Genomic DNA, 57,142 nt, shown 5'->3' with positions numbered 1-57,142 from the left:
CGCTGTCCGGGGACGGACCGCGCCGGGTGCCGCTGTACTGGTCCTCGCCCTGGGTCGCCGGCGAGGAACTGCGCGCGGGCACGCTGTCGGCCGCGGAGGCACGGCTGTCGAGCACGGTCGGCTGGGCCGTCGCCCCGACGCCCGAGGCGGCCCTGCGCGGGGCGCTGCTGGAGCTGACGGAACTGATCGACTACGGCGTCTTCCTGCACCGTCGTCTGGCGGGCCCGGCGCGGCCCCGGTCGGCGGGTGACGAGACGCTGGTGGTGCCGCTGGGCGGCGCCGTCCGTACGCCGACCGTGCTCGCCGTGGCGTACGGCCGCGGGCGGCTGATGCCGGCCACCGGGCTGGGCTGCGGGGCGAGTCGGGCCGAGGCGACCGACCGGGCGCTGCTGGAGCTCGCGCAGGCCGAGACGATGTGGCGGTCGAACCCCACCGCCGAGCCGGCCGAGCGTTTCTTTCTGCGCCGCTTCGAGCGGTGGCCGCTGCTCACGCGGTGCGCGACCTTGGACTTCGAGCTCAACGATCTGAGCGGTCTCAGCGGTCTCGACGGGTTGAGCGCTCCGAACGATCCGGCCGGCCGCCCGGCGCCGTACGACGACGGGCCGCACCCGGCGTCCCCCCTGGAAGAGCTGGAGGCCGGCGGCATCACCGTGTGGGCCGACTCCGGTGCCGTCGACATCTCAGGCCCGGACATCCCCAGGACCCGTCTCTGCTTCGCCCATGTGGTGTCGGATCCGCAGCCCCTCCTGGGCCTTGTCCGCGCAGGCATCCCCGTGTTCGACACGGGAGAAGTGAGGAGGACCCTTGACCCGTCCCGCCGAGACGCCCACCGAGACACACCCCGAGGCGCACCCCGAGACGCAGCCCGAGACCGATCTGCTGACCGCGGCCCTGCTGGACGGGGCCGCCAAGGACGACGTTCCGCCTGAGCGCGAGACGGCCATCCAGCAGGCCCTGTCCTCCGTCGGGGACTGGCTGGCCGCGGAGCGGCTGACGGCCGACATCCGCAAGTACGGCATCGAGTCCGCGCCGACCTACGAGGTGCGGCTGACGGACGCCCGGGGCGCGCTCTGTTCCCGCAGCTCCGGCAAGGGGCTGGGGCACCGGAGCATGGCGAGCGCGCTGTTCGAGAGCGCCGAGCACTACCACCTGGACTGGCGCCGGGATCCGCGGGCGTCGGAGGCGGAGTTCCTGCCGGGCCGGGAGATCGCGGGCCAGGACACCGCCCGGCGGTCCGCGCTGCTGCGCCGGCTCGGCGGCATCATGCCGGACGCGCCCGTGCTGACCCGTACGTACCGCCCGGTGGAGGAGACCCTGACCGGGCGGGCGGACCACGGCCCGGCCGGGCGGCCGCACCGGCACCCCGTGTTCCTGCGTGACGGCGGCTACCGCAACTGGCCCCACCCGGACGACGACCGGTCGTTCCAGCCGCTGTGGCACTACACCTCCAGCGCCGGTTACGCGGCGGGCGCCACCGTGCACGAGGCACTGGTGCACGCCGTCAACGAGCTGATCGAGCGGGACGCCTGGTCGTACCAGCTGGCCCGGTCGTACTTCGGGCTGCCCGGCGAGGGGCCCGAGCTGCGGGTGGTCGACCACGACACGCTGCCCGCCGAACTGCGGGAGCTGACCGGCACGGTCGAGCAGGTCCGCGAGGCGCCGGTGCTGATCGTCGACATCACCTGTGACACCGGCGTACCGGCCTATGTGGTGTGCGACGCGCGGAGCCGGGAGGAGGTGCGGCTGATCGGCAGCGGGGCCTCGCCGGTGCGGACGTACGCGTTGCAGCGGGCCCTGCTCGAATACCTCCAGGTGCGCACGATGTTCGAGCACGGGCCGGTGGACGCGGACACCGAGGCCGGGCAGATCGCCACCGCGCTGGCCCGCTATCCCCGCCATCTCGCCGCCGCCCGGTTCGATGTCGGTCAACTGCCGCACGAGCGGCGGGCGTTCGACGCGGACGACGGGCTGCCCGCGGCCGCGAGCCCCGAGCAGCTGCTGCGGCATCTCGTGGACCGGCTGCGGGACCTGGGCGTGGACGTCCACCACCGGGTGCTCACGCCGCCGGGGTCCGTCACGGTCGTCGACGTCGTCGCGCCGGGCCTGGAGATGTTCGACAAGGCGCGGGCGGGCTATCCGGTGCTGCCGACCGGGCGGCTCGGCGAGCGGCTGCGACCGCGCAAGAACCACGGAGAGGACCACGGAAAGGACCACGGAGGTGCGCCCCGGTGAAGCTCGCGCTCGTGGCACCACCCTGGAACAGCCTGTATCGCCCGTCCATCCAGATCGCCACCCTCGCGGCGCTGGAGGGCACGGGGGACGGTGATCCGATCACACCGGTGTACGCGTACCTGGACTGGTTCGAGTACGCCGTCGACGCGCTGGAGTGCGATCCGGCGGAGTTCGTCACCGTCTACGACACGATCGGCGAGGAGCTGTACGGGCTCGGCGTCGGGGACTGGATCTTCGGCGGGGTCCTGGACGCCCATGGTCCCGGGGAGGAGGCGGACGTCCGCGACCGGTACGCCGCCTTCCTCACCGAGCACGGTGTGGCCGAGGAGTTGGTGGGCCGGGTGCTGGCGCTGCGCGCGGTGGCGCCCGGGTTCACGGCGGGGCTCGCCGGGCGGCTCGTGGCGACCGGCGCGGAGTGCTTCGGGTTCACCACGTCGTTCAGTCAGCTGATGCCCGCGCTGGCCGTCGCCCGGGCCGTCAAGGACCAGGCGCCCGAGCGGCTGGTGCTGCTCGGCGGGGCGAACTGCGACCGGCCCATGGGGCAGGCCGTGATGCGGGCGTACCCGTTCGTCGACGCGGTCGTGCAGGGCGAGGGCGAGGCGGCGGTGGCGGCGGTCCGGGCCGCGCGCGGCGCCCACGACCTCGCGGCGGCCCCGGGTCTGGTCCTGCGGCACGAGGGCGGGCTGCGGGTGTCGCTGCCGACGGTGCAGCCGGCCGAGTCGGCGCCGGTGCCCCGGTACGCGGAGTACTTCGAACGGCTGCGGGCGCTGCCGCACCGTGAGCTGATCGCCCCGCATGTGGCGCTCCCGTTCCAGATGTCGCGGGGCTGCTGGTGGGGCGAGAAGCTGCAGTGCACCTTCTGCGGGGAGAACGGCAGCGGGATGGTCTACCGCAGCAAGCCGGGCGAGCAGCTGACCAAGACCCTGCGCCGGCTGACCGAGGAGCACGGCGTGTTCGACACGTACGCGGTCGACACGATCCTCGCGAGGAACGACAACGGCCTCGCCGAACTCGCCGCGGCGGAGGTCGACATCACCACGTTCTTCGAGGTGAAGGCCAATCTGGGGCCGCGTGAGGTGGGCGAGATGCGGGCGGCGGGCGTCACCATGGTGCAGCCGGGCATCGAGAGCCTGAGCAGCGGTGCGCTGAAGCTGCTGCGCAAGGGGGCGACGGCCTTCCACAACCTGCGTTTCCTGGTGCTGTGCCAGGAGCTGGGCATCGACGCCCAGTGGAACCTGCTGTCGGCGATGCCCGACGAGACGGCGGCGATGCTTCAGGAGCAGCTGCGGCTGATCCCGTTCATCACGCATCTCGCGCCGCCGTCGACGGTGAGCAAGGTCCGGGTCGACCGCTACAGCCCGTACTTCGAGAAGCCCGAGGAGTTCGGTATCGCGCTGGACGGGCCCGAGCCGAAGTACCGCTTCGTGCACGCCGGCCGCACCGCCGCCGAACGCGCCGAGCTGGCCTACTCGTTCGACCATGTGGAGCTGGCGGGGCGGGACGACTCCGCCATGGCCGCGGAGATGCTGGCGCTGCGGCGGCGTCTCGGGGCCCGGGTGGGCCTGTGGAAGAAGCTGCACGATCAGTCGCGGTTCTCGTTCCGGTTCGGGCCGAACATGACCGTGCTGCACGACGGCCGGCCGCACGTCGGCACCGGGCGGCATGTGCTGCGGGGCGGCGACGACCAGCTGTTCCGCTGTCTGGTCCACGGCGGACGGCTGCACCAGGCCGTCGGCCAGGTCGCCGCCATGACGGGCCGGCCGGAGGACGAGGTGCACGCGACGGTACGGGAGTGGGCGCGGCGCGGCTGGATCCATCTGGAGGGCCGGCGCGGTCTCGTCCTCGCGGTGCGCGACGGCATGCGGGACGAGCTGGGCCGGGCGGCGGAGCTGCGGGAAGCCGCGGCCGAGTCGGAGCGGGCCGCCGCCGAGTCGGGGATGGCCGGTGCGGGATCGGGGAGGGTCGGTGCGGGACGGTAACGGCACGAGCCGTAGGGACGTCTTCGAGGTGTTCTCCCGCGACGGCACGCCGATCCGGGGCTTCAGCAGGCCCGGGCCGGGCGAGACCGTCGTCCTCGTCCACGGTGTGGCCATGGACCGGCGGATCTGGGCGGAGTCGGGGTTCCTCGACGCGCTCCCGGACGCCCATGTCCTCGCGCTCGACCTGCGGGGACGCGGGGAGAGCGGGCGCGTCGGCACGGCGGAGGGCCACGCCCTGCGCCGGTACGTCGAGGACGTCCGCGCGGTCCTGGACCGGTTCGGCCGCGCACGGTACAGCCTGTTCGGCACGTTCTTCGGCGGGCGGATCGCCCTCCAGGTCGCCGCCGTGGACACCCGGGTGGCCCGGGCGTTCTCCTTCTGCGCGCACGCCGAGCAGGTGGAGATCCCCGAGGACGCCGTCGAGGAGGAGGCGGTGGCCGTCGAGGGCCCCGGCGGGCACGCCTATCTGCGTGACCACTTCACCGGGCGGGGCGCCCCGCCGTGGATGGTCGAGGCCTGCGCCCGCGTCGACCCCGGTGAGCTGGGGGCGGCCACGCGGGGTCTGCTGCACGGCTCCGACCGGCGGACCGAACGCGGCCACCCCGACCAGGAGTTGGTACTGATCACCGCCGACGGCGACGCCGACCTGGCCCCCTTCCACGCCGGGGAGCGCCGCCTCGGCGCCCACCTGTGGCTCGTCGACGCCCCGACCCGCATCAAGGCCGCGGGGCGTCTCGCGGAGGTCGGGCGGAGGGTGGCGGGGGTACTGGCGGAGGGTGGGCACGGGACGGGAGACGCACCGGGTGAGGCCCGTACGACCGGAGACGCACCGGCCGAGGCCCGCGCGTCCGGGACGGGGGTCGTATGACGGCGACCGAGGACACCATGTGGCGTCGGCGCCGGGGGCTGCTGCCCGACGGGGACCCGCTGGTGCGGGCCCTGGAGGAGCTGGCGGAGCGCGGGCGCGGGCATCGGCTGCGGGCCGTCGGGCTCGTCGACCCCGCCACCGGGCGGCCCGGTCCCCCGCACGATCTGACGGTGACCGACGGCACGGTCACCGCCTGGACCCCGACGCCGCCCGCCTCCGACGGGCGCGCGGCGCCGTACACCTCGTACGCCGTGCCGGGCCTCGTCGACTCCCACGCGCATGTCTCGTCCGCCGCCGACCTGGTCGGTCTCCTCGTCCACGGTGTCACCGGCTTCCGGCAGCTGTGGGGCGAGCCGGCGCATCTGTACGCCGCCGGGGTGCACCGCGCCCGGCACGCCGTCCTGCCCCGGCCCTGGGTCACCGCCGGGGTGGTCGACGGGCCCGGGTCGCGGATCCCGCAGGGGGTCACCGTGGTGGACGGGGTCCGGTCGGTCCGGCAGGTGATCGAGGACGCGCTGGCGTTCGGTTTCGACGGGATCAAGGTGTACGACGACGTCGCGCGCCCGGCGTTCGAGGTCCTGGTGCGGGAGGCCGAGCGGGCCGGGCTGCCGGTCGTGGGCCACATCCCCGAGGCGGTGCCCCTGGACCTGGCCCAGCGCACGTTGCGGTCGTCCGAGCATCTGTACGGCATCGTGCCCAATGTGTTCCGGCTGCCGCCCGAGCGGCGCTGGGACGCGCTGGCGGCTGCCCTGCGCGACCACCCGGCACCCGGCGCCGTACCCGGCCACTTCGTCTGCCCCACCCTCGTCTGCTGGCGCGCCCGCAGCGGTGAGCGCCGGTACACCCGCCCCTCCCGCGCGGCCCTCCAGGCGGTGGACGAGGGCCGCCGCCGGTCCTGGCAGTCGGCGGCCCGGGACGCCCTCCGGCTGGACGCCGCCGAGGTGCACCGGCGCGGCGGCCTCGTCGACGAGCTGGGCCGGATCGCCCGCGCCCTCGCCGACACGGGCACCCGGCTGCTGGCCGGCACCGACTGCGGCAACCCGTTCGTCCTCGCCGGCCCCTCCTTCCACAAGGAGCTGGCCGAACTGTCCCGCGCGGGGCTCGACTTCGGCGCCGTACTGCGGGCGGCGACCACTCACGCGTACGAGGCCATGGGGCGGCGGGCGGGCCCGGTGCCCGGTGATCCGGCGGACCTGGTCCTCTACCGGCGGCCGCCCGACGGCGACGTGACCGCCCTGGCCCGGCCCGACGCGGTGCTCGTCGACGGAGTCCTCCTCGACGGCACCGACCTCGACCGCCTGTGGGCGCTACGCCTGGCCGCGTCCGGCCTCGACCCGTCCGGCTGGGCCCGCGGCACCCTCGACCCACCGGTCACCACCGGCCGACCCACGAAGGAGACAGCCCATGCAGGCTGACCGGGAACCCGACCGCACGGGGCAGGAGGCGAAACGCCCCGCAGAACCCGACCACCCCCCACAGCAGGCCACATGCCCCGTCGACTTCGACTTCTTCGCCGCGCCGCAGACGTATCGCGACGCCGCCGCCGAACACGCCGGTGAGCACGGCGCCTTCTACAGCGACCGGGGCTTCTGGGTGCTGACGACGTACGACGGGATCGTGGACGCGTTCAAGGACGAGGGCACGTTCACCGTCGGGCGGGTCAGCGCGGCGGAGGGCGCCGAGGAGGAGCGCTGGATCCCGCTGACCGTCGAGGGCCGCGAGCACACGGCGTGGCGGCAGCGGCTGGGTGCCTGGTTCACCCCGCAGCGGGTGCGGGAGCTGACCCCGTCGATGCGTGCGGGCGCCCGGCGGCGGATCGAGGGGTTCCTGGAGAAGGGCGAGGTGTCGTTCAACGAGGACTTCGCCCGGCCGTACGTCCTGGAGAACCTGATGACGGCCGTGGGCTGGCCCCCGGACGGGTTCGACCTGCTCATCGCCATCAACCGGGCGATGATCGACTCCCGTTCGGCACCGGACCCCAGGGCGGCGGCGTACGGCGAACTCGGGCTTCCGGCGCTGGAGCGGTTCGCCCGGGAACACATCGCCCGGCGGCGCGCGGAGCCCGCCGACGACCTGACCACCGCCAGCTTCGGCTGGGAGATCGACGGTGCCGAGGTCACCGACGACGACCGTGCCTCCCTGCTGTGCACGCTGTTCCTGGCCGGCATCGACTCGACGGTGAACCATCTGGCCAACGCCGTCCAGCACCTCGCCCACCACGAGGAGGACCGGCGGCGGTTCCTCGCCGGTCCCGAGGTCCGGCCGCCGGCGGTCGAGGAGTTCCTGCGGGCCAACTCGTGCATGTACCCGGGCCGGCAGGCCGCGACCGGCGGCGCGGGCGGGGTCGCGGACCGGGGCGACACCGTGCTGCTTCCGCTCGCCCTCGCCAACCACGACCCCGAGGTGTTCCCGGAGCCCGGCCGGATCGACTTCGACCGGGCGCGCAACCCGCACATCGCCTTCGGCACCGGCCCCCACCAGTGCCTCGGCGCGGCCTTCGCGCGCGCCCAGATCCTGGTGGCCCTGGAGGAGTGGCACGCCCTCGTCCCGGACTACGCGCCGTCCCCCGAGCAGCGCACGGCCGAGCCACCGTTCCTGCGCAACTCCTACGACCTGAGGCTCGTCTGGTGAGGGCGCCATGACCGGAACGACCGAGAGGACCGAGGCGATCGGCACGGCCGGCACGACCGAGGCGACCGGCACGACCGAGCCGACCTTGGCCACCACTCCGACAGAGCCCACCACCCCGTCAGTGCCCACCCGACCAGGCCGGGTCGCCCTCGTCTCCATGCCCTGGAACAACGTCCGCCGCCCCTCCATCCAGGTCGGCACCCTGCGCTCCGTCGCCCGCGCCGAGGGGTGGCGGGTCGACTCGCACTACGCCTACCTCTCCTTCTACGGCCTCGCCCGCGCGGCCCTCGGCATGCGGGACGCCGAGTGGTCGCAGGCGTACGAGACGGTGTCCGAGGGGCTGTACCAGCTCTCCGTCGGCGACTGGATCTTCGCGTGCCGCGACGGCGGGGCGGCGCCGCGCGAGGCGTACTTCCGGATGCTGCGCACCAAGGGCGTCGACGACGCGACGATCGAGCTGGTCGACGCGCTGCGCGAGGTGGCCGACCGCCATGTGGAGCGGACGGCCGCCGAGCTGCTGGAATCAGCCCCCGACCTCATCGGATTCACCAGCACCTTCAGCCAGAACGGCCCGACGCTGGCCGTGGCCGAGCGCCTGCGGGACCTCGGCTACGGCGGCGTGATCGTGCTCGGCGGCAGCAACTGCGAGGGCTCGATGGGCCGCGCCCTGCTCGCCAACTACCCGGCGGTGGACGCCATCGTGGACGGCCCCGGCGAGGACGCCTTCGTGACCCTGCTCCGCCAGGTCGGGGCCGGCGACCCGCCGCGCTCCCACGGCCGACTGATCACCCGGCTGCCCGCCCTCGCCGACAGCGCCCCGGCCGGCATGTCCGCCGGTCAGTCGCTGGAGGTGCCCACCCCCGACTACGACGGTTTCTTCGAGCAGTTGCACACCGCCGGCCTGCACACCCTCGAACCCGAGATCACTCTTCCGGTGGAGTTCTCCCGCGGCTGCTGGTGGGGCGCGAAAACCCACTGCACCTTCTGCGGCCTCAACGGCGCGACCATGACGTACCGCAGCAAGAACCCCGACACCGTCGCCGACGAACTCCGCCACCTCATGGACCGCTACGGCGTCCTCGACTTCTTCGCCGTCGACAACATCCTCGACCTCAAATACCTCGACACGGCACTCCCGCTGGTCGAAAAGCTCAACACCGACCATTCCCTGTTCTTCGAGGTCAAGGCCAACATGGAATGGGCCGACATCCAGGCCGCCCGCCGCGCCGGAGTCCGCTCGGTCCAGCCGGGAATCGAAAGCCTCAGCACCGAGGGGCTGCGACTGCTGAAGAAAGGCGCGACCGCCTTCCAGAACATCCGTTTCCTGCTCGGCTGCGCCGAATTCGGTGTCCTGCCGGTGTGGAACATCCTCACCGGATTTCCCCACGAAACCCCGGAGTCGATGCTCACCCAGATCGATCTGCTGCCTTCCCTGACCCATCTGGAACCACCCGACAACGACATCCTCGCCGTGCACTTCGACCGGTTCAGCCCGTACGTGGAACACCCGCAGGACTACGGTCTCACCCTGACCCACCCGCTGCCCGGCTACCAGTACGCCTATCCCCGTCTCTCCCCCGGCGACCTGTGGGACCTCGCCTACCACTTCGAGGGCGACTTCACCGAGGACCCCCGCAACACCGCCGTCCGCGAACGCCTCGCCACGGCCGTCCACCACTGGCGCACCGAGCACCACCGGGCCCGTTTCACCTACCGCCTCGGCTTCGACTCCGTCACCCTCACCGACCACCGGCCCGGCCTGCCGGCCCACACCACCGTGCTGCGCGACGAGGACGCCCGGCTCTTCCGCGCGATCATCGGCGGCACCCGATTCCGCGACCTCCAGAATCAGGAAGGGCGAGACGGGCAGCCCCTGGAAAAGCTCCACACCTGGCAGGAGAAAAGGTGGGTCTACATCGAGGGCACGAAAGTCATCGCCCTCCCCGTACGCGAAAAACCCTCCGCCTATCGGACCCCGCCCCGCAAAGGAACTCCCCGCCGGTCCCGAACTGCCGTACCCCTCACGCTCACCGGTCCGCCTCCGCCGCGGCGGCCTGGCTGAAATCCGTCCCGCACGGCGTTTCCCGTTTGCGGTGACCGCCCGTCGGCGCGGTACTCGTAGAGGATCACTGTGCACAGCTCCGAGCACCACACACGACACACCACACCAACACCACCACGCAGCACCGAGCACAACGCCGCATCACGACCCGGAAGTTGATCACTATGACCACGGCCCCCACCGAGGACCAGACCCGCGCCGAGGACCTGCCGCCGTCCTGCCGCGATCTGATCGGCATCCTCGCCCAGACCGACCGGCGCGACGCCTTCGCGGCTCTCGCGCTCGGCGCGACCTCCGTGGCACAGGTGGCGGAGCGGGCGGGGCTGCGCCCGGCCGCCGCCGCCGTCGCCCTGCAGAAGCTCGTCGACGGGCGGATCGCCGCGTACGACGCCGACGCCCGCACCTACCGGCTGATCGACGACACGTTCCGGCTGGCCGTCCAGGCGGAGGTCAGGATCTCCGGCCGGGGCGGCGGCGACGGCGCGGGGGCCTACTTCCGCAAGGGACGGCTGACCTCGATCCCCGGCAAGGCCGAGGTCCGCAGCCGGGTGCTCACCGTCGTGGCCGACTCCTTCGAGGCCGGTGTCACCTACTCCGAAGCCAAGGTCAACGCGATCTGCGGCCAGTGGTTCGACGACTGGGTGACCCTGCGCCGGGCGCTCGTGGACGAGAACCTGCTGCGCCGCGACGAGTCGGGCACGCAGTACGAACGCGTATGACCGCATGACACGGGTCGTGGCGGGTGACGTCGGCACGGACACGCCGGATACGGCCGATACCGCAGATACCGCAGATACCGCAGATACAGCCGATACGGCGAGCCGGGCGGCCGACGTCGTCGCGTACGGCCGGCACACCGGCGCGGCCGTCGGCGCCTTCAGCCGCCGCCGGGGCTTCGTGGCACGGCCCGGGCAGGTGGTCGCCGAGCCGTCCGCCGACGGCCGCGCGGTGGTGCTCAACGTGGGCCTGGGGCCCGCCGGTTCGGCCACGGCCGCCACGTTCCGCGCCGCGGCGGCCGCCTCGGTACGGGCCGCGGGCCCCGCCCGTACGCTCCGCCTCGACCTCGCGCTGGCCGACGGCAGCGGGGTCCCGGCCGCCGACCGGGCCCGGGCCGTGACGGAGGGCGCGGTGCTGGGCCTGTACCGCTACGACGAGTACCGCTCCGCGCGGGCCGCGAGTCCGCTGGCCGAGGTGATCGTGGCGACCCCGGAGCGGCGGGCCGTCGCCGAGGGCCTGGCCGCCGCCGAGGCCACCTGTCTGGCCCGCGACCTCGTCAACTGCCCGGCCGGGACCCTCACTCCCCCGGCGTTCGCCGACCGGATCCGGGAGCTGGCGCACACCGCCGGCCTCGACTGCGCGGTGTACGAGGGAGCCGGCCTGACGGAGCTGGGCCTCACGGGCCTGACCGCCGTGGGCCGGGGCTCGGCGGAACCGCCCCGGTACGTGGAGCTGACGTACGACCCGCCGGATGCCGACCCTGCCCTCACGGTCGGCCTGGTCGGCAAGGGCGTCACGTTCGACTCCGGCGGGCTGTCCCTGAAACCGTCCGGCGAGCGGCACGCGATGAAGGCCGACATGGGCGGCGCGGCGGCCGTCGTCGCCGCGCTGACCGCACTGCCCCGCCTCGGCCTGCCCCTGCGGGTACGCGGCCACCTCCCCCTCGCGGAGAACATGCCGGACGGCGGCGCCCTGCGGGTGGGGGACGTCGTACGGCATCTGGACGGTACGACCACGGAGATCACCCACACGGACAACGAGGGCCGGGTGGTGCTGGCCGACGTCCTGGTCCGCGCGAGCCGCCCCGGCCCGCACCGCAGCGACCTCGTCGTCGACGTGGCCACCCTCACCTCCGCCGCCGTCCACGCGCTCGGCACCCGCACCGGGGCCCTGTTCACGCCGGACGACCAGCTGGCCCAGACGGTGCTGGCCGCTTCGGAGCGGGCCGGGGAGTCGTTCTGCCGGCTGCCGCTGCTCGCCCATGAGCGGCGGAACCTGCGCTCCGCCGTGGCGGACCGGGTGAACTGCTCGCACCGGCACGGCGACACGATCCAGGCGGCCCTCTTCCTCCAGGACTTCGTCGCCGCCGGTGTCCCCTGGGCCCATCTGGACATCGCCGCGCCCGCGTACAACGACGAGGGCCCGTACGCCGAAGTGCCGTACGGCGGTACCGGGTTCGCGGTGCGCACGCTGATCGAGACGCTGCGCGCCCTCTCCGAAGGCTCACCGGACGTCCCCTGAACTCTCACCGGGCACTCTGCGAGCCGTCCGCGTGCCGGGTAGGAATCGAGGGTTCCTGATCGCTTCCCCATCTGCTACAACAGGTCTACACCACTGAGTGGTGTAGACCACCACCCGATGGAGGAAGTCTATGAGCACCGCCACCGCGCCCTCGGCGGCGCCCGCGAAAAAGTGGGGATCAGGCCTGATGCAGGGCCTGCAGAAGGTCGGCCGCAGCCTGCAGCTGCCCATCGCCGTACTGCCGGCCGCGGGCCTGCTGGTCCGGCTCGGCCAGCCGGACGTCTTCGGGGCCGAGGGCCTCGGCTGGGACAAGGTCGCCGCGGTCTTCGACAAGGCGGGCGGCGCCATCACCGGCAACCTCGCGATGCTCTTCTGCATCGGCGTCGCGATCGGCTTCGCCAAGAAGGCCGACGGCTCCACCGCCCTCGCCGCGCTGGTGGGCTTCCTGGTCTACAGCAAGGTCCTGGAAGCGTTCCCGGTGACCGAGGCCGAGATCACCAAGGGCGCGGACGTCGCCGCGACGTACAACAACCCCGGTGTCCTCGGCGGCATCGTCATGGGTCTGCTCTCGGCGGTCCTGTGGCAGCGGTACCACCGCAAGAAGCTGCCCGACTGGCTCGGCTTCTTCAACGGCCGCCGCCTGGTGCCGATCATCATGGCCTTCGTCGGTGTCGCGGTCGGTGTCTTCTTCGGGCTCGTCTGGGAGCCGATCGGTGAGGTCATCGGCAGCTTCGGCGAGTGGATGACCGGCCTCGGTTCGGCCGGCGCGGCCCTGTTCGGCGCGATCAACCGGGCGCTCATCCCGATCGGCATGCACCAGTTCGTCAACACGGTGGCGTGGTTCCAGCTCGGTGAGTTCAAGGACGCCTCCGGCGTGGTCTCGCACGGCGACCTGAGCCGCTTCCTGGCCGGCGACCCAACCGCCGGAATGTTCATGTCCGGCTTCTTCCCGATCATGATGTTCGGCCTCCCGGCCGCGGCCCTGGCCATCGCGCACACCGCCCGCCCCGAGCGCCGCAAGGTCGTCACGGGCATGATGATCTCGCTCGCCCTGACCTCCTTCGTGACGGGTGTGACCGAGCCGATCGAGTTCTCGTTCATGTTCATCGCCCCGCTCCTCTACGTGATCCACGCGCTGCTGACCGCGCTCTCCATGGCCATCACCTGGGGGCTGGGCGTCCACGCCGGCTTCAACTTCTCCGCCGGCTTCATCGACTACGCCCTGAACTGGAACCTGGCCACCAAACCCTGGCTGATCATCCCCATCGGCCTGGTGTTCGGCGCCATCTACTACGTCGTCTTCCGCTTCGCCATCGTCAGGTTCAACCTCCCCACCCCGGGCCGCGAGCCCGACGAGGAGATCGAGGACCTCACCAAGGCGTGAGCAGCCCCGGAAACGACGTCGGGCCCCCGGAGCGTCTCGCTCCGGGGGCCCTCTTCATGCGTACGGGCGTACGAACGTACGGGGTCAGATCTCGTACGACATCCTGGGCACCGCCAGCTCCACCGGGCCGTCGTACACCTCGCGGGCGTCGACCAGGTTGACCTGCGGGTCGGTCCACGGCGGGATGTGCGTGAGGACGAGACGGCGGGCGCCCGCCCGGGCGGCCGTCTCACCGGCCTCGCGGCCGTTGAGGTGGAGGTCCGGGATGTTCTCCTTGCCGTGGGTGAAGGCGGCCTCGCACAGGAACAGGTCGCTGTCGCGGGCCAGTTCGTCCAGGGTGTGGGTGACACCGGTGTCCCCGGAGTACGTCAGGACCCGGCCGCCGTGCTCGATCCGGATGCCGTACGCCTCGACGGGGTGGGCGACCCGTTCGGTGTGGATGGTGAAGGGGCCCAGCTCGAACGTGCTCGGCTTGACCGTGTGGAAGTCGAAGACCTCGCTCATGGAGGAGGCCGACGGGGTGTCGGCGTAGGCCGTGGTCAGACGCTGCTCGGTGCCCTCCGGTCCGTAGACCGGGATGGGGTCGCAGCGGCCGCCGTCATGGCGGTAGTAGCGCGCGACGAAGTACGCGCACATGTCGATGCAGTGGTCGGCGTGCAGATGGCTGAGGAAGATCGCGTCGAGGTCGTAGAGACCGCAGTGGCGCTGCAGCTCGCCCAGGGCACCGTTACCCATGTCGAGAAGCAGCCGGAAGCCGTCGGCCTCTACGAGGTAGCTCGAACAGGCCGATTCCGCGGACGGGAACGACCCCGAGCAGCCGACGACGGTGAGCTTCATGAGAGCTGGAACCTCCGCGCTGGCGTGAAGTCGTGACAGTCGTGTCAGTCGTGACGTGCAGACGGGTTGCGGATTGCAGAGTGCGTGACGGATGCGTGGTGCGGATTGCAGTTGGCGGGGTTGCCAAGGACGGACGTGGGTGCAGCAAGGGTTGTGCGGTCCGATGAGCGTAAGGCGCAAAAGGGTGGGTCGCTCCTCCGCCAGGGGCTGTTGTGGGCGAACTCACCTGTGCTGTCACCGGTTCGGCTGGTGGTGGGGCCGTTGGGGCGCGCGTGGGCCGGGGTGAGGTGGCACCGAAGGGCGCGGGAGCGTGCGACAGGGCGGGCGTGGCGCGGTGTGCGCCGGTACCGTCGGGCTATGGACACGTCCTGGTGGTTGGCGCTCGCGGCGGTGGTGCTGCTGGCGCTGCTCGCGACCGTGGTCGACGGGTGGGGGCGGTCGCGACGGCCGTCGAGGCGATCGGAGCGGCCGGGTGGGCGGACGCGGCCGCCGGGGCGCCCCGGGCGGGCGCGCGGGCCCGTGCCGCGGCCCCGGCCGTCCGAGATCTGGTGGGCCAGCGTCCCCTTCGAGGACGGGCCCGGCGGCAAGGACCGCCCCTGCCTCGTCCTGGCCGTCCGCGGGGACCGCGCCCGCGTGGCCAAGATCACCAGTCGGTACCGCGACGAGCGGGCCGGTGTGATTCCCCTCCCGCCGGGCACGGTCGGCGATGCCCGCGGCCGTCCCAGCTTCCTGGAGACGGGGGAGCTGCGTGAGGTGCCCGTGGGTGACTTCCGGAGGAAGGCGGGGGTGGTGGACCCGGTGCTGTGGGACCAGATCCGCCGCCTGTCGAACTGACGGCCGCCCTTTCGCCCCCGCTCAGGTGGGTTGTTCGTCTGCGGGTAGGTGGGGGCTGGTCGCGCAGTTCCCCGCGCCCCTGAAAAGCAGGGGCTGCGCCCCGTGCTTTTCAGGCCCGCAGGGCCTGATCTTTCAGGGGCGCGGGGAACTGCGCGAGCAACCACACACAACCGCACCCGCCACCCAATCGCCCCCCGAGCTACTAGGCGCCCAAGGGGTAGAAGGGGCCCAGCCCCTACGCCCAGAGCTCCCCTACGCCCAGAGCTGGCCCTGCAGCGTCTCGATCGCCTCTTCCGTCGTCGCCGCCGTGTAGACGCCCGTCGAGAGGTACTTCCAACCGCCGTCGGCCACGACGAAGACGATGTCGGCCGGCTCCCCGGACTTCACCGCCTTGTTGCCCACACCGATCGCCGCGTGGAGGGCGGCACCGGTGGAGACACCGGCGAAGATGCCCTCCTGCTGCAGCAGCTCACGGGTGCGGGTCACCGCGTCGGCGGAGCCCACGGAGAAGCGGGTGGTGAGGACGGACGCGTCGTAGAGCTCGGGGACGAAGCCCTCGTCGAGGTTGCGGAGGCCGTAGACGAGATCGTCGTAGCGCGGCTCGGCGGCGACGATCTTGACGTCCGGCTTCTGCTCGCGCAGGAAACGGCCCACGCCCATCAGCGTGCCGGTGGTGCCGAGACCCGCCACGAAGTGGGTGATGGAGGGGAGGTCCGCCAGGATCTCGGGACCGGTCGTCGCGTAGTGGGCGCCCGCGTTGTCCGGGTTGCCGTACTGGTAAAGCATCACCCAGTCGGGGTGCTCGGCGGAAAGCTCCTTCGCCACCCGCACGGCCGTGTTGGAGCCGCCGGCCGCCGGCGAGGGGATGATCTCGGCGCCCCACATGCCGAGCAGTTCGCGCCGTTCCTGGGAGGTGTTCTCGGGCATGACGCACACCATGCGGTAGCCCTTGAGCTTGGCCGCCATGGCGAGAGAGATGCCCGTGTTGCCCGAGGTGGGCTCCAGAATCGTGCAGCCGGGCGTCAGACGGCCGTCCTTCTCCGCCTGTTCGATCATGTGCAGGGCCGGCCGGTCCTTGACCGAACCCGTCGGGTTGCGGTCCTCCAGCTTCGCCCAGATACGGACATCGGCGGACGGCGAGAGCCGCGGCAGGCGCACCAGAGGGGTGTTGCCCACCGCGGCCAGCGGGGAGTCGTATCGCATACGGGATCAGCGGCCGATCGGATCGGAGGCGGAGGACTGGGAACGCATCAGACCATGCCGCCGGCCACCGCCGGCAGGATGGTCACGTTGTCGCCGTCGGTCAGCTTGGTGTTGATGCCGTCCAGGAAGCGGACGTCCTCGTCGTTCAGGTACACGTTGACGAAGCGGCGCAGCTCACCGGCGTCCACGATGCGGGCCTGAATGCCCGTGTGACGGCTCTCGAGGTCGGTGAACAGCTCGGCGAGGGTGGCACCGGCTCCCTCCACCGCCTTCTGACCGTCGGTGTACTGGCGGAGGATGGTGGGGATGCGGACCTCGATGGCCATGGTGTGCGGCTCCTGTCGGGAGTAGTCGGTCGGTGGCGCGCGGCAGCGCGAAGTGCGTGGTCACACAGCTGGTGGCGCCGCGGCTCACAGCCGTACGGCGGCAGGGGCGGCGTCAACAGATGGCGCTGGCAAGCCTGCACAGGTCGACGTGCAGCCGCGCCACGAGCAGTGCGCCCGGCGTCTTCTCGCTCACGTCGTCAAGAACCATGCGCTCATCGTATCGATTCCCGGTCCGGGTCCCGGAAGGTGATCCCATATGTCGGACGCATGGGGGCCGGGGAATGAGACCGCGCACCTCAGCGACCCGGTCAGGCCGACTTCCGTACGACCAGACGCGTGGGCGTGACCACCGAGGACAGCGGCCCCACCTCCGCCGCGCCCGTCTCCTCCGTACGGCTGAACAGCAGCCGTGCCATCAGCCGGCCCATCCCCTCGACGTCCTGGTGGACGGTGGTCAGCGGCGGATCGGTGTGCTCGGCGATGGGCGCGAGGTCGTCGAAGCCGACGACGGCCACGTCGTCCGGCACCCGGCGCCCGCGCTCGCGCAGCACCTGGAGCGCGCCGGAGGCCATCAGGTCGGAGGCGACGAAGACGGCGTCCAGGTCGGGGCACCGGTCGAGGAGCGCGGCCATGGCGTCGACGCCGCCCTGCCGGGTGTAGTCGGCGCGTTCGATCAGGAGCGGCGCGGTGCCGAAGAGGACGTCCCGGTAGCCGTCCAGGCGGTCCACGGCGGAGGCCTCCTGGTCGCACGGTCCGGTGATCGTCGCGATGCGTTCCCGGCCCAGCGAGACCAGATGGCGGACGGCCTCGCGGGCCCCGCCCCGGTTGTCGGCGTCGACGTACACACAGTCGCGCACGGGCTCGCCCTCGCGGACCAGCGGCCGGCCGCCGAAGACGGCGGGCAGGCCGAGCCGTTCGATCATGCCGGGCAGCGGGTCGTCGGCGCGCAGGGAGAAGAGCAGGGCGCCGTCGACATGGCCGCCGCCCAGGAAGTCGCCGACGCGCGGGTACTCCTCGGGCTCCTCCAGGAAGAGGAGGACGGGCTGGGCGCCGTGGGCCACCAGCTCCTTGCGGATGCCGCGGAGGTGGAGGTCGAAGAAGGGGTCGATGAAGAGCCGGTTCTGCGGCTGGCTCGCCACGACGGCGATCGCGTTGTTGCGGCGCGTGACCAGCTGCCGGGCGGCGGAGTTCGGCACATAGCCCAGCTCGGCGATCACTTCCCGGACCCGCTCGACGACCTCCGCGCGTACCTTGTCCTCGCCGTTGATCACCCGCGACACGGTCGACTTGGACACTCCCGAGCCGCGTGCGACGTCGTCGAGCGTGGGGCGCCGGCCGTGCGGTCGTCGCGTCTGTTGTGTCAACACCGTCTCCGTCGCGGGCTGTTGTGTGCGTGCGCGTGCGTGCGTACGCACACCGTAACCGCGAAGGCTGTCAGTACGCCTCCACGATCTTCACCTCCTCCTCGGTCACCTCGCCCTCGACGATCCGGTACGAGCGGAACTGGAAGTCGCCGAGTCCGTCGGTGTCCGCGGTCGAGACGAGGACGTAGTGGGCGCCCGGCTCGTTGGCGTAGGAGATGTCGGTGCGGGAGGGGTAGGCCTCGGTGGCCGTGTGGGAGTGGTAGATGACCACCGGCTCCTCGTCGCGTTCGTCCATCTCGCGGTAGAGCCTGAGCAGGTCGCCCGAGTCGAACTCGTAGAACGTGGGCGACATGGCCGCGTTCAGCATCGGGATGAAGCGCTCGGGGCGGTCCGAACCCGCCGGTCCCGCGACGACGCCGCACGCCTCGTCGGGGTGGTCCGTGCGCGCGTGGGCGACGATCTGGTCGACGAGTGCCTGGGTGATGGTCAGCATGCTCGTCAGGATAAGCAGTGGGCCATCCCGTACCGAAGGGTGGTACGGGATGGCCCACATGCTGAGCGGAAGGTCTCAGCCGACCTTGTCGAGCTCCGGCTCGCGGCGCCCGGTGACCTCCGGGTTGCGGGACTTCAGCACGGCCCAGCCGATGCCGAGGGCCGCCGCCCAGCCGGCCATGACGTAGAGGCTGACGCGGGCCTCGTGGTCGTAGGCGATGAGGCAGGTGACGAAGAGCAGGAACACGATGGCGATCCAGCTGCCCACCGAGCCGCCCGGCGCCGGGAAGGAGGAGGCGGGCAGCCGGCCCGCGTCGACCGCGCGGCGGTAGCGGACATGGCTGACCAGGATCATCAGCCAGGTCCAGATACCCGCCCCGGTGGCGACGGAGACGACGTATCCGAAAGCCTTTTCCGGGACGACGTAGTTCAGGATCACGCCGATGCCCATGAAGAGCACGGAGACGGAGATGGCGAAGGCCGGCGTCTTGGTGACGGACAGCTTGTTGAAGGCCTTGGGGGCCTCACCACTGTCGGCCAGGGTGCGCAGCATGCGGCCCGTGGAGTACATGCCGGAGTTGCAGGAGGACAGGGCCGCGGTCAGGACCACGAAGTTGACGATCGCGGCGCCCGCCGGGATGCCGATCTTCGCGAAGGCCGCGACGAAGGGGCTGACGCCGGGCGCGAACTCGGTCCACTTCACCACGCACAGGATGACGGTGAGGGCACCGACGTAGAACAGACCGATGCGCCAGGGCAGGGTGTTGATCGCCTTGGGGAGGGTCTTCTCCGGGTTCTCGGACTCGCCGGCCGTGACACCGACCAGCTCGACGGCGAGGTACGCGAACATCACGCCCTGAAGGGTCATCAGGGAGGAGCCGATGCCCTTGGGGAAGAAGCCGTCGAAGGCCCAGAGGTTCGACACCGCGGCCGTGTCGCCGGCGGCGCTGAAGCCGAAGGTGAGGACGCCGAGGCCGATCACGATCATGCCGATGAGGGCGGTGACCTTGATCATCGAGAACCAGAACTCGATCTCGCCGAACAGCTTCACCGAGATCAGGTTCGCCACGAACAGGACGACCAGGAAGACCAGGGCCGTCACCCACTGCGGGACGGACGGGAACCAGTAGTTGATGTAGATCGCGGCGGCGGTCAGTTCCGCCATGCCGGTGACGACCCACAGCAGCCAGTACGTCCAGCCGGTGAAATAGCCGAAGAACGGGCCGAGGAACTCGCGGGAGTACTCCGCGAAGGAGCCCGAGACGGGGCGGTAGAGCAGCAGCTCACCGAGCGCCCGCATGATGAAGAAGATGATGACGCCGGCGACGGCGTACATCAGGATGAGGCTCGGCCCCGCCTTGGCGATGTTCGCCCCGGCGTTGAGGAAGAGGCCGACGCCGATGGCGCCGCCGATCGCGATCATCTGGACCTGACGGCTGCCGAGCCCGCGCTCGTACCCCTCTTCGGGTGCGTCGCCGCGCACGGCTTCGTCGCTGTTCTTGTTGACCTGAGCGGAGGTCATGTGTGGTGCGCCTTTCTCCACGCCGTGCCGACCCGTGCCGTTCGTCGGCCCCGGATCGGGTTCCGATCCCCCCGGATGTGATGGAGCGATGCCTGGCCGACGGTCGTCGGCTCGGTGGCGCACCCGAGCGGACATGGGTGTCGTCCGTCGGGCGGTCGTGAAGATCTATCACGGCCGCCATCTTGATCGACTGGGCGTTTTGTGGCGTACAACACAGGGAGAGGCGGACAAAGAACACCCGCGAGGGCATCCCTCGCGGGCGTGGTGACGCGATCGTTATCCGGATTTGAGTGTCCTCTGAGCGAACACACAACGTCCCGGGGGCGACCCGGAAAGGAATTTCAGGGCATGAGCGTGGTGACGAGCGAGTCCTGGAGGCCGCCCAGCCACAGATAGGCCATCACCATCGGCTTGCGCGGGTCCTCGTCCGGGAGGCGGTAGAGGAGGTCGCTGTCCTCCTCGTCGACGATGTCGAGCCGGGAGCCGATGGCGAGGCGCAGATCGTTGAGGCAGCCGAGCCACTGCCGGGAGTCGTCCGCCGACAGCTTCAGTACGGCCCCGCCCTCACCGGTCGCCGCCAGCGCGTCCAGGGAGTGGATCACCGCGAGGGCGTTGTCGCGCTTGCCGGCCCGCAGGTCGTTCTCGGTGAAGCGGCGGAACTCCGAGGAGTACGCCCGCTGCTCCTCAGCCTCCCGGGCCGTCGGGGTGCCCTCGGGATCGCTGTAGGCGTCCGGGAACAGCCGGAGCAGCACGGGATCCTTGGGCGGCTCGCTCGGACCCTCGGCGAAGAGTTCGGCGAGCGGGTCGTCACCGGCGTCCTCCGCGGGGCCCGGGCCGATCAGCTCCAGGAGCTGCACCGCCAGCGAGCGGATGATGGAGATCTCGACCTCGTCGAGCGCGACGGCCGCGCCGCCGCCGGGGAGCGATTCGAATTGTCCTGGCATCAGGTGCGTCGCTACTTCCGGTCCTGCTGGAGGGTGGCCCACAGACCGTAGCCGTGCATGGCCTGTACGTCGCGTTCCATCTCCTCGCGTGTTCCGCTGGAGACGACCGCGCGGCCCTTGTGGTGGACGTCGAGCATGAGCTTGGTGGCCTTGTCCTTCGAGTACCCGAAGTACGACTGGAAGACATACGTCACATAGCTCATGAGGTTGACCGGATCGTTGTGGACGATCGTCAGCCACGGCACGTCGGGCTCGGGTACGGCGAAGACCTCCTCCGCCGACTCGGTCTTCTCGATCTCGATGGGTGCGGCTGCCGTCACACGCCCATGCTGCCACCACAGGGGGGTGGACGCACAAACGGGCGTCCGCGACCAGGTCCCGGGAGAAACGATCGCCCCGGAAATCGTCAGATTGACGAGATGGGAGTACGATCCCTTGCCATGAACACAGCGGACCTTGGTTTGCCGGTCGACGTCCCCTCGACCGCGCTCTTCACGGACCACTACGAACTCACGATGCTGCAGGCCGCGTTGAAGGCGGGTACGGCCGAGCGGCGTTCGGTGTTCGAGGTCTTCACACGGCGGTTGCCGGAGGGACGACGGTACGGCGTGGTCGCCGGCACCGGGCGGGTGCTGGACGCGGTGGAGAACTTCCGGTTCGATCCGGGCGTCCTCGGCTTCCTGCGCGAGCGCTCCGTCGTCAACGCGGAAACCCTCGACTGGCTCGCCGGCTACCGCTTCAGCGGGGACGTGTGGGGCTACCAGGAGGGCGAGGTGTACTTCCCGGGCTCGCCGATCATGCGGGTCGAAGGCACCTTCGCGGAGTGCGTCCTCCTGGAGACCGTGATCCTCTCCATCCTCAACCACGACTCGGCCATCGCGGCCGCCGCCTCCCGGATGTCGAGCGCCGCCGGGGAGCGCCCGCTGATCGAGATGGGCGCCCGGCGCACGCACGAGCTGGCCGCCGTGGCCGCCTCGCGCGCCGCGTACGTCGGCGGCTTCACCTCCACCTCGGACCTGGCCGCCGGCTTCCGCTACGGCATCCCGACGGTCGGCACCAGCGCCCACGCCTTCACCCTGCTCCACGACCGCGAGCGCGACGCCTTCCAGGCCCAGGTGGACTCCCTCGGCCGGAACACCACGCTGCTCGTCGACACGTACGACGTCACCGAGGCCGTACGGACCGCCGTGGAGATCGCCGGGCCCGAGCTCGGCGCCGTGCGCATCGACTCCGGTGATCTGCTCCTCGTCGCCCACCGGGTGCGGCAGCAGCTGGACGAGCTGGGCGCGACCGACACGCGGATCATCGTGACCTCGGACCTCGACGAGTACGCCATCGCCTCACTGGCGGCGGCGCCCGTGGACGCGTACGGCGTCGGAACGCAGCTGGTGACCGGCTCCGGCCACCCCACCTGCTCGATGGTCTACAAACTCGTCGCCCGCGCCGAGTCGGCGGACCCCACGGATCCGCTCGTCCCCGTGGCGAAGAAGTCCACCGGCGGCAAGACGTCCATCGGGGGCCGCAAGTGGGCGGCCCGGCGGCTGGACGAACACGGCGTCGCGGAGGCCGAGGTGGTCGGCACCGGGCCCGTCCCCCAGGAGCTCCAGGAACGGCAGCTCCTGGTCCCGCTGATCAGGGACGGCCAGGTCCTCGCCCGCGAGTCCCTGGACGTCGTCCGCGAACGGCATGTGACCGCCCGCGCGAACCTGCCGCTGTCGGCGATACAGCTGTCGCGCGGGGAGGCCGTCCTTCCGACGGAGTACGTCTGAGGCGCGCAAGTCCGTGCGGGATGCCGGGCGGGGGCGGTGGGGGCACGCTGGGGGTGGGCGTGCCCCGCTGCGAGCCGCTCAGCGCCCGCGTGTCCGGCCCGTGCTCCGGTCCGCGCCCCGGGCGAGCGCCGGATGCCCCCTCCCGAACAGCTCTCGAAGTCTCTAGGCTCGGAAGTTCGTAGTTTCGAAGTCCAGCGTTTCGCAGCACATGCGCAACACAGCGGATCGGCCGGCACCGCACGACCACGCCATGACCGCACCTCGCCACCCGTCCCAGACCTCACCTCACCCCTCATCCGCGAAGGACACCGACACCATGCGCCGCGCCTTGATCGTCGTTGACGTGCAGAACGACTTCTGCGAGGGGGGCAGCCTCGCGGTGGCCGGCGGTGCCGATGTGGCCGCCGCCATCACCGAGCTGATCGGCCAGGCGGCCGGCCCCGGGTACCAGCATGTGGTGGCCACCCGCGACCACCACATCGCGCCGGGCGGCCACTTCTCCGACAACCCCGACTACGTCCACTCCTGGCCCGCCCACTGTGTCGCCGGGACGGAGGGGGTCGGCTTCCACCCGAACTTCGCCCCCGCGGTCGCCTCCGGCGCGGTCGACGCCGTCTTCGACAAGGGCGCGTACGCGGCGGCCTACAGCGGCTTCGAGGGCGCCGACGAGAACGGCGTCCCCCTCGCCGACTGGCTCCGCGCCCGCGACATCACCGAACTCGACGTCGTCGGCATCGCCACGGACCACTGCGTACGAGCCACCGCCCTGGACGCCGCGAGGGAGGGCTTCCGCACCCACGTCCTCCTGGACCTGACCGCCGGAGTAGCCGAGCAAACCACCGAGCGCGCCCTGGAGGAGCTCCGAGACGCAGGCGTGGAACTCTCGGGCAAGCCGGTGGTATAGCCCCAAAAACCCGTCTGCGGGCAACCGCGCCGCTGAGCACTCCCTGCCACGCACAGCTGCGGGCAACCGCGCCGCTGAGCACTCCCTGCCACGCACAGCTGCGGGCAATCGTGCCGCTGGGGCGGCACGGGTGGGCGCAGCGGCACCCGGCGAGCGCCGGTGAGCGGAACCCCGCCCGAGCTCAGCCCCCGCCGCGGGGAGGCTTCGCAGGGTGCGGCCGGCTCGGCACCACGGAAAAGCTCACACCCGTACCGTCGGCCGCCGAAGCAGCGCCCTGATCGGATGCCACAGCTCCGGTGTCGTGGAGGCCGGGCAGACGGGTGACGTGCGCCATATGAGGCCGTCCGGGTGGTGAAGGACCGCGGTGATCTCGTCCGGAGTCGGGGGCGCCGCGTTCCCGCGGAGGTAGATCGCGCGCATGCCCAGGTTACGGAGCCGGGTGAGGGCACGGGCACGGTTCGCGGCCAGGACGAGGACGCGGACGGAGCCGTCGCCCGGCACGGCCCCCGCCGGAACACCGACCATGGCCCCGGCGGGCACGCCGAACACGGCCCTGGACATGGCGGTCGAAGCACCGGCAGGCTCCGCGGGCAGACTCTCAGCGTCCGGCCAGGGTGCGGGTCCGGGCACGGCCACGGCAGTCCCGGCGACGGACGCGGACAGAGTCCCGACGGCCCCGGGCGATGCCCCGACGCCGGCCCCGGGCAGAGCCCCGGCGACGGCCTCGGGCAATGCCCCGACCACAGCCTCGGGCAGAGCCCCGACAGTCCCGGGCACAGCCCCGACAGTCCCGGGCACAGCCCCGACGGCCCCGGGCAGAGCCCCGGGGACTCCCCCGGAGGCAGCCCCGGGAAGAGCCCCGGCGGCAGCCTCGGGAACCCCGGGAAGAGCCCCGGAGGCACCCCCGGACCCGTCCCCGGGCAGCGCGGCGCTTCCCGCGCCCCTCGCCGTCGCTCCCGGCAGGTTGAGTGCGACGACGACATTGCCGTCCGGCAGCTTGCAGAAACCTCCTGCGGCCATGCAGGTCACACCCCCGTACGCGTCAGTGTCAATAAGAAGACCACACCCCGCACCTAAACACGTCCGGCCGCGACCCGCCAAGGGGGTCACGGCCGGACATGCTCTGACCTGCGAAAATGCTGGTTACTTCACTGCGGGGCCGACCTGGACCGAGATCGTGGAGCCGTCCTTGGCCTCCTTGACGATCTTGATCTTGGTGTTGGTGTCAGTGATCTTGACACCGGCCAGCGGGGTCGCCTCGTCGTAGTACGTGTGGGTGTGGTCGTTGAACGTGGACACACCCTTCGACGACGGGATCTTCGTCAGCACGTCCGCCTTGTGCAGCTTGAGACCGTCCGTGCGGTACAGGCTGAACGGCGAGTCGTAGGACTGGATCCGGCTGCGCATCACCGTGCCGTCGGCCCACTTCAGCGCCGCCGGGTGCGAGTCGACCGGCAGCAGCAGACCCGTACCCGGGTGGACGCTGGTGTTGTTGTCCGCCTGCGAGGTGTCCCACTTCCAGATCAACAGACCGTTCTGGTACGGGAAGTGCTCCACCCAGGCCGGACGCGTGGTCGAGAAGCCGAAGTTGTACGGGCCGACCTTCAGGGTCTTGTCGTACGACACGTACTGACGGTTCTCGGCGATGTAGTACTGGGCGTAGTCGTCCGTGATCGCCGCCCCCACACGGGAGAAGCCCTTGGCGGCCCAGGCCGCGTCCGCGCTCTCCGCGTCGTCCGAGAAAAGGACGGAGCCGTCGGCGGTCACCGCGATCGAGTCGGCCGTGAAGCCCTTCGGGGCCACCCCGCCGTCCGTCTGGTAGCGGAAGCGGAGGTCGAACTTCTGGCCCGCGTAGGCGTCCAGGGAGTACGACAGCTTCTTGTACGCGGCGGAGGAACCGGTCAGCGCGGGCTTGCCGCTGGCGTCGCGCGGGATCGCCGCGCCGTCCACCGTGCCGTCGATCGGCGTCCAGTTGGCGCCGCCGTCGGTCGACACCTCGGTGTAGAGGTAGTCGTACTCGGCCTCGATGTCGTACCAGCCGTCGAGGGTGAGCGCGGCCGACGACTTGCCCGTGAGGTCCACGGAACGGGTCAGCGTGTTGGAGAGGTTGTCACCGCTGCCGCTCCACCACTGAGTGGAGCCCTGAGCCGGCTCGACGATCTCGGTGGTGACCGTCTTCTTGGGCAGCTCGACCACGAGGGCCTGCTTGTCCTTGGTGTTGTACTCCGCGACACCCAGCTTGTGCTTCGACTTCGTCGCGGCCTTCGCCGTGTCGTAGTCGAGCCAGCCCAGCTGCAGCTTGTCCCAGGCGGTCATGTCGCCGGGCAGGTCGCCGATGGCTTCCTTGCCGGTGCCGAGCCAGGAACCGGAGGACATCAGGGTCCAGAAACCGGTGGAGTTGTCGCCGCCCTGGGTGTCGTAGTGGTCCGGCAGACCGAGGTCGTGGCCGTACTCGTGGGCGAAGACACCGAGGCCGCCGTTCTCCGGCTGGATGGTGTAGTCGCCGACCCAGATGCCGGTGTCACCGATCTTGGCGCCGCCGAGCCGGTTGCCGTCGGGGCCCGTCGCACCCGCGTCGGAGCCGAACGCGTACCAGCGGTGCGCCCAGATGGCGTCCTCGCCCTGCACGCCGCCGCCCGCGGACTCGTCCTCACCGGCGTGCACGATCTGGAAGTGGTCGATGTAGCCGTCGGACTCGTTGAAGTCGCCGTCGCCGTCGAAGTCGTAGCGGTCCCACTGGTCGAACTCGGCCACGTCCGCCTTGATCTCGGCGTCGGTGCGCCCCGCTGCCTTCTGCTGGGCGACCCAGGACGTCACGCCGTCGCTGACCACGTTCCACACGCTGGAGCAGGTCGACTGGCCGCAGGCGTTGTTGCCGTAACGGGCCTCGTTGTAGGGGACCTTGACCCAGTCGGAGACCTCGCCCTCGATCGAGTAGCGGCCCGAGGACTGCTTCTCGTAGTACGTCTTCATCGAGGCGGTGCCGTCGCCGAAGTACAGGTCCTGGAAGTGCCCCTGGTCGTAGTCCGCCTGCCAGGCCGTGGAGTTGTCCTGGGTGCGGTCCGGCTCGGCTATCTCGTTGTGCGCCGGGCCCACGGTGCCGCCGTAGCGGCTGTCGATCTGGTCGCCGAACTCGACGAGGATCGTGAAGATCTTGTCGGTCTTCTCGCGGCCGAGCTCGACGTACTTGCTCTTGCCCTTCTTGCTCTTCAGCTGCACGACCTGCGAGCCGTCACGGTTCTTGACCGTGGCGTCGCCGGATATGACCTGCTGCAGGGCCTCCTCGCGCTGGGCCTCCTGAGTCTTGCTCAGAGGGCCTTCGAGGTCATGGTCGGCGTGCTCGTGGTCCGCCGGGTCCTGCCGGTCCACAGCCGCCGCGGGCGCACCCTCGGCGGCCTGCGCCACCGTGAGGCCCGACAACGTCGCGGCCGCCGTGGCGACCGCGACGCCGATAGCGGCCGCTCTGGATGTCCAGGGTCTACTGGTCACTTGAGGTCCTCCCCCGCGCCCGTTCGCGCGGAAGGGGATGCCCCGGTCGTGGAGGAGTCCGCGCGCGGTATACGCGTGTAGTCAAGTGACGTCATTCGACCGGAGTTTCGAGATAAAAAACAGATCTTGACTTGGACAGGTCAAGTGCATTATCGGCGTCCACAGGAAGCGCCTGTTCGTTATCCGGACGTTACGTGCACCGTCCACACATCCCCGCGCACCCCTCACCCGGCGCGCATATGCCTCCTGCCGCCGGACGCCATGACTCCGTGCGCCCCCTGTGCACCCGGCACCGTGTGTCAGGTCACGCTTACCCGTCGTTCCACTCGGGCACCCTGGCGAATAGAGTCGATTGGCGGAGCGCCGGAAGTCGGCGAAAGCCAAGCCGACGGCACTGCTTCACCTTTGATTCGTATCCGTAACCCTCCCCCCATTGTGAGAGGCACGGGGAGACCCACCCGAGGACACGATTGCCATGCCTCGTCCGACGACCGCACAGCTCGCCTACGGCTCCTGCACCGTGATCTTGTCCACCCTCGCCATGCTGCTGCTGTCACAGACGAGTTCCGGCGTGGGCATCACGGTGATCGCCCTTTCCGCCCTCGCCCTCGGCCTGCTCGTCGCACTGACCGTGCCGCTGCCCAAGCCCGCCCCCAAGCCCGCGAGCAGGACCGTCGCGCGCTCCACGGCATCCACCACCGCCCCGGCCCCGACACCGGCCGCCGTGGAGTCCGAAGCCGTACGGGAGCCGGTGCACGAACGGACGGGTTCCTGAACCGGCACTGGGTGACAGCTTGCTGAAACGCTTCGGCGGGCCCGTGGATCATGGATCCCGGACCCGCCGTCGTCGTGTCGTGCCGTGCCGTCTCGTCCCACCCTCCCCCGGTCCAGCCGGCTCTCTTCGGTCAACCGGTGCTGATCACCACCGTCTTGGCCGCCTTGTCGTGCAGCCCCTGCTTGTAGGGCTTGTCGAAGAAGCTCCAGCCGCCCGCGATCGCGGTCCAGACGCAGCAGCAGCAGAAGGCGAAGGGGATCCACAGCACGGCCGCGCGCGTCAGAGCGGTCTGGAGGGAGGGCGTGGAGCCGTCGTTGAGGTTCGCCACCCGCAGCTTCATCAGCCGCTTGCCGAGGGTGCGGCCGTCCTTGACGGTGAAGTAGGTGTCGTACCCGATGTAGAGGATCGCGGCGAGCGCCTCCTGCGCCAGGGACTTGCCGAACTCGAAGTCGCCCGAGTCCACGGTGTACTGGCTGATCCTGAACGCCCACGCCAGCAGCCCCACCACGATCCCCACGAGGATCATGTCGAGGATGCGCGCGAGCACCCGCTTACCGCTGTCGGCGAGCGGCGGCATGCCCGAGAGCGGGTCATTGGGGTACTGCCCACCGCCATAGGGGTCACCGCCGTAGGGACCACCGCCGCCGCCATAGGGACCACCACCGTACGGCGGCGGCTGGCTTCCGTACGGCGGTTCCTGGCCGCCGCCGTACGGCGGTTCCTGGGGCGGGCGGTCGTACGGGGAGCCGCCGCCCTGGTGCGGCGGGGGCTGCTGCTTCCTGAACGGGTCGTCGTCCGGGGACTGACCAGATCCGTAGGGCGGCGGTTCGGTACTCATGGCCCGAGTCGACCGCGAACCCCCCGGCTCCGCATCCGGCACGGGGCCGTCCGGGGTACGAGGCTCCGTACGCATTCCCCGTCCGGCCCGTTCGCCACTCACCCGGCGCGGCGCCCGCACCGCTCCCGCAAGGTGCGACGCCCGTACCGCTACTTGCCCGCCACGAACGTGTGCGCCGCCTTGTCGTGCCAGCACTGGCGCCACGGCTTGTCGATCAGGCACCACAGGACGCCGATCACACCGATGCCGAGCAGCCCGGAGACGGTGTGGACGAGCCAGCGGCGCAGGGAGCGGCCGAACGACGGGGGCTCGTGGCCCTCGATGTCCCGGACGTCGATACCGAACAGCTTCTTGCCGAGGGTGCGGCCCCACTTGGCGGTGGGCAACACCTCGTAGAGGGCGCTGACGAGGAACAGGACGCCGAGGATGATGCCCAGATAGACGGAGGTCGTGCCGTCGACCAGCCAGACGGTGACCTTCTCGCCGGAGAGCTTGGCCGCGTCGATCTTCTCGTTGATGTGGTCCATCGCCTTCGTGCCGAACGGCACGGCGGCCCCGGCCGTGACGGCGCCGACGACCAGGCTGTCCACGAGCCGGGCGGCCAGCCGTCTGCCGAGCCCCGCGGGGCGGGCCTCCGACTGCCGCCGCACCACCGCCTGGAACGGGTCCTCCACGACCGGCTTCCACGGCGCGACCGGCTGCTCCCCCTCACCCCCCGCGAGCCGGTGCACCTGCTGCGCCCAGGAGGGCTGCCCGCCACCGGAACCGACGGCCATGGGCGTGTCCGCCGACTGCCGGGCGGCGGCCTGCCGGGGCACTCCCGGCGCGGGCTGCGGGGTGGGCGTGGCCTGCTGCGGGAAGGCACCGCCGAACGAGGGCTGCGGCGGCTCCGGTTGCCGCTGGGCCGGGGTGGTCGGGGTGACCGGAGTGGCTGGGGCGGCAGGAGCGGCGGGTACGGCAGGAGCGACCGCCGCCGCAGCAGCCGCAGCCGCCGCCGCCGGGGCAGTGCCGCCCGGCTGCGGACCCTGCGGACCCGGCTGCGGACCCTGCGGGCCCTGCTGCGGTCCGGACGGTGCCGTCGAGGGCGTGGAGGACTGGGGGGCGAGCCCCAGGGCCTGCTGGGCGGCTGCCTGGGCGCTCGTCAGGGGGGCGCCGAAGACGCCGGGGGTCGCGGCGGCGCCCCCGTCCGGCTGTCCCGCGCGCGAGGAGGACGGGCGGAACGTCATGGTGCCGTCCGACTGCGGCGGTTCCGCGCTGTCGGCCGCCCGCGGGCTCCCGGACGTGTTCGGGCGGCGGAAGACCACCGTGCCCTGCGGAGCCCCGGGGTCGTCCTGGGTCTCCGTCGGCGGGATCGTCGCCGTACCGTCCGTGCTCGCGGTAGGTCCGGAGTCCGCGGAGTCGATGTCGCCACCCGTGTCCGCCGCGAGGGAGACCCGGGGGTCGCGCGGGTCGGCGCCCGTGGCCGAACCCCAGGAGACCCGGCGGTCCTTGTCGCCGCCGAAGCCGGTCTGGCGGGAGCGGTCGGCGCCCCACGCGGTGGCGGGCTCGGGGCGGGAGCCGTGCAGGGCGCTGTCGGAGGCCGGGCGGGCCGGTTCGCCGCCGGACGCGGGGTCCTCGTCGAAGAAGTGCGGGCCCGTCTCCTCCACGGCGCCGGCCGAGCCGGGGCCGGAGCCGGGCGGCGGGGCGAGCGGTTCGCCGTCGGAGGGCGCCGGACGGCTCGTACCCGGCACCCAGGCCGCGCCGTTCCAGTACCGGACATATCCAGGAATGGACGGGTCCGGGTAATACCCTTCGCGGGGCCTGTCGTCGCCGGGGGCCGGGGTTGGGGCGCTCATGTCCGTCGTCCCGTATCTGCTCGTGGGTTTGGTAGGGGGCATCCACATCTACCAGACGCCGGCAAGTCCCATGACCGCTGCCGCCGGACCCACCCCTTTCGAGCACGGATCTGCTACGGGACGACACGGCCGTCGGGCGCCGGAATCGGGTGGGTGATCTGCTCGGCGAACTCGTCCGTGAACTCGTCGGAAAAAAGTTCCGCGAACCCGCGTAATGCTTCGGGCCCCACCGCCCTCTCACTCGTACGGGCCCGCCCACGGGGCCCCGTACGAGAGAGGAACGATCACCATGCGGCACACCGTCGTGGAGCGTGAGCTGGAGCTCAAGCTCGTCCTGTCGCCCGAGCGCAGCGTCCCCGTGCCGGCCAAGCTGCGCTACCGCAGCGACGACCCGTACGCCGTGCACATCACCTTCCACATCAACTCCGACCGCCCGGTGCGCTGGACGTTCGCGCGGGAGCTGCTCGTGGAGGGCGTGTTCCGGCCGTGCGGGCACGGGGACGTGCGGGTGTGGCCGACGAAGGTGTCGGGCCGCGGCCTCGTGCTGATGGCGCTCAGCTCGCCGGACGGGGACGCGCTGCTCGAAGCGCCGGCCGCCGCCGTGTCGGCCTGGCTGGAGCGGACCCTGCGGGTGGTCCCGCCGGGGTCCGAGTTCGACATGCTGCGCATCGACGACGGTCTGGCCGAACTGCTCGCCCAGTGACGCGCGGGCGTCAGAACAGCGGGCGTCAGAGCAGCAGATGTCAGAACAGCAGGTGTCAGAACAGCTTGCCCGGGTTGAGGATGCCCAGCGGGTCGAAGACGGACTTCACGGCCCGCTGCATCTCCATGCCCACCGGGCCGATCTCCCGTGCCAGCCACTCCTTCTTGAGGATGCCCACGCCGTGCTCGCCGGTGATCGTGCCGCCGAGTTCCAGGCCGAGGGCCATGATCTCGTCGAAGGACTCGCGGGCGCGCCGGGACTCGTCGGGGTCTGCCGCGTCGAAGCAGACGGTGGGGTGCGTGTTGCCGTCGCCGGCGTGTGCGCAGACCCCGATGGTCAGGTCGTACTTCTCGGCGATGCGGTCGACGCCGTCGAGCAGTTCGCCGAGCTTCGAGCGCGGCACGCACACGTCGTCGATCATCGTCGTGCCCTTCACCGCCTCCAGCGCGGTGAGCGACAACCGCCGCGCCTGGAGCAGCAGTTCGGACTCCGCCGCGTCGTCCGCCGGTACGACCTGGGTGGCGCCCGCGGCCTCGCACAACTCCCCGACGGCGGCGAGGTCGGCGGCCGGGTCCGGGGTGTCGAAGGCGGCGAGCAGCAGCGCCTCGGTGGTCTCCGGCAGTCCCATGTGGGCCAGGTCGTTGACGGCCTTCACCGTCGTACGGTCCATGAGTTCGAGCAGTGAGGGCACGTGCCCGCCGGCCATGATCCGGCAGACCGCGTCGCACGCGGCGGCCGCCGACGCGAACTCCGCGGCGAGCACGAGCTGTTGCGGCGGCTGCGGCTTGAGGGCGAGGATCGCGCGGACGACGATGCCGAGCGAGCCCTCCGAGCCGACGAAGAGCCGCGTGAGGTCGTACCCGGCGACGCCCTTCGCGGTCCGCCTGCCGGTGGACATCAGCCGGCCGTCGGCGAGCACGACGTCCAGGCCGAGGACGTACTCGGCGGTCACCCCGTACTTCACACAGCACAGGCCGCCGGAGGCCGTGCCGATGTTGCCGCCGATCGTGCACATCTCCCAGCTGGAGGGGTCCGGCGGGTAGCAGAGGCCGTGCTCGTTGACCGCGCGGGAGAGGGTCGCGTTGATGACGCCGGGTTCGACGACGGCGATGCGGTCGACGGGATCGATTTCGAGAATCCGGTCCATTTTCGTCAGGGACAGCACGATGCAGCCCTCGGAGGCGTTGGCGCCGCCGGAGAGGCCCGTGCGGGCACCCTGGGGGACGACCGGGACGCGCAGTTCCGTGGCGACGCGCATGACGTGCCGCACCTGTTCGACGGTCCGGGGCAGGACGACGACCGCCGGGACACCCGCCTCGCAGAAGCTCGCCATGTCGTTCGCGTACGAGGCCGTGACGTCCGGATCGGCGAGGACCGCCTCCGGCGGCAGGCCGCTCAGCAGACGGTCGACGAGGTTGCCGGTCGTCTCGTCACTCGGGGCTTGAATACGGCTCATGATCACAGGTTCGCACTCACGGCCATCGGTGTGAACCCGTCGACGCGAGCCTTCCGGGGTGCGGGATGTGGTCGTCGTATTGACGCACAGTGAGCGGCATGTCTGTGGAGAACGAGGAGCGGGCGGCCAGGCGACTGGGGCGCGTGCTGGGCGGGCTGGGCGAGGCCGCGCGAGTGACTCTGCGGAGGGTGCCCGGGTGGGGGCAGGGGCGGGGAGTGATCGGTGCGGTCCTCGGATGCTTCGTGCTCGGGGGTGTGCTGATGGCGGTGCCGCCGGACGGGGGTGACGGGGGTGGGGGCCGGGAGGCGCGGCCGGTGGGCGCGGCCGGGCCCGAGGTGCGGACACGGGCCGTCGTGACGGCCGGGGTGCCCGCAGCGCTGCCCGACGTGGCCGAGGTCATCCGGGAACGCGAGGCCCGGGTGCGGGAGCGTCCGCGTGACCACGCGTCCTGGGCGGTGCTCGGCGTCGCGTACACCGAGCGGGCCCGGCGGACCGGCACCGTCGCCGACTACCCCAGGGCCGAACGCGCGCTGCACACCTCCCTGCGGCTCCGGCCGCGCGGCAACGCGGACGCCCTCGCCGGGCTGACCGCGCTCGCGAGCGCCCGCCGCGACTTCCGGACGGCGGAGCAGTGGGGCGAGGAGGCCGCACGGGTGGCACCGGGCCGCTGGACCTCGTACGCGCTCCTCATCGACGCGTACGACGGGCTCGGCCGGTACAAGGCCGCGCGCGGCACCCTGGAGAAGCTGCTCGCCGTGAACTCCGGGCCGGCGGCGCGGGCGCGGGCCGCGCAGGTCTACTGGGACCAGGGGGGACGGGAGGACGCGGCCGCGACGATCGCCGACGCGGCGGTCTCGGGTGAGTCGGCCGAGGGGGCCGCGTGGTGGGTGCGGGCCGGGGAGCTGGCCTGGGAGCGGGGGGAGCCGGAGGAGTCGTTGCGGTACTGCGAGGCCGCCGGTCGGCTGACCGCCGGGGGCGAGCCCGACACCGATGCCTGCCGGGGGCGTGCGCTGGCCGCGCTGGGGCGCACGGCGGAGGGGGTACGGGCGTACCGGGTGGCGTTGTCCCGGCGGCCGTCGGCCCACGTCGCGTTGCGGTTGGGCGAGTTGTACGAGTCGCTGGGGCGGGCGAAGGAGGCGCGGGAGCAGTACGGCGTGGTGCGCGCGCTGGTGCGGCGGTCCGCCGCGGCCGGGGTGAACGAGTCGCTCGTCCTCGGCGCGCTCGAGTCGGAGCACGGTGATCCGGAGGTGGCGGTGCGGGTGCTGCGCGCGGAGTGGGAGCGGCAGCCGAGTCTGCGGGTGGCGGACGCGTTGGGGTGGGCGTTGCATCGGGCCGGGGAGGATCAGGAGGCCCTCGGGTATGCGCGGCGGGCGACCGACAGGGAGCGTGGTGGGGAGGTGCGCAGTGCGGATTTCCTCTCCCACCGGGGAGCGATCGAGCAGGCGCTGGGGCTGGCGGCCTCGGCGCGGCGGCATCTGGCCGAGGCGCGTCGCCTCAACCCGTATGTGGCCTATTAGCTCGGGGGGTGCGGTTCGTAGGCGGGTGCGGGTGCGTTGTGGCTGGTCGCGCAGTTCCCCGCGCCCCTGAAAAGCAGGGGCTGGTCTTTTAGGGGCGCGGGGAACTGCGCGAGCAACCACGAACCACCCGCAGTCGCCCGAACACAGTCAGCCCCGAGTCACTCGGCGCCCTCAAAGATTGCCGCGCTTCTCCTGCTCCCTCTCGATCGCCTCGAACAGCGCCTTGAAGTTGCCCTTGCCGAACCCCATCGACCCGTGCCGCTCGATGATCTCGAAGAAGACCGTCGGCCGGTCCTGGACCGGCTTGGTGAAGATCTGCAGCAGATACCCGTCCTCGTCCCGGTCCGCGAGGATCTTGAGCTCGCGGAGGGTCTCGACCGGGACCCGGGTGTCGCCCACCCACTCGCCGAGCGTGTCGTAGTAGGAGTCCGGGGTGTCCAGGAACCGGACCCCCGCCGCCCGCATCGTCCGTACCGTCCGCACGATGTCGTTCGTGTTGAGCGCGATGTGCTGGACGCCCGCGCCGCCGTAGAACTCCAGGTACTCGTCGATCTGGGACTTCTTCTTGGCGATGGCGGGCTCGTTGATGGGGAACTTGACCTTCAGGGTCCCGTCCGCGACGACCTTCGACATCAGCGCGCTGTACTCGGTGGCGATGTCGTCGCCCACGAACTCCTTCATGTTCGTGAAGCCCATGACCCGGTGGTAGAACTCGACCCACTCGTTCATGCGCCCGAGCTCGACGTTGCCGACGCAGTGGTCGATGGCCTGGAAGGTGCGCTGGGCGGGCGGTTCGACGAGGGGGTCGGCGGCGACGTAACCGGGGAGGTACGGGCCGTCGTAGCCGGTGCGCTCGACGAGGGTGTGGCGGGTCGTGCCGTACGTGGCGATGGAGGCCAGGACGACCGTGCCGTGCTCGTCCTTCACCTCGTACGGCTCGGTGACGCCGCGGGCACCGTGCTCGATGGCGTAGGCGTACGCGCGGCGGGCGTCCGGGACCTCGATGGCGAGGTCGATCACGCCGTCGCCGTGCTCGGCGACATGCTCGGCGAGGAAGTGGCCCCAGGTGGTGGCGGGTTTGACGACCGAGGTGAGGACGAAACGGGCCGAGCCGTTCTCCAGGACGTAGCTCGCCGTCTCGCGGCTGCCGGTCTCGGGGCCGGCGTAGGCGACGAGGCGCATGCCGAAGGCGGTCGAGTAGTAGTGGGCGGCCTGCTTGGCGTTGCCCACGGCGAAGACGACAGCGTCCATTCCCTTGACCGGGAAGGGGTCTGCCTGCCGTGCGGTGTCGGGGACGGGGTGTGTGATCTGCGTCATGGCCGCAGGTTCCTCCCGTGGAGGCAAGGTGCGCAACACTTGCGGTTTCCGCTGGACAATCTGACCAGTGAAGAACCCATACTCCAGCTTCTTCTGTACAGGGTGACCATCCCGGGAGGTCTCATGTCGATCGATCATCTGGACGGCCGGCTGATCGTCCTGCTCGCGCGGGAGCCACGGATCGGGGTGCTGGAGATGTCGCGGCGGCTGGGGGTCGCGCGGGGCACGGTGCAGGCCCGGCTCGACCGGCTTCAGTCGAATGGAGTCATCCGGGGATTCGGGCCCCAGGTGGATCCGGCCGCGCTCGGCTACCCGGTCACGGCGTTCGCGACGCTGCAGATCAGACAGGGGCAAGGGGCCGACGTACGGGCGCACTTGGCGACCGTGCCGGAGGTGCTGGAGCTGCACACGACGACCGGCAGCGGGGACATGCTGTGCCGCCTCGTGGCCCGTTCGAACGCCGATCTCCAGCGGGTGATCGACCGGGTTGTCGGTTTTGATGGCATCGTCCGGGCCGCCACGGCGATCGTCATGGAGAACCCTGTACCGCTGCGGATCATCCCGCTGGTGGAGCAGGCGGCGATCGAGGGGGACCGGGAGACGACGACCTAGCCGACCCTGGGGGTGTGTGCGGGTGAGCTTCTGGGAGTACGTCGGCAGCTACCACGAGAAGCTGCTGTTCGACCTGTACCAGCACGCCGGCGCGGTGTTCCCGTGCATGGTCGTGGCCACGGTCCTCGGAGTGCTGATCGGTGTCGTGACGTATCGCAGGGAGTGGGCCGCCGGGCTCGCCACGACCACCACCACCACCACCCTCCTGGCCATCCCCTCCCTCGCCATGATCGGTCTGCTGATCCCGGTGACGGGCCTGGGCGTGGCGCCCACGGTGATCGCGCTGACGCTGTACGGGCTGCTGCCGGTCGTCCGGAACGCGATCGTGGGCCTGCGCGGGGTCGACCCGGCGCTGGTGGACGCGGCGAAGGGCATCGGGATGTCCCGGCTCCCGCGGCTGCTGCGGGTCGAACTGCCGCTCGCCTGGCCGCCGATCCTCACCGGGATCCGGGTCTCCACGCGGATGCTGATGGGCATCGCCGCGATCGCCGCGTACGCCTCCGGGCCGGGCCTCGGCAACGAGATCTTCCGCGGCATCGCCTCCCTGGGCAGCGCGAACGCCCTCAACCAGGTGCTCGCGGGCACGCTCGGGATCGTCGCGCTGGCGCTGCTGTTCGACGCCGCGTACGTGCTGATCGGGCGGCTGACAATTCCGAGGGGGATCCGTGGCTGACACCGGCATGAAGGCGATGGCGGGCACGGCGAGTGCGACCGGTACGACGGGGGCCACCATCGAGTTGGTCAACCTCAGCAAGCGGTATCCAGGCAGTCGTCAACCCTCTGTCGACAGCGTCAGTATGCGGATCAACGCGGGCGAGACCGTCGTGCTCGTCGGGCCGTCCGGATGCGGCACGTCAACAACGCTCAAGATGATCAACAGGTTGATCGAGCCGTCCAGTGGCTCCGTCCGGATCAATGGTGAGGACGTCACCCGCATTGATCCGGTCAAGCTGCGACGCAAGGTGGGGTACGCCGTCCAGTCGTCCGGCCTCTTCCCGCACATGACCGTCGCCCAGAACATCGCGCTCGTGCCGAGGATGGTCGGCTGGTCCGCGGTCCGGGTGAGGGCGCGGGTGGCGGAGATGCTGGAACTGGTGGGGCTCGACCCGGGTGAGTTCCGCGGCCGGTATCCGCGTCAGCTCTCCGGCGGCCAGCGGCAACGGGTGGGCGTGGCGCGGGCGCTGGCCGCCGATCCGCCCGTGCTGCTGATGGACGAGCCGTTCGGGGCGGTGGACCCGATCACGCGCGGCCATCTCCAGGACGAACTGCTCCGGCTCCAGCGCGAGCTGCGCAAGACGATCGTGTTCGTCACGCATGACGTCGACGAGGCGATCAAGCTCGGCGACCGGATCGCGATCCTGCGGGAGCGGTCGCACATCGCGCAGTTCGACACCCCGGAGGCGATCCTCGCCGGCCCGGCCGACGACTTCGTCTCCGGTTTCGTGGGCGCGGGGGCAGCCCTGAAGCGGCTCGACCTCACGCGCGTACGGGACGTCCAGGTCACCGACTTTCCGACGGTCGATGTGGATGACCCGCTGCAACAGGTCCTCAGCCTGTTGCGGGCCGACGGCACCGGCGACGTCCTGCTCCTCGACCGGCACGGACGGCCCTTGAAGTGGCTGCGGCGCGGCGACCTGATGCGCGCCAAGGGGGCGCTCGCGCGGGCCGGGACCCCGGTGCGCTCCACCGTGGCCGAGGACGCCACCCTGCGGGACGCCCTGGAGGCCGTACTGACCGGCGACGCGGGACGGGTCGCCGTCACCGGACGGCACGGGGAGTACACCGGCGTCGTGGACATGCAGACCCTGCTCCGCTCCGTCCACGGGCTCCTGAAGGCCGACCGGCTGAACGCCCTGGAACACCGGCACGAACCGGAGGGGGCCCGCACCGGGCAGACGCACGCCGAGCAGGCGGGCGACGAAGAGGTCCCCTCGGGGGCACGGACGTGACCGCGGCCGAGGTGGGTTCCACGACCGAGGCGGCCGACGCCGCCGGGGCGGGCCGCGCGGCGGGGGCGGGAGCCGCTGCCGGGGCGGGCCCCACTGCCGAAGAGGGAGCCGCCGCCGAGGAGGACCGCACGGCCGAGGCAGGGGCCGCTGCCGGAACAGGCCCCACTGCCGGGGGGCGCCCCACTGCCGAAGAGGGAGCCGCCGCCGAGGAGGACCGCACGGCCGAGGCAGGGGCCGCTGCCGGAACAGGCCCCACTGCCGGGGGGCGCCCCACTGCCGAAGAGGCAGCCGCTGCCGAAGAGGGAGCCGCCGCCGAAGAGGGAGCCGCTGCCGAAGAGGACCCCGTTGCCGACGCTCGCGCCGCCCTCGCGCCGGACGGCACCTCCGCGCCAGGTACGGCCCCTGCCGCCGACGAGACCCCTCCGCCGACCGAGCCCGCCACCCCCCGGGTGACCTGGCGGAAGCTGACCCTTCTGCCCTCCGTCCTGGTCGTCGTCCTCCTCACCACCTGGCTCTGGTTCCGGCAGGCCGAACTGGACGCGATCTCCTCGAACGCCGTGTCGAACGGGCAGGTGCGGCAGGCCCTGTGGCAGCACATCCAGCTGACCGCGATCTCCACCTTCTTCGTGCTGATCACCGCGATCCCGCTGGGCATCCTGCTGACGCGGGAAACGTTCCGCAGGGCCACCCCGGTGGCCATGACCATCGCCGACAGGGGCCAGGCGACCCCGGCCATCGGCCTGCTCGCCCTGCTGGTGATCTGGCTGGGCATCGGGCGGACGGCGGCGCTGATCGGCATCATCGTCTATGCCGTCCTGCCCGTCCTCGCCCACACGATCGCCGGCCTGAAGGCGAACGACCCGACCCTCCTCGAAGCGGCACGGGGCATCGGCATGTCCCCGACGGAGGTGCTCACCCGCGTCGAACTCCCCCTGGCCGTACCGCTGATCCTCGCGGGCGTCCGGACGGCCCTCGTCCTGAACGTGGGCACGGCGACCCTCGCCACCTTCGGCGGAGGCGGCGGCCTCGGCGTACTGATCACGACCGGGATCACCAACCAGCGCATGCCGGTCCTCGTGCTCGGCTCGATCCTGACGGTCGCCCTGGCGCTGCTCGTCGACTGGCTCGCCTCACTGGCGGAACTGCTGCTCCGGCCGCGCGGCTCGGAGGCGGACTCGTGAGACCGCGTACGCCCCTGCTGACGCTCGTACCGCATTCGGTCAACGACGGTCGATCAGCAGCCGGGTACGGAACCCTTGCCCGTCTCCAGCGCCACGAGCGAGCTGACCGCGCCCTTCAGGGTCGTCACCGGGATGAGCCGCAGCCCCTCGGGCAGTTCGGCCTTCGCATCGGCGCACTCGGCCTTGGGGACCAGGAAGACGGTCGCGCCGTCACGGTGGGCGGCCTGGGTCTTGAGAGCGACTCCACCGACGGCACCGACCTTGCCTGCGGTGTCGATGGTCCCCGTACCGGCGATGACGCGGCCGCCGGTGAGGTCGCCGCCGCTGCCGTCACCGTCGAGCTTGTCGATGATGCCGAGGGAGAAGAGCAGGCCCGCGCTGGGGCCGCCGACGTCGGCGAGGCGCAGGGTGACCTTGATGTCGCCGGAGTCCTCGCCGAGGTAGGCGAGCGCCGCCTCGGTGGCCGTGTCCTGGGACTCCCTCATCTCGGCCTCGTTGTGCTCCTGGATCTCCTCGGTGGTGTCGCCGCTGGGGTAGACCGCGTCGCGTGGCATGACCGCCTGGTCCGTACGGAACCAGCCGTCGAGCACCTCGCCCAGCTCGATCCGGGCGTCCGGCCCCGTCGCCTCGATCGTCGTCATCCGCAGCTGACCGCTGGTCCTGCGGGGCTCCGCTCCGGTGATCGTGATCACCGGCTCCCCCTTGTTCTCGCCCAGCACGTTCGCCGTCATCCCCGGCTGCGCCACGGAGAACGGCAACGGCGCGAACGCCGCCGTGGCGAGCAGCCCCACGACGGGCAGGGCGCATACGGCTACGGCCACGGGGCGCGAAAGGCTGGCGAGACGAGAGAGCACGAGGTCAATCTAACGTGAGGGGTGATTCCGGCCAGGGGGCGGTACTACCGGGGGCGGGGCCACGGCGGTGGGCCGGTGCGGGAAGGCGGGCCTGGAGGGGGGAGGCGGGCCTCAGTTGACGTCCACGTCCTCGAAGAGGGCGAGCATGCGCGTGAGCACCCGTACGCAGGCGTCGACATCGGCCCCCGTCAGGTCCCCGCTCGCCTGCTCCAACAGCACGCTCTCCCGGGCGATCAGTGTGTCGATGGCCGTACGACCGGTGTCGGTCAGCCGGATCAGGGAGGACCGCTGGTGCGCGGGGTTGGGGATGGCCTCGACGAGGTCCCGCCCCGCCGCCTCGTTGACCATCCGCTGCACGAACTGCCTGCTCAGCGCCAGCGTCCGCCCCATCTGCGGCACGGTCATGGGCCGCCCGCCCATACGCAGCAGCTCCAGGACCGCGCGTACGCCGACGGGGAAGCCCTCCTTCGACTCCTTCAGCTCCAGCGCGCGGGTCGTGCGCCGGTAGAGGGGCCCGAGCACGGCGAACACCTCGGACAGCCGCCCGGCGAGGACATCGGGCGGCAGCGGCTCATCGTTCTCTGTCACGGGGCCATTCTCTTGCACACTCACCACGGGACAGAATGACAACCTGGTTGTCACCATCTCCCCAATATGACACCTTAGTTGTCATGACTGATGCCTCTGAGGTACTCACCTTCCAGTCCGACGACGGCCCGCTCGCCTATCGGGACGTCGGTTCGGGCCCCCCGCTCGTGCTGCTGCACGGCGGCCTCACGGACCACCGCATGTGGCGCGACCTGGTCCCCGCCCTCGCGGTCGACCACCGTGTCATCACCCCGGACGCGCGCGGTCACGGCTCCTCCGCCAACGCGAGCAAACCGTTCCGCCTCACCGACGACCTCGCCGCGCTGCTGCGCCACCTGGACACGGGCCCCGCGGTCCTGATCGGCATGTCGATGGGCGGGGCCACCGCCGTCGACACGGCGCTGGAGCACCCGGAACTGGTACGGGCCCTCGTCGTCAGCGGCGTCGGGACCAGCGAGCCCGAGTTCACGGACCCCTGGACCAAGGACAGCACCGCCCGGTACTACGGCGCGCTGATGTCCGGCGACATCGAGGGCTGGCTGGACATCGTCGGCGAGGTCGTCGCCGGCCCGCACCGCGCGATCGCCGACGTGGACCCCGACATCGTGCGGCGTGTACGGGAGATGAGCCGCGCCACCGCCGCCAAGCACACGGTCGGCGAGACGGACTGGCACGTCCCGGTGACGGACACCTGGGCCCGCGCCGCCGGCATCACCGCCCCCGTCCTCGCCATCAACGGCACCCTGGACGCCTCCGACCTCATCGCCATGGCCGAACGCCTGGTCGCGACGGTCGCGAGCGACAGCCGCGCCACCTCGATCGAGGGCACGGCCCACTACGCCAACATGGAACAGCCGGACACCTTCAACAAGCTCTTGCTGGAGTGGCTGAGCACCCTGCCGTAGACCAACCGGCGTCGCCGCAGTACGTACCCGGCGTCCCCGCAGTACGTACCCGGCGTCCCCGCGGTACGTACCCGGCGTCACCGCAGCGCGTCGGCCACCTCTCGGGCCGCGTCCATGACACGCGGCCCGACCCGCTCCGGTATCGCGTCGGCCAGCATCACCACGCCCACGCTGCCCTCCACCCCGGTCACCCCGAGCAGCGGCGCCGCGGCCCCGCTGGCCCCCGCCTCCAACTCCCCGTGGGTGAGGGCGTACCCCGGCCAGTCCCCCGGCTGCTGCCGCCCGGACAGAATCGCCCGCCCCGCGGCCCCCCGGTCCAGGGAGTGCCGGAACCCGGCGCGGTACGCCACGTGGTAATCCGTCCACGTCGGCTCGACCACGGCGACGGCCAACGCCTCGCTGCCATCGACGAGCGTCAGATGCGCCGTGGCCCCGATGTCCTCGGCCAACGACCGCAGCGCGGGCAACGCGGCTTCCCGTACCAACGGATGCACCTGCCGCCCCAGCCGCAGCACCCCCAGGCCAACCCGGGCACGTCCGCCCAGGTCACGCCGTACGAGGCAGTGCTGTTCCAGGGTGGCGAGCAGGCGGTACACCACGGTCCGGTTGACCCCGAGCTTGGTGGACAGCTCGGTGACGGTCAGCCCGTGATCGGTGTCGGCGAGCAGCTTGAGGACCCGCAGTCCTCGATCGAGAGTCTGGGAAGTCTCCGCGGTCACGACGCCCACTCCTTCGTGGTGAGGGCGGCGACCTCTGTCACGGCTAATGCGCCACCGGTCCCGTTCGGCGACGCGCTACAGAGGCCGCCGATCGGCTGAACCCGGTTGATCCGGGCGGAGTCGCTTCACGGCTGCGCTCCGCGGCGGCGCTGCCACGGGGCGTGTGCGTAGCGGGACAGTAGACGAGCGGGTTCGCTGAGCGGAAGACTCCGTCCAGAATCCGGGCAGTGTCCGGTATGGACTACTTGCCTTTGTCGCGAAATGTACGGGCGCATCTCGCCCTGCGTGCGCGGCCCTCACGCCCGGCGCATACGCGGACGCACGAGCGCGTCACTTCATCCGGGTCGCCCACTCCTGCACCTTGGCGATCCGCTGCCGCAGCTGCCCCGCCGTGGCCTCGGCACTCGGCGGTCCACCGCACACGCGCCGTACCTCGGTGTGGATGACACCGTGCGGCTTGCCGCTCTGATGGGAGTACGCGCCGACCATGCCGTTGAGCTGTTTACGCAGCTCGAGCAGCTCCTTGTGGGTGACGACGGGCCGCCGGTCGGCCGGCAGCTCGACGAGGTCGGCCTCGGCGTCCGGCTTCTTGCGACTGTGCGCGATCTGCCGCGCCTGCCGCTTCTGGAGCAGCAACTGCACCTGGTCGGGCTCCAGCAGCCCGGGAATCCCGAGGTAGTCCTGCTCCTCCTCGCTTCCCGGGTGGGCCTGCATGCCGAACTCGGCGCCGTTGTACATGACCCGGTCGAACACCGCGTCGGACTCGAGCGCCTCGAACGGCAGCATGTCCTGCTCGCCGGTGTCCTCGTCCTGCTCCCTCTCCGCCTCCGCCAGGAGCTTCTCCTCCTCGGCGTACGGGTCCTCCTCGCCCTCCTTCTTCGGCTTGTCGAGGGCGTGGTCCCGTTCCACCTCCATCTCGTTGGCGAAGGTGAGCAGGTCGGGCACGGTCGGCAGGAACACGGACGCGGTCTCGCCGCGCCGCCGGGACCGTACGAATCGCCCGACGGCCTGGGCGAAGAAGAGCGGGGTGGAGATCGTGGTGGCGTACACGCCGACGGCCAGCCGGGGGACGTCGACGCCTTCGGACACCATCCGGACGGCCACCATCCACCGGTCGGTGCTGTGGCTGAACTCGTCGATACGGTCCGACGCGCCCGAGTCGTCCGACAGAACGACCGTCGCGCTCGTCCCCGTGATCTCCCGGATCAGCTTGGCGTAGGCGCGCGCGGAGTCCTGGTCGGTGGCGATGACGAGGGCGCCGGCGTCCGGGATGGCCTTCCTGACCTCGGTGAGCCGCTGGTCGGCGGCGCGCAGCACACTCGGCATCCACTCGCCGCGCGGATCGAGCGCCGTACGCCAGGCCTGGCTGACCGCGTCCTTGGTCATGGGCTCGCCGAGCCGCGCCTCGATCTCGTCGCCCGCCTTGGTCCGCCAGCGCATGTTGCCGCTGTAGGAGAGGAAGATGACGGGCCGCACGACATTGTCGGCGAGCGCGTTGCCGTAGCCGTAGGTGTAGTCGGCGGACGACCGCCGGATCCCGTCCGCGCCCTCCTCGTACGTCACGAAGGGGATGGGGTTGGTGTCGGACCGGAAGGGCGTACCGGTGAGGGCGAGCCGTCGGGTGGCGGGCTCGAAGGCCTCCAGGCACGCCTCGCCCCAGGACTTGCTGTCACCGGCGTGGTGGATCTCGTCGAGGATGACGAGGGTCTTGCGCTGCTCGCTGCGGTTGCGGTGCAGCATGGGCCGTACGCCGACGCCCGCGTAGGTGACCGCGACGCCGTCGTACTCCTTGCTGAGCGGCCCCGCGCTGTACTCCGGGTCCAGCCTGATCCCTATCCGCGCCGCGGCCTCCGCCCACTGCTTCTTCAGATGCTCGGTGGGCGCCACGACCGTCACCTGCTGCACGACGTGATGGTGCAGCAGCCAGGACGCGAGCGTCAGCGCGAAGGTCGTCTTCCCGGCGCCCGGAGTCGCGACCGCGAGGAAGTCCCGCGGCTGCTCCTGGATGTACTTCTCCATCGCCCCCTGCTGCCAGGCACGCAGCTTGCTGGCCGTACCCCAGGGGGCACGCCCGGGAAAGGCGGGCGAGAGGTGATGGTTCGAGGAGGCGGCGGTGGTAGTCACGGTCTCCGGTCTGGTGGTCGGGCGGCTCGGCGGGTAGCCCCGGGCGACTCGCGCAGCGACTCGGACACCCTGGCTACGTATGACAACCGGGCCACCCTACCGGCGCCCCGGTTCCGTCAACGCGCGAACTGCGCCGGGCGGCCCACAGGTGGGACTCACCTCACACTGGGCAGCCGGCGATGTCAGCGCGCGAAGCGCGGCAGTTGAGCAGCGATCTTGGGTACGTCCAGTGCGCCCTGGCAGACATCCAGCACGAAGTGCTCGGCCTCGTCCACGTCGAAGTCGACGTCCAGGGGGTGCCCGTTCATGTGCAGGTACACCCAGGTCGCATACCAGGCGATGCGCTTGTTCCCGTCGACAAGGGCATGGTTGCGAGCCAGCGACTCCATCAACGCCGCGGCCTTCTGCCACACGTCCGGGTACGCGTCCTGCCCGAACACGCTCGACTGGGGACGCGCTAGGGCCGAGTCCAGGAGCCCGTAGTCGCGCACCTCGTCCGCCCCGAGCCGCTGTGCGAGATTCAGCAGCTCGGGCATCGTGAGGTAGTGCATCAGGCGAGCCTCCGGTTCAACTCGGCGCTGGCCTTCAGCACATGCTCGGCCGCCTCGTTGAACAGTCTTGAGTGCTCGTTTATGGCCGCGATCACCGCGTCGTGCGCGAAGGCCTGCATGCTGCGCCCCTCCGCCGCCGCGCGCTCGCGCAGGGCATCGAGCTCTTCATCCGTAAACCGCAGGTTCAGTCCAGCCATGCAGCAACGGTACTACGCGGTACCACATGGTGTCACCGCGATTCGCCCCGCACCCGCGTAGTCACCCAGGCCCCCACCAACGCCACCGCCACCATCGGCAGGAACACCGCGACGAAGGCGGCCGGATGCGACCCGGCACCGGAGGCCGTCGTGGTCGTGTGCGCGACCGCGCCGCCGCCCAGGGCCGCGAAGGCGGCGCCGCCCGCGGCGAGCAGGAGCGCGTTGGAGAGGCCGTCGGAGATCTGGAGGGCGGCGGAGTTGGCGCCGGCCTGGTCGGGTGCGGAGAGCTTGAGCAGGAGCACGCTGGTGGAGGAGATGACGAGGCCCATCCCGAAGCAGCCGACGGCCCAGGCCACCGCCACGGTCCACACCGGGACACCCTCGATCAGCACACCCGGCGCCGCGGCGATCGCGGCGGCGACCAGCACCATCCCGAGCGTCATCAGCCGCTCCCGGTACGGCTCCACCCTCGGCCGCGACTGCACCCACGAGCCCAGCGCCCAGGTCCCACCGCTGGCCGCGAGGGAGAACCCGGCGAGCGTCGGCGACAGCCCCCGCTGGGTGACCAGCATCAACGGCACGAACGACTCGGCGGCGATGAAGGACCCCGCCGCCAAACCGCGCAACAACACCACGGACGGCAGCCCCCGCACCGCCCGGTACGTACCCGGCGGCAACAGCCCCAGCACCGCCGGCACCAGCAGCCCCACTCCCGCCACCGCCGGGACGATCGACAGCCACCGCAGATCCTGGGCCGCGTACTGCAGCAGCCCGGCCCCGAGCGAGATACCGAGGGCGAGCCGGATGCGGCGCCGGTCGAAGGAGGCGGCCGATGCCGCCGCCGGGTCCTGTGAGGGAACCTCCGCCGGGCCCGACGCCCGGCGCCGGATCTGCGGCAGCGCCAGCACCAGCGGGAGCACGACCAGCACCGGGATCCCCACGAACACCCAGCGCCAGCCCAGGTGTTCGGTCACGGCACCCGCGGCGAGCGGGCCGACCACGGTGGGGAGGATCCAGCACGCCGCGAACGCCGCCATGATCGCCGGCTGCAACCGCCCCGGATACGCCCGCCCCACCACCACATACAGCGCGACGATCACCAGCCCGCCACCGAGCCCCTGCACGGCCCGCCCGAGGACGAACAACCACATCACCCCGGCCGTCCCCGACATCACCAGCCCCGCCGCGAAGGCACCGATCCCCGCCCCCAACGGCCCCCGCCGGTCCGACCACTGCCCCGCCAGCACCATTCCGAACAGACTGGTCGTGAAGTACGCCGAGAACGCGAACCCGTACGCCGAGATCCCGTCCAACTCCCGCGCCGCCACCGGCATCGCCGTCGCGACCGCCGTGGCCTCGAACGCGATCAACAGCACGACGGAGACGATCCCCACACTGAGCGCCCGGTAGGACCGCCCCAGCACCCCCTGTGCACCCTCGGCGACAACAGGCAGGTCAGGCTTCGTCTGCGCGACATCCGTGTCACGCGGTTCCAAGGCGGCCATGCCCGCCAGCGTAAGGGGCACCACCCATATTCACCCCTGTCGGAAGTCCCCCACCTCCTACGACCTTGGCCCTACACCCCGCCATTCATGAACGGCGTATGGCAGTCCCGTTGCAGCGCCCCCGCGCCCCTTGAGCCACCGCCCGAGCCCCGCCTACGGTCTCCCTATCGAGTTCGGAGCGGACACCTCGCTCCCCACACGACCGTGTGCCCGAGTGGTTCAGGGAGTCGCCTGCAAAGCGACTTACGCGGGTTCGATTCCCGCCACGGTCTCCAGGGCCTCAGCGCCCGCGCAAGCCTCGTTCCGCAGCGTCTCCACCCAGCAGCCCGTGGCCGTCCCCTCGCGCTTCTCGCGATGCAGCAGCCACAGCTTGAAGGCGAGGGTGGAGATGTCGGCGTCCAGGGGACACAGGGTCGACTCGGACTCGCTCCAGTTGTGGATCGCGCCGGTGGTGCCGTCGACGACGAGGCTGCTGCCCTCGACGAAGTGACCGAGACGTATCAAGTGGGCGGCTGAGGCAGGGAGTCGGTCGGGGGTGAACCCGCCGGGGCGCTCGTTCGCGTGGTACTCGGCGAGGGTCGGCAGCGGGATGTCCGTGTCGAGTCGGAAGAACCCGTGCTCCTCGGGCAGGCCCATGTCCCGCAGGAAGCGCCGGGTCGGCTCGTGGGTGAGCGTGGCCGGGAAGTCGAAGTCCTCGAAGCGCCACACCTTGCTCCGGCCGAACTCCTCGTCCAGCAGGCGGGCGGGCAGGTCGAGCGCCAGCCCCGACCGGGTGACCGGTCCTCCGGTCAGTACCGCCAGGTCGTTCGGTCGGTCCAGGTCGTTCAGGTCCGTCAGGCCCATTGTCCCCATCGTCATTGTGCTCATGGCTCCCCCCAGCACATGGTGCGCATCGTGCTTCCCCCAGTGAGGTCACGTCCTACCGCTCAGCGGTCGTCCGCCCCACTGCCAAGAACCATACGCCGCACCACTGACAACGCCCGACGTACGTGCAAACACGCACCTCAGAGGCTACGTCGGGACGCCTACGCGCCCGTCACCACCGCCGCCTGCGGGCGGATCGGCAGGCGGTTCACGGGGCGTCCCGTGGCCGCCCGTACCGCCGCCGCGATGGCCGCCGGAGACGTGACCACCGGCACCGCGCTGGCCGCCTTGGCGCCGAAGGGGGCCACGACGTCCCGTTCCTCGACCAGTTTGACGATCTGGATGTCGGGGGTGTCGAGGGCGGTGGGCAGGGCGTAGCCGGTGAGGTCGGGGTGGCGGATCAGACCGCGGGGCGTGCGGAGGTTCTCCGTGAGGGCCACGCCCACGCCCTGGGTGAGACCGGCCTCGATGCGGGCGTTGAGCTGGGCGGGGTTGAGGATCCGGCCGACGTCCTGGGCGACGGCCAGCTCCACGACCCGTACCGAGCCGAGTTCGATGTCGACGTCCACGACCGCGCGGATCGCGCAGAAGGCGAGGCCGACGAACGCGTCGCCCTGGCCGGCGCCGTCCAGCGGCTCGGTGGGGTGCGGGCGGCACTGGGCCGTGGCCCAGAGTTCCTTGCCGTCCAGCGCCTCCGCGACCGTGGTCGACAGGACACCGTCGTACGACGTGATCTTGCCGTCGGTGATCTGCAACAGCTCCGTGGACATGCCGAATTTGTGGGCGAGCGGTTGGAGCAGTTGCGTGCGGACCATTTTCGCCGCGCGCTCCACCGCGCCGCCCGAGACCCAGGTGTGGCGGCCTCGGCAGCCCGGGCCCGCCGGGGGCTGGTCGGTGTCGACCTGGGCGATGTGGACCTCGTCGATGCCCAGGGTCTCCTGGACGATCTGCCGGGCGAGGGTGGCGAAACCCTGGCCGGTGTCGACGGCCGCGCACAGGACGGTCGCGATGCCGTCGTGGACCTTCACGGTGGCCGTGGAGACCTCGTCCGCGCCCTCGGCGCCGAGCATGTGGACCATGCCGAGGCCGTAGCCGACGCCCCGGCGGACGGCACCCGGCTCGCCCGCGCCCTCGGGGCCGCCGGGCAGCAGCCACTCCTCCTCGGGGGTGTCCTTGGGCAGCGCCGGGAGCGGGAACTCCTGGACGGCCTGGAGGAGTTCGGCGACCGGGGCCGGGCAGGTCACCGACTGGCCCGTCGGCAGCACGTCGCCCGTGGACATCACATTGCGCATGCGCAGTTCCGCCGGGTCGAGGCCCAGCTTCTTCGCGAGCTTGTCCATCTGGGCCTCGTACGCGGCGCAGACCTGCATGGCGCCCTCGCCGCGCACATGGCCGGAAGGCGGGTTGTTGGTGCGTACGGCCCAGCCCTCGATGAAGGCGTTCGGGACGACGTACGGCCCGCAGGCGAACGAGACGGCGGCGGCCAGCGCCTCCGACGAGGTGTCGGCGTACGCGCCCGCGTCGAGCAGGATCTGCGCCTCGACCTTGACGAGCCTGCCCTCGGCGTCCGCGTGGTGGCGGTACCGCAACAGCGTGGGATGCCGGTGCGCGTGGCCCAGGAAGGACTCCTCGCGGGTGGCCGTCAGCTTGACCGGGCAGCCGGTCTTCAGGGCGAGCAGGCCGAGCGGGAGCTGGAAGCCCTGGTCCTCGCGGTCGGCGGTGGCGCCGGGGACGCCGGTGACGACGATCTTGACGCGGTCGGGGGCCAGGCCGTAGCAGGCGGCGGCCGCGTCGCGGTCGGTGTGCGGGTCCGTGGAGGCCACGTACAGCTCGACACCGCCGTCGGGGCGGGGCACGGCGAGACCGGCCTCGGCTCCGATGGGGGCCGGGTCCGCGCGGCCGATGCGGTACTGGCCCTCGACGACGATCTCGCCGGCCGCGTTCGGGTCGCCGTGGCGCAGCGGGATGTGCCGGATCAGGTTGCCGTCGGGATGCAGGGGCTCGGCCTCGAAGGCCTGCTCCGGGTCGATCACCGGGTCGAGCACCTCGTACTCGACGATGACGGCGGCGGCGGCCATCCGCGCGGTGTCCGGGTGGTCGGCGGCGACGGCCGCGATGGGCTCGCCGTGGTGGCGTACGACCTCGGAGGCGAACAGGGGGCGGTCGGCCTTGCCGCGGCCGTGCAGGGCGGTGCCCGGGACGTCCTCATGGGTGACGACGGCCCGTACGCCGGGCATCTCGCGCGCGTGGGACGTGTCGATGGACACGATGCGCGCGTGCGGGTGCGGCGAGCGCAGCACGGCGGCCCACAGCAGGCCCTCGGCCCACAGGTCGGCCGCGTACGGGAAGGTGCCCTCCGACTTGGCGCGGGCGTCGGCGGACGGCAGGGACACGCCGAGGCCGTGCGGCGGTTGCTCGGGGGCGGGCGCGGCCTCCCCGGGGCCCGCGGGCGCCGCGATGACGGTTTCGTTGCTCACGCCTGGCCTCCGTCCTGGCCGAACGACCGGCCCTGACCGCCGTACGAGTCGTCCTGGCCGCCGAAGGACTGCCCCTGGCCGCCATAGGTGTCGCCCTGACCACCGAAGGACTGACCTTGACCGCCATAGGTGTCGCCCTGACCACCGAAGGACTGGCCCTGTCCGCCATAGGTGTCGCCGCCCTGACCGCCGAAGGACCGGTCCTGACCGCCGTACGTGTCGTCCTGGTCCGTGAACGACAGGCCCTGGCCGCCGTACGACCGGTCGGGGTCGTGCGGTTCCGGTGGGGGTGCTCCCTGGGAGTCGTACGCCGCCGGGTTGACGCCGCCCGCGCCGGGGCCCGCCTGGTGCGGGATGCGTGCCTCGTCGGGGTCGGCGCCTGCCTCGTTCTCGGCGGCGGTGTGCGCCTCGCGTTCGGCGACGACCTCGCGGACGGCCGCCAGGACGCCCCGGTAGCCGGAGCAGCGGCAGAGGTTGCCGCAGAGCGCCTGGCGGGTCTCCAGGTCGGTGGGCGCGGGGTTGCCCTCGAGGAGGTCGTGGACGGTCATCGCCATGCCGGGGACGCAGAAACCGCACTGCACGGCACCGCACTTGGCGAGGGCCCGCTGCACGTCCGAGGGCTGTCCGTCGGCGGCGAGGCCCTCGACGGTGCGCACCTCGCTGCCGGCGGCGGTGACGCCGGGGACCAGGCAGGACGCCACGAGCCGGCCGTCGACCTGGACGTTGCAGGCGCCGCACTCGCCCTGCGAGCAGCCGTCCTTGGCGCCCGCGAGGCCGAGCCGCTCGCGCAGCACATAGAGCAGCGACTCGCCGATCCAGGCGTCGCTGACGGGCCGGTCGGTGCCGTTGACGCGTAGGACGTACGAGGCGAGGGGGTGGTCGTCGTGCGGGGGCGGGGCGGGCTCGTCGGCGAGGGCCGGGTCGCCTTCGGCGTCGGTCCCGGCGGCCTCGGCCGCCTCAGTGGCCGTCTCCGGCTCCTGAGGGCCCGAGAGCTCGGCGTCGGGTTCACCGACCGGCCCGGACGGCTCAGCGGGCTCCTGGGCGGCCTCAGGGGCCTCCCCGGCGGTCTCGGGGGCCGGGTCTGCGTACGCGGCCCCAGGAGCCGCGGAGGGCTCCCCAGGGGCCTCCGCGGTCACGCCGGTCGCGTCCTCCCCGGGCGTACGGTCGTCAGTCCCGTGCTCCTCGGCCCGGTCCGGCGGCGGCGCGGTCCAGGCCGTGCCGATCTCCTCGGTCGCCCAGGGCGCGGGGGCGCCGCCGGGGAGCGTGGCGGGCGGGGTGCCGCCCCACTGCTCGACGAGGGCCGAGGTGCTGAACTCACCGGATTCGTCCGGAAGATCGCCCCCGGCGACCGGAATCGACCACTCGCCGGTCACATCGTGACCGGGAGCGGCGCCTTCCTGCGCGGCCGGCTCCTCGAACGTCCACTGCCCGGTCGAGCCGGGGTTGTACGTGAACGCGTCCTGCGCCGGGGGCTGCGGCTGCCCGGCGTTCGGGTCGTGCCACTGGGCACCCTCGGCCGGCATCGCCCAGGCGCCCGGGGCGGACGGGTCGGTTCCGGCGGTGTCCGCCGTGTTGATGGAGTTCGTAGCTATCTGCGGCGGCACATAGCCGTGGCCGGGCGCGGCGAGCGGGCTGTCAGCGGCGAGGAGCGCGTCGATGCCCCCCTCGGGGAGCTGTACGAACGTGGTGGCGCCGTCGTCGTAGTCGCCCTGCGGCAGCCGCTCCCAGCCGCCCTGGCCCCCCTGCTGCGGGGTGCCCTCTCCGTGCTGGTCGTCGGTCACGACAGCGCCCTCCCCAGTGCTCGTCGGGCCAGCGCGGCGACGGTGCGCCGCAGGTGCAGTACGGCGGGCGGAAGCGGTGGTACGGAGCCGTCGACCTCGGGGGCCGGGTCGGGGATGCAGGCGGCGGCGACGTACTCGCCGAAGGCCTGCAGCGCCTCGGGGACGAGGGTGCGCTCGCCGTCCCAGTCGATCAGCTGCCCGACCCACGCCTCGGCGTCCAGCGGGCGCAGCGGCATCGGCGCTATGGCACCGACGGCGCACCGCACCCCGCGCCGGGCGGGGTCGAGGACGAGGGCGACGGAGGCGATCGCGCGGCCGGGGCCGGTGCGGCCGGTGGCCTTCAGGAAGACCTGGGGCGCGTGCAGCAGCGGCACGCGCACGAACCCGATGAGTTCACCGGGGCGCAGCATCTCCATGCCGGCCAGCAGGTGGGAGACGGGCATCTCACGGCGGGCCCCGCCCGGGCCCGCGATGATCAGCGTGGCCTCCAGGGCGGCCAGCACCGGCAGCGCGTCCCCCGTGGGGGCGGCCGTCGCGATGTTGCCGCCGAGAGTGCCCGCGTTGCGGATCTGTGGTGGTCCGGCGGCACGCGCGGCCGCGGCGAGCGCCGGAATGAGCGCCGCGAAGTCCGGGCGCCCCATGCGTGCGTGCGTCAGTCCGGCACCGAGCAGGGCGTGTCCGTCCTGGTACTGCCAGCCGCGGATCTCGCTGATCTTGCCGAGGCCCACCAGCGCGGCGGGCCTGAGCTGCCCGGAGTTGACCGCGGCCATGAGGTCCGTGCCGCCCGCCACCGGAACCGCCCAGGGCATGGCGGCGAGGGCCGCCACGGCCTCGTCCAGCGAGCCGGGCAGGGTCACGGCCTGCGCCGCCTGCGGTGCGTGCGTGGTCAAACCGGCTGCCCCTTCCCGCTGCCCCACCTGGTCCGCCTGTGTTGCCGTACCGTACGTGCTGACAGGGCGGACGTGGCAACTCTGGCACATTCTCGCGAGGCCCGAACGCGGGGGTCCGCTAGGAGGCATTCGCCCACCTCACCCGAGAGATGGTCCGTTTTGGCACGGCATCACCCATAGGTGCACATTGACACCCTCTGGTGATCCTTGTGTGCCTCTTGTTCCCTCTGGGGCCACCGTCGCAGGGCACGCGCTTTCGGTCCTACGGGTTCACGGTCGCCTCACACGTTCGGGGGCGCCCCCTCGATCGGACGTCCGAGCACACCTGGTCGCCGCTGCCACGGACGAGGGCCGGAAGGCGGCCGATAACCGACCCCCAGGGCGTCAAGTCGCGGGTAGTGGGCCGTCATCCGGCGCTCGAAGTCCGCGAAGTCCCGCTCGGCGGGTTCCGGCAGGCGACTCCAGGCCACCTCGGCGAAGGCCGCCAGGCGTGGGAACGTCTGGTAGTCCACGCGCGCGGGGTCCTCCATCACCTCGGTCCACACGTTCGCCTGGGTGCCGAGCACATGCCGTGCCTCGTCGGGCGTCAACTCCGGGGGAACCGGCTCGAACCGGAAGACGTCCTCCAGGGTGCGTACGTAGCCGATGGGCACCGGCTCGTCGGGGCCGCCGTCCTGACGGTGGTCCAGGTACACCTGCTGCTCGGGGCACATGACCACGTCGTGGCCCGCGCGGGCCGCCGTGATGCCGCCCGCGTAGCCCCGCCAGGACGACACGGCGGCGCCCGGCGCGAGGCCGCCCTCAAGGATCTCGTCCCATCCGATCAGGCGACGCCCGCGCGCGGTCAGCCAGTTGTCGAAGTGCCGGACGAACCACGACTGCAACTCGTCCTCGTCCGCGAGCCCCAGCTCCCGGATGCGGGCCTGCGCGGTGGCCGACTCCCTCCACTGGTCCTTGGCGCACTCGTCGCCGCCGATGTGCACGAAGGGCGACGGAAAGAGCTCCAGGACTTCCTCGAACACCCCCTCGTAGAAGCGCAGGGTGTTGTCAGTGGGGGCGAGTACGTTTTTGTTGATGCCCCAGGTGTCCCAGACGGTGAGGGAGGTCGTGTCGATGACATCGGTGTTGCCGAGTTCCGGATACGCGGCGATGGCGGCCTGGCTGTGTCCCGGGATGTCGATCTCGGGGACCACGGTGATATGCCGTTCGGCCGCGTAGGCGACGATCTCGCGGATGTCGTCCTTCGTGTAGTAACCGCCGTGCGGCTTCTCCTCCCAGAGGGGGGACGCGCGATGGCCGAATTTCGTGCGCGCCCGCCAGGAGCCGATCCCCGTCAGCCGGGGGTACCTCGTGATCTCGATGCGCCAGCCCTGGTCGTCCGTCAAGTGGAAGTGGAGGACGTTGAGTTTGTGGGCGGCCATCAGGTCCAGATAGCGGAGGACTCCGTCCTTGGGCATGAAGTGGCGGGCGACGTCGAGCATGAGGCCGCGCCAGGCGAAGCGGGGGCCGTCTTCGACGGTGATCTCGGGAAGGTCCCAGTCCCTGTCGGGATCCAGCGGGGCCCGGCGGAAGGCTTCGGGGCCGAGCAGTTGCCGGAAGGTCTGCGCGCCCCAGAAGACGCCGGCCGCGCTGCCACCCTGGATCAGGTGGTCGGCGCCGTCGATGACGACGCGGTAGCCCTCCGCGGGCAGCTGCGGGTCGATGCCGAGCGCCATGCGGTACGCGAAGTCGCCGCCCTCCGGGAACGGATAACCGGTCGCCGCGCCGACCGTGGCCCGCAGCCAGCGGGCGACGCCCTCGGTGCCGGGCCCCGCCTCCAGCCGCGTCTCCTCGTCCAGGCGCCCGTAGCCGGGCTGGTTCCAGGAGATGCTCCCGGGCGCCGGAATGAGTTCCGTTCCCGTCACGTCATTCGTCATGTCGTTCGTCACGTCAGTCCTTGACCGCTCCGCCCAGTCCGGAGACCAGTCGTCGCTGTACGAGTACGAAGAAGATCAGCACCGGAATGGTCATCACGGTGGACGCCGCCATCACGCCGCCCCAGTCCGGCTCTTCGGGCTTGTAGAACACCAGGAGGGCCATCGGCAGGGTCGACTGTGACGTGTCGCTGATGATGAACGACTTGGCGAACAGGAAGTCGTTCCAGGCCGAGATGAAGGAGAAGACGCTGGTGGCCACCAACCCCGGGAAGACGAGGGGGAAAAGGATCTGCCAGAGGAATCGGGAACGGCTCGCCCCGTCGAGGTAGGCCGCCTCCTCCAGTGCCTCCGGTACAGCCTTCACAAAGCCGCGCAGCATCCAGATCGCGAACGGCAGGGAGAAGGCGATGTGGGGCAGGATCAGCGAACCCAGGGTGTTGAGCTGGCCGAAGTCCCGCATCTGGAAGAAGAGGGGGATGGTCAGCGCCTCCACGGGCACCATCTGGGCCACCAGGAACATGATCAGCAGGGTGGTCCGGAAACGGAAGCGGAATCGGGTGACGGCCGTCGCCGCGAGAAACGCGATCAGCGCGGAGACGACGACCACCGTGCAGGCGACGACAAGGCTGTTGACGAAGTAGCGGCCGAATTCCTGCTGTCCGAAGACACGGCGGAAGGAATCCAGGGTCGGCGCGAGGGTCCAGGGCCGGGGCTCGCTGGACTCGATCTCCCCCGCCGGTTTGAAGGCGCTGAGCACCATCCAGTAAAGGGGGAACGCCACCGCGGCCGCGATGACCAGGGCGGATGCCTCCGCGGCGAGCCGCCAGGGCCGCCGCAGGAAACCCAACGAATTCACAGCTCCTCCCCTTGCCTGCGCAGCAGTCGCAAATACACCAGGGTGATCGCCAGCAGAATCACCAGCATCACCACGCCGATCGCCGAGCCGAGGCTGTACTGGGAGGACGCGAAGGCCTTCTGGTAGGCGTACACGTTCAGTACGAGGTTCTGCCGGGCGATACCGCCGCCGCCCGTCATCACATAGATCTGGGTGAAGACCTTGAAGTCCCAGATGACCGACTGAATGGTGACGACGACGAGGATCGGGCGGAGCATCGGCGCGAGGACCGACCGCCAGATCCGCCACTGCGAGGCACCGTCCAGGGCCGCGGCCTCCAGGACCTCGGAGGGTACGGCGCGGATGCCGGCGTAGACGGTCACCATCACGAACGGGAAGGAGCACCAGACCACTTCGAGCAGGACGAGGAAGAAGGCGCTGTAGCGCTCGTACGTCCAGGAGTGGTCGCCGAGGCCCAGGATCCGGTTGACCGGGCCGAAGTCGGGGTCGAAGAGGAGCAGCCAGACCGTGGAGCCGGTGATCGCGGGGGTCGCCCACGCACCGAGCGCGGCCAGCATCAGAACGAGGCGGGGCAGGGCCCGTACCCGGGTCAGCAGCACGGCGAGCGCACAGCCGACGGCGAGCGTGCAGACCACGCAGGCCGCCGCGAACACGACGGTGGCCAGCAGGACCCGCCAGAACTCGGCGTCCCCGAGGAGCTCCGTGTAGTTCGCGAACCCCCGGAAACTGGTCGGCTCGCCGCCGCTGACCTGAGCCTGGGTGTACTCCAGGAGCGAGATCAGACCGAGCTGGTAGATGGGGTAGACGAGCAGCCCGCCGAGCACGACGAGCGCGGGCGCGAGATAGAGCCAGGGGGTGGCGCCCCGATAGGGGCGCGGGGCTGTGACATATGCGGCTCCGCCGCGTGGGCGCGACCAGCCACGACGCACCCGCGGTCGCCCACGCTCCCCGCCCCCCACCCCCCTGGGCGCCCCCCGCTCAACCAGCGGAGCTGAACGCATCGTTCATCTGCGTCGCCGCGTCCTTCGACGCCTCGGCCACGTCCTTCTTGCCGCTGACGACCTCCTGGAACATCGTCGGCAGCACCAGCGACGCGTCGATCTGCGCCCAGGCCGGCGAGACGGGCACGAACTTCGTGCCGGAGGACAGCGTCTTGACGAAGGGCTCGATGAACGGCTCCTCCTTGGCCGCCTCGGCCCGCACGTCGGTGTACGTCGGCAGGAAGCCCATCGCGTCGAAGAGTTCGCCCTGGGTCTGCTTGGACGCCAGCCGCTTCATCAGGTCGACGGCGAGGGTGCGGTGCGTGGTGCTCTTCAGCACACCGATGTTGTTGCCGCCCGCGAACGCCGGCGCCACGGAGCCGGACTTCACACCCGGCAGCGGTACGACCGCGTACTTGCCCTTGACCTTGCCGGCCTCCACGGCCGCGTGGCTGAAGTCGCCGCCGATCGCCATGCCCGCCTTGCCGGCGGCGAACGCGGTGACCGTGTCGTTGCCGCCCATGCTCGCGCACTTGGCGGCGGGGCAGTTGTCGTCGCCGAAGAGCGAGGTGTACGCCTCGATGCCCTTCTGGGCGGCCGCGCTGTCGATGGTCGAGGCGTACGAGCCGCCCTTGCCCTCGGCTATCTCGCCGCCGTTGGCCCAGACGAAGGGC

50 protein-coding genes, 1 tRNA gene and 1 pseudogene (2 of these 52 running past the window's edge) are annotated in these 57,142 nt (G+C 71.4%); 22 read left to right on the top strand and 30 right to left on the bottom strand.

Annotated elements, in window-relative coordinates; genetic code table 11:
- The 10 genes from JIX56_RS29155 to JIX56_RS29110 all read left to right on the top strand — a co-directional run.
- On the top strand, nt 1-929 hold the 3' portion of the coding sequence (locus JIX56_RS29155) for a YcaO-like family protein (RefSeq protein WP_257544949.1). The gene continues 331 nt to the left of window position 1, outside the view; only the last 929 of its 1,260 coding nucleotides appear in the window; its start codon lies beyond the left edge, outside the window; the stop codon is at nt 927-929.
- A complete protein-coding gene (locus tag JIX56_RS29150) occupies nt 877-2,232 on the top strand; it encodes a YcaO-like family protein (protein ID WP_257551184.1) in 1,356 nt (451 codons plus the stop codon). The genes JIX56_RS29155 and JIX56_RS29150 overlap by 53 nt, the downstream gene beginning before the upstream one ends.
- Nucleotides 2,229-4,211: a RiPP maturation radical SAM C-methyltransferase gene (locus tag JIX56_RS29145; RefSeq protein ID WP_257544948.1), complete on the top strand. Its 1,983-nt coding sequence runs from the start codon at nt 2,229-2,231 to the stop codon at nt 4,209-4,211. The genes JIX56_RS29150 and JIX56_RS29145 overlap by 4 nt, the downstream gene beginning before the upstream one ends.
- On the top strand, nt 4,198-5,079 hold the full coding sequence (locus JIX56_RS29140) for an alpha/beta fold hydrolase (RefSeq protein ID WP_257544947.1): 882 nt from the start codon (nt 4,198-4,200) through the stop codon (nt 5,077-5,079). The genes JIX56_RS29145 and JIX56_RS29140 overlap by 14 nt, the downstream gene beginning before the upstream one ends.
- Nucleotides 5,076-6,494 (top strand): amidohydrolase family protein, encoded by a 1,419-nt coding sequence (locus tag JIX56_RS29135; RefSeq protein WP_257544946.1) that lies wholly within the window; start codon nt 5,076-5,078, stop codon nt 6,492-6,494. The genes JIX56_RS29140 and JIX56_RS29135 overlap by 4 nt, the downstream gene beginning before the upstream one ends.
- On the top strand, nt 6,484-7,710 hold the full coding sequence (locus tag JIX56_RS29130; protein ID WP_257544945.1) for a cytochrome P450: 1,227 nt from the start codon (nt 6,484-6,486) through the stop codon (nt 7,708-7,710). The genes JIX56_RS29135 and JIX56_RS29130 overlap by 11 nt, the downstream gene beginning before the upstream one ends.
- A 7-nt stretch (nt 7,711-7,717) precedes the next feature.
- On the top strand, nt 7,718-9,772 hold the full coding sequence (locus JIX56_RS29125) for a RiPP maturation radical SAM C-methyltransferase (protein ID WP_257544944.1): 2,055 nt from the start codon (nt 7,718-7,720) through the stop codon (nt 9,770-9,772).
- A gap of 164 nt (nt 9,773-9,936) precedes the next feature.
- On the top strand, nt 9,937-10,491 hold the full coding sequence (locus tag JIX56_RS29120) for a DUF2087 domain-containing protein (protein WP_257544943.1): 555 nt from the start codon (nt 9,937-9,939) through the stop codon (nt 10,489-10,491).
- Between the two features lie 4 nt (nt 10,492-10,495).
- Nucleotides 10,496-12,010, top strand: coding sequence for a leucyl aminopeptidase (locus JIX56_RS29115; protein ID WP_257544942.1), 1,515 nt, complete (start codon nt 10,496-10,498; stop codon nt 12,008-12,010).
- Between the two features lie 130 nt (nt 12,011-12,140).
- The gene (locus tag JIX56_RS29110) at nt 12,141-13,394 is read left to right on the top strand and encodes a PTS transporter subunit EIIC (protein ID WP_257544941.1); all 1,254 of its coding nucleotides are present in this window, start codon (nt 12,141-12,143) and stop codon (nt 13,392-13,394) included.
- A gap of 84 nt (nt 13,395-13,478) precedes the next feature.
- On the opposite strand, the gene JIX56_RS29105 is transcribed toward JIX56_RS29110, so the two are convergent.
- The gene (locus JIX56_RS29105) at nt 13,479-14,231 is read right to left on the bottom strand and encodes an MBL fold metallo-hydrolase (RefSeq protein ID WP_257544940.1); all 753 of its coding nucleotides are present in this window, start codon (nt 14,229-14,231) and stop codon (nt 13,479-13,481) included.
- A 357-nt stretch (nt 14,232-14,588) separates the two neighbouring features.
- Between JIX56_RS29105 and JIX56_RS29100 the strand changes: the two genes are divergently transcribed.
- Nucleotides 14,589-15,065, top strand: a complete 477-nt coding sequence (locus JIX56_RS29100; protein ID WP_257544939.1) for a type II toxin-antitoxin system PemK/MazF family toxin — start codon at nt 14,589-14,591, stop codon at nt 15,063-15,065.
- Between the two features lie 252 nt (nt 15,066-15,317).
- Here JIX56_RS29100 and JIX56_RS29095 read toward each other — a convergent pair whose 3' ends face one another.
- From JIX56_RS29095 to clpS, 8 genes are all read right to left on the bottom strand, one after another.
- Nucleotides 15,318-16,268, bottom strand: coding sequence for a PLP-dependent cysteine synthase family protein (locus tag JIX56_RS29095; protein ID WP_257544938.1), 951 nt, complete (start codon nt 16,266-16,268; stop codon nt 15,318-15,320).
- Nucleotides 16,269-16,315: 47 nt separating this feature from the next.
- Entirely contained in the window at nt 16,316-16,594 is a 279-nt protein-coding gene (locus tag JIX56_RS29090) for a MoaD/ThiS family protein (RefSeq protein ID WP_257544937.1), read from the bottom strand.
- 112 nt (nt 16,595-16,706) lie between these two features.
- A complete protein-coding gene (locus JIX56_RS47845) occupies nt 16,707-16,802 on the bottom strand; it encodes a putative leader peptide (RefSeq protein ID WP_309474684.1) in 96 nt (31 codons plus the stop codon).
- A 100-nt stretch (nt 16,803-16,902) separates the two neighbouring features.
- Complete coding sequence (locus JIX56_RS29085; protein WP_257544936.1) at nt 16,903-17,958, bottom strand: LacI family DNA-binding transcriptional regulator; 1,056 nt, start codon at nt 17,956-17,958, stop codon at nt 16,903-16,905.
- A 70-nt stretch (nt 17,959-18,028) separates the two neighbouring features.
- A complete protein-coding gene (locus JIX56_RS29080) occupies nt 18,029-18,451 on the bottom strand; it encodes a M67 family metallopeptidase (RefSeq protein WP_257544935.1) in 423 nt (140 codons plus the stop codon).
- A 75-nt stretch (nt 18,452-18,526) separates the two neighbouring features.
- Nucleotides 18,527-19,972, bottom strand: coding sequence for an amino acid permease (locus JIX56_RS29075; protein WP_257544934.1), 1,446 nt, complete (start codon nt 19,970-19,972; stop codon nt 18,527-18,529).
- Between the two features lie 341 nt (nt 19,973-20,313).
- Nucleotides 20,314-20,916, bottom strand: coding sequence for a DUF2017 domain-containing protein (locus tag JIX56_RS29070; RefSeq protein WP_257544933.1), 603 nt, complete (start codon nt 20,914-20,916; stop codon nt 20,314-20,316).
- Between the two features lie 11 nt (nt 20,917-20,927).
- Nucleotides 20,928-21,236: an ATP-dependent Clp protease adapter ClpS gene (gene clpS / locus JIX56_RS29065; protein WP_257544932.1), complete on the bottom strand. Its 309-nt coding sequence runs from the start codon at nt 21,234-21,236 to the stop codon at nt 20,928-20,930.
- Nucleotides 21,237-21,356: 120 nt separating this feature from the next.
- On the opposite strand from clpS, the gene JIX56_RS29060 reads away from it, so the two are divergent.
- Complete coding sequence (locus JIX56_RS29060; RefSeq protein WP_257544931.1) at nt 21,357-22,685, top strand: nicotinate phosphoribosyltransferase; 1,329 nt, start codon at nt 21,357-21,359, stop codon at nt 22,683-22,685.
- A 316-nt stretch (nt 22,686-23,001) separates the two neighbouring features.
- Nucleotides 23,002-23,589, top strand: coding sequence for an isochorismatase family protein (locus JIX56_RS29055; protein WP_257551182.1), 588 nt, complete (start codon nt 23,002-23,004; stop codon nt 23,587-23,589).
- A 240-nt stretch (nt 23,590-23,829) separates the two neighbouring features.
- On the opposite strand, the gene JIX56_RS29050 is transcribed toward JIX56_RS29055, so the two are convergent.
- Both JIX56_RS29050 and JIX56_RS29040 read right to left on the bottom strand, forming a co-directional pair.
- The gene (locus JIX56_RS29050) at nt 23,830-24,114 is read right to left on the bottom strand and encodes a hypothetical protein (protein ID WP_257551180.1); all 285 of its coding nucleotides are present in this window, start codon (nt 24,112-24,114) and stop codon (nt 23,830-23,832) included.
- Between the two features lie 618 nt (nt 24,115-24,732).
- On the bottom strand, nt 24,733-27,078 hold the full coding sequence (locus tag JIX56_RS29040) for an immune inhibitor A (protein WP_257544930.1): 2,346 nt from the start codon (nt 27,076-27,078) through the stop codon (nt 24,733-24,735).
- 475 nt (nt 27,079-27,553) lie between these two features.
- On the opposite strand from JIX56_RS29040, the gene JIX56_RS29035 reads away from it, so the two are divergent.
- Nucleotides 27,554-27,853 carry a hypothetical protein gene (locus JIX56_RS29035; protein WP_257544929.1) on the top strand — a complete coding sequence of 100 codons (300 nt, stop codon included), beginning with the start codon at nt 27,554-27,556 and terminating at the stop codon, nt 27,851-27,853.
- Between the two features lie 130 nt (nt 27,854-27,983).
- Here JIX56_RS29035 and JIX56_RS29030 read toward each other — a convergent pair whose 3' ends face one another.
- Together JIX56_RS29030 and JIX56_RS29025 are read right to left on the bottom strand one after the other, a co-directional pair.
- Nucleotides 27,984-28,691 (bottom strand): RDD family protein, encoded by a 708-nt coding sequence (locus tag JIX56_RS29030; protein WP_257544928.1) that lies wholly within the window; start codon nt 28,689-28,691, stop codon nt 27,984-27,986.
- A gap of 149 nt (nt 28,692-28,840) precedes the next feature.
- Entirely contained in the window at nt 28,841-30,526 is a 1,686-nt protein-coding gene (locus tag JIX56_RS29025; protein WP_257544927.1) for an RDD family protein, read from the bottom strand.
- Nucleotides 30,527-30,815: 289 nt separating this feature from the next.
- Here JIX56_RS29025 and JIX56_RS29020 point away from each other — a divergent pair, with 289 nt between their 5' ends.
- On the top strand, nt 30,816-31,229 hold the full coding sequence (locus tag JIX56_RS29020) for an SsgA family sporulation/cell division regulator (RefSeq protein WP_257544926.1): 414 nt from the start codon (nt 30,816-30,818) through the stop codon (nt 31,227-31,229).
- Nucleotides 31,230-31,284: 55 nt separating this feature from the next.
- On the opposite strand, the gene JIX56_RS29015 is transcribed toward JIX56_RS29020, so the two are convergent.
- Nucleotides 31,285-32,691 carry an FAD-binding oxidoreductase gene (locus tag JIX56_RS29015; RefSeq protein WP_257544925.1) on the bottom strand — a complete coding sequence of 469 codons (1,407 nt, stop codon included), beginning with the start codon at nt 32,689-32,691 and terminating at the stop codon, nt 31,285-31,287.
- 92 nt (nt 32,692-32,783) lie between these two features.
- On the opposite strand from JIX56_RS29015, the gene JIX56_RS29010 reads away from it, so the two are divergent.
- Nucleotides 32,784-34,202, top strand: coding sequence for a tetratricopeptide repeat protein (locus JIX56_RS29010; RefSeq protein ID WP_257544924.1), 1,419 nt, complete (start codon nt 32,784-32,786; stop codon nt 34,200-34,202).
- 171 nt (nt 34,203-34,373) lie between these two features.
- Here JIX56_RS29010 and hppD read toward each other — a convergent pair whose 3' ends face one another.
- Nucleotides 34,374-35,519: a 4-hydroxyphenylpyruvate dioxygenase gene (gene hppD, locus JIX56_RS29005; RefSeq protein ID WP_257544923.1), complete on the bottom strand. Its 1,146-nt coding sequence runs from the start codon at nt 35,517-35,519 to the stop codon at nt 34,374-34,376.
- Nucleotides 35,520-35,642: 123 nt separating this feature from the next.
- Between hppD and JIX56_RS29000 the strand changes: the two genes are divergently transcribed.
- From JIX56_RS29000 to JIX56_RS28985, 4 genes and pseudogenes are all read left to right on the top strand, one after another.
- The gene (locus JIX56_RS29000) at nt 35,643-36,131 is read left to right on the top strand and encodes an Lrp/AsnC family transcriptional regulator (protein WP_257544922.1); all 489 of its coding nucleotides are present in this window, start codon (nt 35,643-35,645) and stop codon (nt 36,129-36,131) included.
- Between the two features lie 22 nt (nt 36,132-36,153).
- Nucleotides 36,154-36,804 (top strand): ABC transporter permease, encoded by a 651-nt coding sequence (locus JIX56_RS28995; RefSeq protein ID WP_257544921.1) that lies wholly within the window; start codon nt 36,154-36,156, stop codon nt 36,802-36,804.
- A gap of 16 nt (nt 36,805-36,820) precedes the next feature.
- Nucleotides 36,821-38,080, top strand: a complete 1,260-nt coding sequence (locus tag JIX56_RS28990) for a betaine/proline/choline family ABC transporter ATP-binding protein (protein WP_257551179.1) — start codon at nt 36,821-36,823, stop codon at nt 38,078-38,080.
- Nucleotides 38,081-38,526: 446 nt separating this feature from the next.
- Nucleotides 38,527-39,261: pseudogene (locus tag JIX56_RS28985) on the top strand (ABC transporter permease); the annotation flags it as partial.
- A gap of 53 nt (nt 39,262-39,314) precedes the next feature.
- Here JIX56_RS28985 and JIX56_RS28980 read toward each other — a convergent pair.
- Together JIX56_RS28980 and JIX56_RS28975 are read right to left on the bottom strand one after the other, a co-directional pair.
- Nucleotides 39,315-40,082, bottom strand: a complete 768-nt coding sequence (locus tag JIX56_RS28980) for a S16 family serine protease (protein WP_257544920.1) — start codon at nt 40,080-40,082, stop codon at nt 39,315-39,317.
- Nucleotides 40,083-40,226: 144 nt separating this feature from the next.
- Nucleotides 40,227-40,703: a MarR family winged helix-turn-helix transcriptional regulator gene (locus JIX56_RS28975; RefSeq protein WP_257544919.1), complete on the bottom strand. Its 477-nt coding sequence runs from the start codon at nt 40,701-40,703 to the stop codon at nt 40,227-40,229.
- A gap of 83 nt (nt 40,704-40,786) precedes the next feature.
- On the opposite strand from JIX56_RS28975, the gene JIX56_RS28970 reads away from it, so the two are divergent.
- On the top strand, nt 40,787-41,608 hold the full coding sequence (locus JIX56_RS28970; RefSeq protein WP_257544918.1) for an alpha/beta fold hydrolase: 822 nt from the start codon (nt 40,787-40,789) through the stop codon (nt 41,606-41,608).
- Between the two features lie 77 nt (nt 41,609-41,685).
- On the opposite strand, the gene JIX56_RS28965 is transcribed toward JIX56_RS28970, so the two are convergent.
- The 5 genes from JIX56_RS28965 to JIX56_RS28945 all read right to left on the bottom strand — a co-directional run bounded on the left by JIX56_RS28965 (nt 41,686) and on the right by JIX56_RS28945 (nt 46,704).
- The gene (locus tag JIX56_RS28965; protein WP_257544917.1) at nt 41,686-42,327 is read right to left on the bottom strand and encodes an IclR family transcriptional regulator; all 642 of its coding nucleotides are present in this window, start codon (nt 42,325-42,327) and stop codon (nt 41,686-41,688) included.
- 330 nt (nt 42,328-42,657) lie between these two features.
- Nucleotides 42,658-44,451: a DEAD/DEAH box helicase gene (locus tag JIX56_RS28960; RefSeq protein ID WP_257544915.1), complete on the bottom strand. Its 1,794-nt coding sequence runs from the start codon at nt 44,449-44,451 to the stop codon at nt 42,658-42,660.
- 182 nt (nt 44,452-44,633) lie between these two features.
- Complete coding sequence (locus JIX56_RS28955) at nt 44,634-45,002, bottom strand: type II toxin-antitoxin system death-on-curing family toxin (RefSeq protein ID WP_257544913.1); 369 nt, start codon at nt 45,000-45,002, stop codon at nt 44,634-44,636.
- On the bottom strand, nt 45,002-45,199 hold the full coding sequence (locus JIX56_RS28950) for a hypothetical protein (protein ID WP_124441851.1): 198 nt from the start codon (nt 45,197-45,199) through the stop codon (nt 45,002-45,004). Before JIX56_RS28950 ends, JIX56_RS28955 begins: the two co-directional genes overlap by 1 nt.
- A 32-nt stretch (nt 45,200-45,231) precedes the next feature.
- Nucleotides 45,232-46,704 carry an MFS transporter gene (locus JIX56_RS28945; RefSeq protein WP_257544912.1) on the bottom strand — a complete coding sequence of 491 codons (1,473 nt, stop codon included), beginning with the start codon at nt 46,702-46,704 and terminating at the stop codon, nt 45,232-45,234.
- A 200-nt stretch (nt 46,705-46,904) separates the two neighbouring features.
- On the opposite strand from JIX56_RS28945, the gene JIX56_RS28940 reads away from it, so the two are divergent.
- Nucleotides 46,905-46,979 (top strand) — tRNA-Cys (locus JIX56_RS28940).
- On the opposite strand, the gene JIX56_RS28935 is transcribed toward JIX56_RS28940, so the two are convergent.
- The 8 genes from JIX56_RS28935 to JIX56_RS28900 all read right to left on the bottom strand — a co-directional run.
- Entirely contained in the window at nt 46,948-47,571 is a 624-nt protein-coding gene (locus JIX56_RS28935; protein WP_306819885.1) for an SUKH-4 family immunity protein, read from the bottom strand. The genes JIX56_RS28940 and JIX56_RS28935 overlap by 32 nt on opposite strands.
- Nucleotides 47,572-47,729: 158 nt before the next feature.
- Nucleotides 47,730-50,045 carry a xanthine dehydrogenase family protein molybdopterin-binding subunit gene (locus JIX56_RS28930; RefSeq protein ID WP_257544910.1) on the bottom strand — a complete coding sequence of 772 codons (2,316 nt, stop codon included), beginning with the start codon at nt 50,043-50,045 and terminating at the stop codon, nt 47,730-47,732.
- Entirely contained in the window at nt 50,042-51,826 is a 1,785-nt protein-coding gene (locus JIX56_RS28925; protein WP_257544908.1) for a 2Fe-2S iron-sulfur cluster-binding protein, read from the bottom strand. Before JIX56_RS28925 ends, JIX56_RS28930 begins: the two co-directional genes overlap by 4 nt.
- On the bottom strand, nt 51,823-52,716 hold the full coding sequence (locus tag JIX56_RS28920; protein ID WP_257544906.1) for an FAD binding domain-containing protein: 894 nt from the start codon (nt 52,714-52,716) through the stop codon (nt 51,823-51,825). Before JIX56_RS28920 ends, JIX56_RS28925 begins: the two co-directional genes overlap by 4 nt.
- A gap of 281 nt (nt 52,717-52,997) precedes the next feature.
- Nucleotides 52,998-54,632 (bottom strand): beta-N-acetylhexosaminidase, encoded by a 1,635-nt coding sequence (locus tag JIX56_RS28915; protein ID WP_257551178.1) that lies wholly within the window; start codon nt 54,630-54,632, stop codon nt 52,998-53,000.
- Between the two features lie 13 nt (nt 54,633-54,645).
- Nucleotides 54,646-55,488, bottom strand: coding sequence for a carbohydrate ABC transporter permease (locus tag JIX56_RS28910; RefSeq protein ID WP_257544904.1), 843 nt, complete (start codon nt 55,486-55,488; stop codon nt 54,646-54,648).
- Complete coding sequence (locus JIX56_RS28905) at nt 55,485-56,489, bottom strand: carbohydrate ABC transporter permease (RefSeq protein ID WP_257544902.1); 1,005 nt, start codon at nt 56,487-56,489, stop codon at nt 55,485-55,487. The genes JIX56_RS28910 and JIX56_RS28905 overlap by 4 nt, the downstream gene beginning before the upstream one ends.
- On the bottom strand, nt 56,467-57,142 hold the 3' portion of the coding sequence (locus JIX56_RS28900; RefSeq protein ID WP_257544900.1) for an extracellular solute-binding protein. The gene runs 626 nt beyond the window's last position; 676 of the gene's 1,302 nt are visible here — the last part of the coding sequence; the start codon falls outside the window, past its right edge — the gene reads right to left on this strand; it ends in the stop codon at nt 56,467-56,469. The genes JIX56_RS28905 and JIX56_RS28900 overlap by 23 nt, the downstream gene beginning before the upstream one ends.

The organism is Streptomyces sp. CA-210063 (assembly GCF_024612015.1).
Lineage (GTDB): Bacteria > Actinomycetota > Actinomycetes > Streptomycetales > Streptomycetaceae > Streptomyces.
The sequence above is the reverse complement of the archived record's forward strand: the minus strand, read 5'-3'. Positions and strand labels throughout refer to the sequence as shown.

What these genes read in the sequence shown, in the direction of transcription:
- JIX56_RS29135 (WP_257544946.1), top strand. Translation starts at nt 5,076, where the DNA reads ATGACGGCGACCGAGGACACCATGTGGCGTCGGCGCCGGGGGCTGCTG.
- JIX56_RS29130 (WP_257544945.1), top strand. Translation starts at nt 6,484, where the DNA reads ATGCAGGCTGACCGGGAACCCGACCGCACGGGGCAGGAGGCGAAACGC.
- JIX56_RS29125 (WP_257544944.1), top strand. Translation starts at nt 7,718, where the DNA reads ATGACCGGAACGACCGAGAGGACCGAGGCGATCGGCACGGCCGGCACG.
- JIX56_RS29120 (WP_257544943.1), top strand. Translation starts at nt 9,937, where the DNA reads ATGACCACGGCCCCCACCGAGGACCAGACCCGCGCCGAGGACCTGCCG.
- JIX56_RS29115 (WP_257544942.1), top strand. Translation starts at nt 10,496, where the DNA reads ATGACACGGGTCGTGGCGGGTGACGTCGGCACGGACACGCCGGATACG.
- JIX56_RS29110 (WP_257544941.1), top strand. Translation starts at nt 12,141, where the DNA reads ATGAGCACCGCCACCGCGCCCTCGGCGGCGCCCGCGAAAAAGTGGGGA.
- JIX56_RS29105 (WP_257544940.1), bottom strand. Translation starts at nt 14,231, where the DNA reads ATGAAGCTCACCGTCGTCGGCTGCTCGGGGTCGTTCCCGTCCGCGGAA.
- JIX56_RS29100 (WP_257544939.1), top strand. Translation starts at nt 14,589, where the DNA reads ATGGACACGTCCTGGTGGTTGGCGCTCGCGGCGGTGGTGCTGCTGGCG.
- JIX56_RS29095 (WP_257544938.1), bottom strand. Translation starts at nt 16,268, where the DNA reads ATGCGATACGACTCCCCGCTGGCCGCGGTGGGCAACACCCCTCTGGTG.
- JIX56_RS29090 (WP_257544937.1), bottom strand. Translation starts at nt 16,594, where the DNA reads ATGGCCATCGAGGTCCGCATCCCCACCATCCTCCGCCAGTACACCGAC.
- JIX56_RS47845 (WP_309474684.1), bottom strand. Translation starts at nt 16,802, where the DNA reads ATGGTTCTTGACGACGTGAGCGAGAAGACGCCGGGCGCACTGCTCGTG.
- JIX56_RS29080 (WP_257544935.1), bottom strand. Translation starts at nt 18,451, where the DNA reads ATGCTGACCATCACCCAGGCACTCGTCGACCAGATCGTCGCCCACGCG.
- JIX56_RS29075 (WP_257544934.1), bottom strand. Translation starts at nt 19,972, where the DNA reads ATGACCTCCGCTCAGGTCAACAAGAACAGCGACGAAGCCGTGCGCGGC.
- JIX56_RS29070 (WP_257544933.1), bottom strand. Translation starts at nt 20,916, where the DNA reads ATGCCAGGACAATTCGAATCGCTCCCCGGCGGCGGCGCGGCCGTCGCG.
- JIX56_RS29060 (WP_257544931.1), top strand. Translation starts at nt 21,357, where the DNA reads ATGAACACAGCGGACCTTGGTTTGCCGGTCGACGTCCCCTCGACCGCG.
- JIX56_RS29055 (WP_257551182.1), top strand. Translation starts at nt 23,002, where the DNA reads ATGCGCCGCGCCTTGATCGTCGTTGACGTGCAGAACGACTTCTGCGAG.
- JIX56_RS29050 (WP_257551180.1), bottom strand. Translation starts at nt 24,114, where the DNA reads ATGGTCGGTGTTCCGGCGGGGGCCGTGCCGGGCGACGGCTCCGTCCGC.
- JIX56_RS29035 (WP_257544929.1), top strand. Translation starts at nt 27,554, where the DNA reads ATGCCTCGTCCGACGACCGCACAGCTCGCCTACGGCTCCTGCACCGTG.
- JIX56_RS29030 (WP_257544928.1), bottom strand. Translation starts at nt 28,691, where the DNA reads ATGAGTACCGAACCGCCGCCCTACGGATCTGGTCAGTCCCCGGACGAC.
- JIX56_RS29025 (WP_257544927.1), bottom strand. Translation starts at nt 30,526, where the DNA reads ATGAGCGCCCCAACCCCGGCCCCCGGCGACGACAGGCCCCGCGAAGGG.
- JIX56_RS29020 (WP_257544926.1), top strand. Translation starts at nt 30,816, where the DNA reads ATGCGGCACACCGTCGTGGAGCGTGAGCTGGAGCTCAAGCTCGTCCTG.
- JIX56_RS29010 (WP_257544924.1), top strand. Translation starts at nt 32,784, where the DNA reads ATGTCTGTGGAGAACGAGGAGCGGGCGGCCAGGCGACTGGGGCGCGTG.
- hppD (WP_257544923.1), bottom strand. Translation starts at nt 35,519, where the DNA reads ATGACGCAGATCACACACCCCGTCCCCGACACCGCACGGCAGGCAGAC.
- JIX56_RS29000 (WP_257544922.1), top strand. Translation starts at nt 35,643, where the DNA reads ATGTCGATCGATCATCTGGACGGCCGGCTGATCGTCCTGCTCGCGCGG.
- JIX56_RS28990 (WP_257551179.1), top strand. Translation starts at nt 36,821, where the DNA reads ATGGCGGGCACGGCGAGTGCGACCGGTACGACGGGGGCCACCATCGAG.
- JIX56_RS28970 (WP_257544918.1), top strand. Translation starts at nt 40,787, where the DNA reads ATGACTGATGCCTCTGAGGTACTCACCTTCCAGTCCGACGACGGCCCG.
- JIX56_RS28955 (WP_257544913.1), bottom strand. Translation starts at nt 45,002, where the DNA reads ATGCACTACCTCACGATGCCCGAGCTGCTGAATCTCGCACAGCGGCTC.
- JIX56_RS28950 (WP_124441851.1), bottom strand. Translation starts at nt 45,199, where the DNA reads ATGGCTGGACTGAACCTGCGGTTTACGGATGAAGAGCTCGATGCCCTG.
- JIX56_RS28945 (WP_257544912.1), bottom strand. Translation starts at nt 46,704, where the DNA reads ATGGCCGCCTTGGAACCGCGTGACACGGATGTCGCGCAGACGAAGCCT.
- JIX56_RS28935 (WP_306819885.1), bottom strand. Translation starts at nt 47,571, where the DNA reads ATGAGCACAATGACGATGGGGACAATGGGCCTGACGGACCTGAACGAC.
- JIX56_RS28915 (WP_257551178.1), bottom strand. Translation starts at nt 54,632, where the DNA reads ATGACGAATGACGTGACGGGAACGGAACTCATTCCGGCGCCCGGGAGC.
- JIX56_RS28905 (WP_257544902.1), bottom strand. Translation starts at nt 56,489, where the DNA reads ATGCGTTCAGCTCCGCTGGTTGAGCGGGGGGCGCCCAGGGGGGTGGGG.